Source organism: Streptosporangium sp. NPDC050284 (assembly GCF_044459525.1).
Taxonomy (GTDB): Bacteria; Actinomycetota; Actinomycetes; order Streptosporangiales; family Streptosporangiaceae; genus Streptosporangium.
Window position 1 is genome coordinate 1 of record NZ_JBITIZ010000003.1, and the last position, 57671, is coordinate 57671.

Sequence of the window (57671 nt, forward strand, 5' to 3'; positions counted from 1 at the left end):
GCCGACCTCGCCCTGCGCACCCCCGTCGACGTCACCGCCGGCGAGTACAACTCCACCCTCACGCTCTCACTGTTCAACCAGTCCTGAACCAACGGGTAGCACGTTTCCGCCCGCTGTGGCGAGACCACGTCCATTGTCGTGACAAGTCGTGACGAGTCATGAGAGGGGAATCCGGCACCTGCTCCCACACCCGCCGGCACACCATCACATGACGACCGACGACGACCGACGCGATACCTGCCGGCCTTCCTTCCGGCACGTACGACACCGCTGGACGGGCGTGCCGCAACTCGGCGCCGGTGGAACTCCCGGGTTCCACCGGCGCCACCGCCTTCCCTGACACCTGACCGTTCGATCCCCCTGTTCACGGGGGTTCGTACGGCACCACGGGCAGGGCCTTAGGGCGCTATATACCGAAAAATCCTTAGAAACCATACCGTTATCTAAAAGTCCAAAATCGGGCTATATGACCGCTTGACGGAAAACGGAACGTTGCAAAAGACTGCCTTCGACTTGCGTGCGTCCCGCCAGGCCGACCCCCTACCTGGCAGCACGCAGATGGAGGATCAGTGAGAGGCGCTGCCTACAGCAGACGAGTTCGACGTTCCATCGTCCTGCTCGCATTACCCATAGCGATCACTGTCGGCTCGCTCCCGGTGCTCGCCGATCCGGGCCCGCCGGTGAGCGACGTCGCCCCTGACCGGCTGCCCGCCACCGAGCAGAACGGCGTCGCCCTGATCAGGATCGTCGTGCCCGACCAGTCCGACGTGGACCGGCTGACCGACATGGGGGTGGACCTGGCCGAATACAAGAAGCCCCTGGACGACGGCATCGAGGTGCACGCCGTCCTCAGCCCCGAGGAGGCCGACAGCCTCAGGGACCAGGGCTTCGATCTTCGTGGCGCCATCTCCGACGAGAGCGACTTCGCCGCCAACAAGGTCGAGCGGTCCAAGGCTCTCGCCAAGAGCGCCGCGGCCGAGGCCGCGGAGGACACTCTCACGGTCCTGCGCGCGGAGTGGTTCACCAGTGTGGACAAGCAGCGCTTCCTGTCGGTCGAGGTGAAGTCGAGCGCGACCGACGCGCAGACCGTCCTCACCACCACCTGGGACAGCGGCAAGAACACCGCCCCCGACTCGGGCGGCACCGCGACGATGTCCCGCTTCACCGACGCCGGCCAGTACATGTACCACCGGTTCACCTCGCCGCTCGCGATCGACCAGGAGCCGTCCAAGGTCACGGTCACCAGCAACCGCGGCGGTTCGGTGACGGCGAAGGTGACCAAGTGGCTGGGTGCCGCACGCAAGGCACCGAAGCCGCACTACGTCTCCGACTTCGTCGACCGCTACATGGACCCGACCGAGATCACCGATCGGATCGTCGGTCTCGCCGGTGAGTTCCCGAAGATCTCGGAGATCGTCGATCTGCCGTACAAGACGAACGGCTACCGCCGCCTCGCCCAGGCGCAGTTCGGCACGGGCTCGGCCTCCATCGTCTACCTGAGCTCCAAGAGCTACGGCCACGAGGGCGGCAACGACATCACCGCGGCGCTCGTCAACCCGAACACCGCGGACTCCCCGCTCTCGGTCGCGGTCAGCGGCAAGGACATCGTGGTCAACCTGGCCACGAACGCCTCCGGAGCGATCACCAGCACCGCCAAGCAGGTGGTGGACGCCGTCAACGCCGCCCCTGCGGCGTCCGCTCTGGTGACGGCGAGCACCTACCGCGGCAACGCGGGCGCGGGCGTGGTGACCGCCGCGGCGGCCGTACGGCTCACCGACTTCCTCAAGGCGCCGGCGAGCGTGTCACGCGACCCCTTCCAGATGAAGGTCCTTCGCATCGGCAAGAAGCGGGACCGTTCCAAGACCGGCGTGTTCCTCTACTGCCAGGAGCACGCTCGTGAGTGGGTCACCCCGATCACCTGTCTGGAGGCCGCCGAGCGGCTGCTGCGCAACTACGCGCAGGACAGGGAGACCAAGAAGCTCGTGGACGACCTCGACATCTTCGTGCTGCCGACCACCAACCCCGACGGTTCGCACTACTCGATGTACGACTACAACATGCAGCGCAGGAACATGACCAACCACTGCGCCGTCAACGCGTCCGACCCCGCGAACCGCAACGCCTGGGGGGTCGACCTGAACCGCAACTTCTCGGTCGGCGCCTTCTCCGACGGGTACAACGGCGCCTCGGCGACCTGCACCAGCGACACCTACGCCGGCCCCTCCAAGCTCTCGGAGCCGGAGGCCCGCAACGAGGTGTGGCTCACCAACGAGTACCCGAACATCAAGTTCGCGATGAACACGCACTCCTACGGCGGCTACTTCATGTGGCCTCCCGGCGCCTACAAGACCGCCGGACGCGAGGTGCTGCCGCGGGTCGACTTCGGTACCGAGAACTACTTCTGGTCCGCTTCCGACCACATCCTGTCCGCGGTGCAGACCCACCGTGGCACGGCGATCTGGCCGGGCCGCACCGGTCCCGTCACCGACGTCCTCTACTCGGCGGCCGGCAACAGCGCCGACGAGCACTGGTACAACCGGGGCATCATCGGCTGGGACTTCGAGGTCGGAGCCGACATCTACGACCCGGCCACCAAGCGGTTCACCGCGGTCGGTTTCCAGCCGCCCTTCAGCGAGGGTCACCAGGAGGCGATGGAGTTCGCCAACGGTCAGATCGCCATCCTGGAGGTCGCCCGCGCCTTCGCCGACGACCAGAAGCGCCCCACCTCCAGCCTGAAGATCACCGATCGAACCGAAGGCTCCACCACGTTCACCTTCGAGGTGAACGAGCCCGCCAACGTGTACTACACGCTGGACGGCACGCGGCCGACGTTCGACTCGCCCAAGCTGCGGGCGGCGGGCATGCGTGAGGCGGCCCAGAAGATCACGGTCGACAAGACCACCGAGGTGTCCTGGTTCTCCGTCGACATCGCCGGCAACGTCGAGAGGAACTACAAGCCGGAAGGCAACGGCGCGAACTACGGCAAGCAGACCGTGAAGGTCACCAACAAGGCGCCGGTGACGACCGCGACGGTCACCCCGGCCCAGCCGGCCGGAGGCTGGTTCACCGGCCCGGTGTCGGTGACGCTGTCCGCGACCCCCGGGAAGGACGGGAAGAAGGTCGACCGTACCGAGTACCAGCTCGACGGCGGCGCCTGGACCACGTACACCGCGCCGATCACCATCACCGGCGACGGCTCGCACACGCTGGCCTACCGCTCCGTCGACAAGGAGGGCAACGTCGAGGCGACCATGACGCTCACCGTCAAGGTGGACGCGACGGCGCCCACGACGACCTCGACGGTCGGTTCGCAGGACAACGGCGGCGTGCCGGTCACCCTCTCCGCGACGGACGAGACGTCCGGTGTGGAGAAGATCGAGCACTCCCTGGACGGCGGCGCCTGGACGACGTACACCGGGACGGTCATCGTCTCGGGGCAGGGGCGGCACGAGGTGCGGTACCGCGCCGTCGACAAGGCCGGGAACGTCGAGGAGATCAAGGCCGTCGAGGTGCCGGTCGCCCCGACCCTCCCGCTCACCGTGACGGCGGAGTCTCGTTGCGTGGGCACGACGGCGCACCTGGCGGTCACGGCCGTCAACAACGGCACCGTACCCGCCACCATCACCCTGTCGACCCCCTACGGCTCCAAGACCGTCGCCGACGTCGCCCCGGGCAAGCAGGCCTACCAGTCCTTCAACACCCGGACCGGGCAACTCGCCGCCGGCACCGTGACCGTCACGGGAGCCGCGACCGTCAACGGCCAGCCGGCCACCTCCACCTACGACACCACCTACAACACGCTCAGCTGCGGCTGAGCCGATCCCGACGCCGACCAGTGAACGCCATCTTGTTCAACCGGTCCTGAGCCAATGGCGGGGCAGAACGCCACCCCCCGCTGTGCGTGTCCGGGACGTGTGCGAACCTAACGCACACGTCCCGGATGTTCACCATGAAACAGGAGATACCACCGTTGTTCACGAGCAGTTCGCGGAGGGCACTCGCCCTCTTCTCCGCCCTCTGCGCTGTCGGCGCGACCACTCTGACAGGATTCGCCCTCCCGGCCGCCGCCGCCGGCCCGGGGGACATCACCTGGTCGGTCGCGCCGGCCGACGCCAAGGGCCCCGACGGCCGCAGCGCCATCGACGTCGAGCTCGCCGGCGGGCAGGAGGTGACCGAGCACATCGCGGTCATCAATCGCTCCACCAAGGAGGTCGCCTTCGCGATCGACGCCAACGACGGCTACCTGACCGCCAAGGGGTTGTTCGACATGCGGCCCTCGGACGCCACGCCGACCGACGGCGGGGCATGGATCAAGATTCCCGAGCGGGTGACGATTCCCGCCGGTGGCACCGCCGTCGTGCCGGTCAAGATCTCGGTGCCGAAGAACGCGACACCGGGTGATCACCCCGCGGGGGTCACGGCGTCCGTGGACACGATCTCCGGCCAGGTCAGGGTCCAGAACCGGGTGGGCGTTCGGATGAACCTCCGCGTGAGCGGCGACTACGTGGCCAAGGTCGCCGTGACCGGTCTGCGGGCCGAGTACAGCGGCTCGTGGAACCCCTTCTCCTCGGGGTCCATCGACATGACCTACACCGTCACCAACGAAGGCAATGTCCGGGTGGCCGCGGACACGAATGTCCGGACGTCCGGATTCGTGGGCGAAAGCGGATGGAAGGACACCTCCGACGCCAAGACCAGGGAGGTCATGCCGGGCGGCAGCCGCGAGTTCACCGTACAGGTGACCGGCGTCTGGCCGCTGGGACCGATCACCTCACAGGTCGTGGCGACCCCCACCGTCGTGGGTGAGTCGATCCAGGGCGTCGCCGCCCAGCAGACCACGGTCGACACCTCACTCTGGGCGTTGCCGTGGCCGCAAATCGTCTTCCTCGTCCTCCTCGTTCTCGCCTTCCTCGTCGTCCGGACGCTGCTTTCCCGGCGCCGCAAGCGCCGCGAGCAGCAGGCCGCGATCCTGCGCGAGGCGAGCGAACTGATCGCCCAGTACGGCAACAAGCCGGAGAAGTCATCATGAGGAGGACCTTTCTCCCCGGGCCGAGGCCGCGTGCGCGGCGTATCCCCTCTGTGACCGACGGAGAGGATGTCAGGAACCGAGCCGCCACGAGTGGAGGTATTCCTCCTGGTCAACGGTGAGATCGTCCATCTCGATCCCGGCCGCGGCCAGCTTGAGCCGCGCCACCTCCACGTCGACCTCTCCCGGCACGTCGTAGACCCCCGGCTCCAGCCGCGCCCGCTCGCGGACCAGCCACGCCACCGAGAGCACCTGCGCGGAGAAGGACATGTCCATGACGGCGGCGGGATGCCCCTCGGCGGCGGTGAGGTTCACCAGGCGGCCCTCGGCGAGCAGCAGGAGCCTGCGGCCGTCGGCGAGCACGTACTCGTCGGTGTTGGGGCGGACCCCCCGGTGGACGGCGTGCGCCAGGTCGTCCAGGGCACGGACGTCGATCTCGACGTCGAAGTGCCCGGCGTTGGCCAGGATCGCCCCGTCCTTCATCTCCGCCAGGTGCTCACCCCTGATCACGTCGCGGTTGCCGGTGACCGTGACGAACACGTCCCCCGCGCGGGCCGCGGCCGCCATCGACCGTACGTCGTAGCCCTGCAGTAAGGCGTCCAGTGCCTTGACCGGGTCGATCTCGGTCACCACGACCCGCGCCCCCAAACCCCTCGCCCGCTCGGCGACGCCCCTGCCGCAGTAACCGAACCCGGCGACCACCACGGTCTTGCCCGCGAGCAGGGTGTTCGTGGCGCGCATGATCCCGTCGATGGTCGACTGACCGGTGCCGTAGCGGTTGTCGAACATCCGCTTGGTCCGCGTGTCGTTGACCGCCACCACGGGAAACCTGAGCGCCTTCTCCGCGGCCATCCGCCGGAGCCTGATGATCCCGGTGGTGGTCTCCTCACACCCCCCGGAGACCGTCTCCAGCAGTTCGGTCCGCTCGGTGTGCAGGATGTTGACGAGGTCACAGCCGTCGTCCAGGACGATGTCCGGCACGATGTCGAGCGCCTGGTGGATGTGGCGGTAGTAGGCGTCCATGGTCACCCCGGCCCGCGCGTGCACGACGACGCCGTAGTCACGGAGCGCCTCGGCGACGTCGTCCTGGGTGGACAGGGGGTTCGACGCGGCCAGGGCGATCTCGGCCCCGCCCGCCTTGAGGGTGCCCATGAGCACGGCGGTCTCGGCGGTGACGTGCAGGCACGCGGCGATCCGCAGCCCGTCGAAGGGCCGCTCCGCGGCGAACCGCTCGCCGAGGGCGGTGAGCACGGGCATCGCCCGCGCCGCCCACCCGATCCTCAACTCCCCCGCGGCCACCAGGGCGCGCTCAGCGCTGTCCACGTGTCTCCCCAGATCTACCCGAACCCCGGAATCGCCGGAAGGCCCCCGCGAAGTCGCGGGGGCCCGGTGAAACCCGACCGCGGGTATCAGTAACGGTAGTGGTCGGACTTGTAGGGGCCATCGACGTCCACGCCGATGTATTCGGCCTGGGCCTTGGTGAGCGCGGTGAGCTTCACGCCCAGGGCGTCGAGGTGGAGGCGGGCGACCTTCTCGTCCAGGTGCTTGGGCAGCACGTAGACGCCGACCGGGTAGTCGTCGGTCTTGGTGAACAGCTCGATCTGCGCGATCACCTGGTTGGTGAAGGAGTTGGACATGACGAACGAGGGGTGGCCGGTGGCGCAGCCCAGGTTCATCAGACGGCCCTCGGCGAGCACGATGATCTGCTTGCCGTCGGGGAAGCGCCAGGTGTGGACCTGCGGCTTGACCTCGGTCTTCTCGATGCCGGGGATCCGGGCCAGGCCGGTCATGTCGATCTCGTTGTCGAAGTGACCGATGTTGGACACGATCGCGTTGTGCTTCATCCGGGACATGTGGTCGGCCGTGATGATGTCGAAGTTACCGGTCGTCGTGACGAAGATGTCGGCGATGCCGACGACCTCCTCCAGGGTGGTGACCTGGAAGCCGTCCATCGCGGCCTGCAGTGCGCAGATCGGGTCGATCTCGGTGATGATGACGCGGGCGCCCTGGCCCTTGAGCGCGTCGGCGCAGCCCTTGCCGACGTCGCCGTATCCGGCGACGACCGCCACCTTGCCGCCGATCAGCACGTCGGTGGCGCGGTTGAGGCCGTCGATCACCGAGTGGCGGCAGCCGTACTTGTTGTCGAACTTGGACTTGGTCACCGAGTCGTTGACGTTGATCGCCGGGAAGAGCAGCGTGCCGTTCCTGAACATCTCGTACAGGCGGTGCACCCCGGTGGTGGTCTCCTCGGTGACGCCCTTGATGCGCGAGGCGACCTTGGTCCAGCGCTTCTCGTCGGTGACCGTGCGGCGGAGCAGGTCGAGGATGACGCTCCACTCCTCGGAGTCGTTCTCGTCGGCGCTGGGAACGGCACCGGCCTTCTCGTACTCGGCCCCCCTGTGGACGAGCAGGGTGGCGTCGCCGCCGTCGTCGAGGATCATGTTGGGACCGTCGTCACCGGGCCACGTCAGAGCCTGCTCGGTGCACCACCAGTACTCCTCCAGGGTCTCGCCCTTCCAGGCGAAGACCGGGACGCCCTGCGGGTTCTCCAGGGTGCCCTCGGGGCCGACGACCACGGCGGCGGCGGCGTGGTCCTGGGTGGAGAAGATGTTGCAGCTCACCCAGCGGACCTCGGCGCCGAGCGCGACCAGGGTCTCGATGAGCACGGCGGTCTGGATGGTCATGTGCAGCGAGCCCATGATCTTCGCACCGGCCAGCGGCTGGGCCGCGGCGTATTCCTTGCGGATGGCCATCAGGCCCGGCATCTCGTGCTCGGCGAGCTGGATCTCCCTGCGGCCGAAGGCCGCGAGAGAAAGGTCGGCGACCTTGAAGTCCATGTGGTTACCCCTCTGGTTGATGGGCGGCGTTCGCCTCACACCCTCGCCCGTCGCGCTCGTCTCGCGATCGTGCTTCGCTCTGGGGCCGGGCTCGCCGTTCCATCGGAACAGTCGATGTCTGGGAGTTTAGGCGGCCAGAAGGGCTCCGCGCACCCTCTGAGCGGGTAACCTGACACAAGAATGTAAGCTTTTCCGGGAAATCGCTGGAAAGAGGTCACCATGCGGATCACCGAGGCCGCCAGAAAGCTGGGCATGTCTCCCCGGATGCTCCGCTACCGCGAGGCACTCGGACTCCTCCCCCCGATCAGGGACCGGGGCGCGCACCGGCGGTTCGGCCCGGAAGAGCTCTCGGCCGTCGCCCAGAGCGTCGAACTGGAGAAACGGTTCGACATCTCCCCCGCCGAGCTCGCCTTCGCGCTGCGCACACTGAGCGAACCCGCGGTCGCGCAGGCCGTACGGGACCTGGGGCTGCGGATCGGCCGCCTGCAGGCACCTCGCAGGGCACTGGACTTCGAGAAGGAGAAGGCGTTGCGCCTGCTCCAGCGCCGCACCCAGCGGTGACACCGCGAATCCCGGATGACCCCCACCGGGTCCGGAGCCTGTCGCGGCCCCGGACCGTCCGGTGAGACTCAGACGCGGTCGCCGACGCCGGCCCTGTCGAGATCGGGCTCCAGATAGATGACGCGCGCCTCGGGAACGGCAGCGCGGATGCGCTGCTCGGCCTCGTCGATGCCGCGGGCCACCTCGGCGGCCGTGTCGTCGTGGTCCACCGCGATCTTGGCGGCGACCAGGATCTCCTCGGGGCCCAGGTGGAGCGTGCGCATGTGGATGACCCGGGTCACCTCGGGCGCGCTCTCCAGGGCGTCCGCGATGCGGGTCTCGACCTCGGGCCCCGCGCTCTCGCCGATCAGCAGCGACTTGGTCTCGATCGCCAGGATCACCGCGATCACCGCGAGCAGGGCGCCGATCATGATGGTGCCGATGCCGTCCCAGACGGGGTTGCCGGTCACCACGGCCATCGTCACGCCGAAGAGCGCGAAGATCAGGCCGAGCAGCGCGCCCAGGTCCTCCAGCACGATGACCGGCAGCTCGGGCGACTTGGAGCGGCGGATGAACTGCACCCACGACTGCTTCCCGCGGACGTGGTTGGACTCGATGATCGCCGTCCTGAACGAGAACCCCTCAGCGATGATCGCGAAGATCAGCACGCCGAAGGCCCACTGGGGCGACGTGAGCGGCTCGGGAGCGTGGATCTTGTGCCAGCCCTCGTAGAGGGAGAACACCGCGCCGATGGTGAACAGCACCACCGCCACCACGAACGCGTAGAAGTAACGCTCCCTGCCGTATCCGAAGGGATGCTGGGGCGTGCGCGCCCGCTGCGCGCGCTTACCGCCCAGGAGCAGCAGCGCCTGATTGCCCGAGTCGGCCACCGAGTGAACCGACTCGGCGATCATCGATGACGAACCCGTGAAGAGAAACGCCACGAATTTGGCCACGGCGATCGCCAGGTTGGCCGCCAATGCCGCGATGATTGCCTTAGTACCGCCGCCCGCGCTCACGGCAGCCTCCGCTCAGCTGGTTGTTCGGGAAAGAACAAGACAAGGGATCCTATTGCGAAACCCTGGCCTTGAGTCCTGTGATGGCCGACACAGTTGCCGGGTCGATCCCGTACCCGAGCGCGAGGTACGTACTCGCGAAATCGCCGAGCGCGATCAATGTCGCGAGCCGCTCCAGCGGATGCCTCCCCTCCGCGGCGATCTGCGTGACCGGGACGCCGCGATCCTCCGCCAGCCGCACCGACGCCTCCCGCTGCCGTACGACCCGGGGGTGCTCCTCCACGTCGCGGAGCACGAACAGCCGGAGCGACCTGCCGCTCTCGTCGGCGAAGATGTCCCGCTGGGCGAGCGGGCCGTCGAGGACGGCCACCTGGTCGTGACCGGCCCCGGGCAACTCGCCGCACATCGCCGGGTATTTACCGTTCGTATTGAGCGCACCGGCCCACCGGCGGGCCGCGACGGCGGCCAGCGGGGAGGATCCCCAGATCATCGGCACAGTCTCGGCGAACTCCATCGCGAGCGACTTGCCCGGATTGATGAATGACTCGCTCGCCGGGCGACAGCGGTGGGCGAGGTCCTCAAGGCGTGTGGCCACCTCCTCGAACACCTCCTCCCCGGCTTCGACCAGGCCGAGCCGGGCGGCGGCGACGATCAGCGGGACCGACGCCGCCCACACCGCGGCGCGCGCCTGCCCGCCGCCCGCGACGGGAACGAACGGCGCTCCCGCCTGCCTGGCGATCGCGTGGAGCGGCGAGTCGGGCGCGCCGACGGCGAGCAGGCGACAGCCTCTGCGTACGGCCTCGGCGGCGACCGCGAGTGTCTCCTCGGTCCTGCCGGAACGCGACACCGCGATCACCAGGTCGGTCGCGCCGATCCAGCCGGGCAGCCGGTAGGACCTGACGGTCACGATCGGCAGCGGGGCGCCTTGACCGCACACCACGTCGAGGATGTCACCGGCGATGCCCGAACCGCCCATACCGGCGACCACGACCGCCCGGGGCCTGCCGTCCTCGGCGAGCGAGGACAGGCCCGACTCCAGGGCGGCCCTGCGGGAGGTGCGGACCTGCGCGGCCGAGTCGGCCACCGCCCGTAACATGCCAGCCGGGTCGCCCTCGATCAGCCATTTCTGGTCGTCGAGCCGATCGGGCTCCCAGCTCACGACTTCCGGGCCTCGTCGACAAGCAGGACCGGGATGTCGTCCCGTACCGGATAGACCAGGCCGCACGAGGCGGAGGTGCAGGACAGCTCGTCCACCTTGGGATCGGCCCTCAGGGGGGACTTGCAGTTGGGGCAGGCAAGGATCTCCAGCAGCCAGTCGTCGATCTTCACTCGTTCAGCTCCTCACGACAGCAAGGACCTCGTCCCTGATCGCTGCCATCTGAATCTCGTCGGCCGCCTCGGCGTTCAGCCTGAGCAGCGGCTCTGTGTTGGAAGGACGGAGGTTGAACCACCATCCGGGGCCGGAGACGGTCAGGCCGTCCAGCTCGTCGAAGGTGACGCCTTCACGGGCGGCGAAGATCTCGCGGACCCGCGTCGTCGCCGCACCCTGGTCGGCGACCGTGCTGTTGATCTCCTCGGAGGCCGCGTAGCGAGTGTACGCGGTGAGGATGTCCGAGAGCGGCTTCTCCTGCTCGCCCAGCGCGGCCAGCACGTGCAGCGCGGCCAGCATGCCGGAGTCGGCGAACCAGAAGTCCCTGAAGTAGTAGTGGGCGGAGTGCTCGCCGCCGAAGACCGCGCCGGTCGCGGCCATCTCGGCCTTGATGAACGAGTGACCCACGCGGGTGCGGACCGGACGGCCGCCGTGCTCGGCGACGATCTCCGGAACGCCCCTGGAGGTGATCAGGTTGTGGATGATCGGGGCCCCGGGGTGCCTGCCCAGCTCGCGGACCGCGACCAGCGCGGTGATCGTGGACGGGGAGACGGACTCGCCGCGCTCGTCGACGACCCAGCAGCGGTCGGCGTCCCCGTCGAAGGCGAGCCCGATGTCGGCGCCCACGTCGAGCACGGCCTTCTGCAGGTCGCGCAGGTTGTCGGGCTCGATGGGGTTCGCCTCGTGGTTGGGGAAGGTGCCGTCGAGCTCGAAGTAGAGGGACGTCAGCTCGACGGGCAACCCCTCGAACACCGTCGGGACCGTGTGCCCGCCCATCCCGTTGCCCGCGTCGACCACGACCCGCAGCGGCCGGATGCCCGACAGGTCGACCAGGGTGCGCAGGTGGTCGGCGTAGCCGCGCAGCAGATCGCGCTCGGAGATTTTCCCGCCCCCCTCGCCGCCGAGGGTGCCCGAGGCAAGGATCGCGGCGGCCCGCTCGCGGATCTCGACGAGCCCGGTGGCGCCACCGATCGGCACGGCGCCCGCCCTGCACATCTTCATGCCGTTGTAGCGGGCCGGGTTGTGGCTCGCGGTGAACATCACCCCGGGCAGGCCGAGGCTGCCACTCGCGTAGTAGAGCAGGTCCGTGGAGCCCAGGCCCGCGTTGATCACGTCGGCCCCCCGCGAGGTCGCCCCCCGGGTGAAGGCCGCGGCCAGGGGCACCGACGACTCGCGCATGTCGTACGCCACCACGGCGGTCTTCGCCCCGGTCACCTCCACGAAGGCCGCGCCGACCGCCTCTGCGGTCTCCTCGTCGAGCTCGTCCGGCACGACGCCACGGACGTCGTACGCCTTGAAGATCTTGGCGAGGTCGCCCACTCCAGCTCCACCCCTTGCGTCGTGTCTCGTGCCCCAGCCTAGTAGGGTCAGCGGTCGCGCTGGGGCTGGGCGGAGCGAAGCACTCGCAGGTGACCTCGGCGGCCGACCTCGACCCCCTGGCCGACCGGCTCGGTGCCGCCACTCGGCGTGGGCCTGGCCGCCTCGCGGACCGCGTTCGCGAGGGCCTCCAGGTCGTCCGTGCTCGGCGGCGCGCCATCGGTCGGCAGGCGCACCACCTCCCAACCTCGGGGGGCGGTGAGCCGCTCGGCGTGCTCGGCACACAGGTCGTAACAGTGCGGCTCGGCGTACGTCGCCAAGGGCCCGAGAACAGCGGTCGAATCGGCGTAGACGTACGTGAGCGTGAAAACGGCAGGCTGACTGCACGCGGTGCGGGAACAGCGGCGGACGGGGCTCACGGTGGGACCGTATCCGGTAAGCGTCCGGGGCGCCACTATCTGAGCGCTCTTAACGAGCGTGTCGCCACAATTCGGACACGTGTCCCGGGTTCCACCTGCCTGTACGGCTTACAACCGTTCGCTGATTCCCGGTGTTTCTCCGGGAGGATCAACGAGCCGCTGCGAGCGGCGTTCCCCGACGGGGGTTCTCGTTTCACCGCCGTGCGCCTGGCGCGAACGACAGGATCTCCCGCACACCCCCTCCCGCACGCGGCCCTCCTTCCGCCCGTGCCCCTCCCCCTACCGCTCTGCCACATCACTCCTGTCGTCCGCGCACCTCTCCTCGGCATCCCCCTTCACCCACGTCCCCGCCGTCACACCTTCCGTCCGCCCGCACTCCGGTCACGGCACCTCCCGCCCTTGTCCGGGTCACGTCTAAGCTGGGGCCGTGAGCCCGGCACCCGGCAGACCCCGCCCTCCCCGCAGGCGCGACAGGCATGGTCGCGGCCTGCGCGGCCCGCTGGCGCCCTCGCACGTGCCGATCGCCAAGGCCCGCAGCGAGCGGTTCGACGATCTCGTCCTGGACGCCGTCGACCGTCTCAAGCCCCGGTGGGCCAAGCAGTTGTCCGCCGTGGAGTTCGCGGTCGAGGAGGTCCCGCCGATCAGCGAGCTGGGCGACGGTCCCGGACTGTTGAACGGCGACCCCATCCCCTTCGGGCGCTCGGAGCCCGCCGCGGGGAGCCGCCCGGCCGTTGTGATCATCTACCGTCGCCCTCTGGAGAGCAGGGCGCGCGACCGCGACCACCTGGGCGCGATGGTGCACGAGACGGTGGTCGAGCAGGTCGCGGGCCTGTTCGGGCTCTCCCCCGAGTCGGTCGATCCCGGCTTCGACGACCACGACTGACCCGCCGCGCCGCAGAGGGCCGTCCCCGCCGCGTCCCGAGGCGGCCACGACCGACCCGGCACGACACGGGAGATCACGACGGTCCCGTGGCCTTCCGACGCAGAACCCCGTTCGGGGCAGGACCATTCAGGGCAGGACGGTCGCGGCGGACTCGGCGATCGGCGGGATCAGCGCCCACATGCGGGCGGGAGCGAGCGGCTGCACGGTCAGCGCGGGCCCGCCCTTGAGCCGTTCCTCCAGGACACGCCCCCCGTAGACCGGCCCCGAACCGGGCAGCGGTTGCACGACCACCGCGAAGGGCCCGTCCACCTTGGTGAGCGCGACCTGCTTGGTCCGCTCGGCGGGGATCTCCACCTGGAACGGCTCGCGCGGATCGTCCTCGCGCGAGATCACCTGCACGCTCACCAGGCCGGCCGTGTCCGGCGCGGTCAGCAGCAGCCGGGAGCTCACCTTGCCGCCCGTACGGTTGTCGGCGACGACGCTGCCCAGGTCGATGGGGGCCGCCCCCGCCGTGAAGGCCACGTCGGTCTTCGAACCGGTGCCGGTGGCGACGAGCCCGGCGACGATCGGGGTGTCCGAGGTGAGCACCAGCGCGGACGGCTGGCCGCCGATCCCGCCGGACAGGTCGAGGCTCGTCACGGAACCCGCGGGCACCTCGACGAGTTCGCGGCCCTGGAGCGCGTACGTCCCTTCGGGGGTGAGTGCCTTGACCTCCACCAGGGTGTCGAACTCCTCGGCGGAGGCGACGATCAGCTCGCGTTTCCCGCCGCCGCCGGGAATGCCCGGCACGACGACGCGGGTGGCGGGGGGCGCGGAGGCGGGCAGCCAGTCCACGCCCCGCCCGTCGTTCATGATCGCCCGTGCCGCGGCGGTGACCCGCCCCGCGCTGGTACGGACCTGGATCGCCACGACGAGCGCCGAGGGGGCGATGTCCACGACCTTGATCGAGCGGCTCTGGCCCGGCTTGAGGGTGAACACTCCGCCCGAGTCGTCGAACACCGGCCCCTCGCCCGTGTAGACCATGATCTCCGCGATGGCCGGGGCGAGATCGGCGTTGGTCAGGTACAGCGTGACGTCCGCCGCCGCCGGCCCCGGCCCGACCAGCCAGGTGCTCGCCGTCGGCTCCGTGCAGCGTGTCCCCGCCAGTCCTCGCTGCTCGCCCGACTTCTCCCTGCGGGTCTGCGACATCTCCAGACCGGCCGCCATGCTCCCGGTGGCCGCGACGACGAGGGGCGGCGACGAGGCCGGCACCTCGTTGTGCCAGAGACGTCCGGGGACATCGACGGTGGCGAGGCTCTTGTCGCCCGTGACGAGCGTCGCGGAGCCCGGCTCCCGGCTGCCCGGCGGGACGACCACCCCGACGGAGGTGTCTCCGGGCGCCGGGCAGACGGCCGTCACCGAGGCGACGGGCACCTTCTCGAACCCCGGGGCGGGGACGACGACGGCCTGCGGCTGGGTGGCGTAGGCCACCCCGTACAGGGCGAGGAGGGCCACCAGGACCAGCACCAGCAGGCTGAACCGGTTCTCGATCAGGGATTTCACCGGGCGGCCAGCTCTCTGCGAGATTCGGGCAGGTTCTGGGGGAGCGCGGGCTCGTCGGACTCGGTACGCGCCCCGGGTGCGGCCAGGACCGAGACGACCAGCACCAGCACGGCCTGGGCCCAGAGCCAGCGGCCGTGCCAGGGGTCTCCCGGCGGGGGCACGGGAAGGGCGATCGGCTGGGTGAGCCGCCACACGCCGACCGAACGGGACAGGCTCATCCTCGCCAGCGAGGGCTGCGAGTCGAGCGCGTGGCTGATCTCCGGATCGACGGGCGCGGTCACCACGACGAACCGCACGCCGTGGGCCGCGAGGACCCGGGCGTCGTCACCGCCCCTGCCGGACACCAACCCTGCCGCGGCGAGGCGAACCAGCTCCCTGGGACCGTCGGGGACGGGGATGTCGGCCTCGCCGACCACCGGGGTGCGCCCGCGCAGCACGGTGAAGAGCAGACCGCCCGGTGAGGAGCGCAGCAGCAGGGTTCGCTCGCCGCCCGAGGAGTTGTTCACGGCGAGGGCCGGCATGACGTCGCGCACGGTCCCCCGGAGCGGGCCGTCCACGCCCTTCACGATCCACATGCCCGCCGCGAGCAGCGGCGTGGAGAACGCGACCAGCACGACACCGAGCGCGGCGAGCCTGCGTACTCCCCCCGCGGCCCGGAACTCCACGATCCTGTCGGCGGTGAGCGCGGCCACCACGAGCATGCCGGTGGCGGCGAAGGCGAGCGGCACCCCCGGCCACGCGGGGGCCTCGACGTCGCCGTTGATCGAGGTGACGGTGGTCCTGCTGACCAGGATCGCCACCAGCACCCCGAAGAGCGCGACGCCCCAGCCGACCGCGATCACCATCCGGTTGCGGCGCATCAGCAGCGCGAGCAGGCAGGCGGCGAGGAGTCCGCCGGTCACCCAGAGCGGCGGCATGCCGGGACCGCCGGGGCTGAGCAACAACAGCGACCCGGCGGGCAGCGCGGGGTCGACCAGCTCCGGCTGGTGCAGCCCGGCCTCCAGCAGCAGCTGCCCGGGGTCGGCGACCACCTGGACGAGCCAGGGGAACAACAGGGCCACGGGAACGGCGAACGCCACGAGCATCGAGACCGCGACACCCCTGCGCGGGAAGGCGAGCGCCGCCAGCGCACCGAGGATCGCGGCCAGCGGGTAGACCAGCGGGGCGAAGGCCGTGCCGACGGCGAGGAGGAGTCCCAGGCCCCAGGCGGCGCGGCGGGCGCGACGGCGCTCCGCGGTGAGGACGGCGGTGGCGAGCGCCGCGTAGACGGGCAGCAGCACGAAGACCACCGCGGTGCCGAGCCGTCCCGCGGCGACCGCGCCGGTGGCGACCGGCAGGAGGGCGTACGAGGAGGCGAGCCAGACCCTGGTCCAGCGGCCGGGGATCATCGACCGGGTGGCCGCGTACGCGGAGATCCCCGCCAGCGGCACGCAGCCGAGCAGCAGCAGCGACACCGCGAGCCACGTCTTGCCGAGCAGCACCGTGGAGAGCACGGCCAGCACCGCCACATACGGCGGGGCCCACGCGTCGGTGCCCAGCCCCACCTGGTGGTAGCTCGCGCGGTAGAGGTCCCACAGGTCGGAGGCCCCGCCGATCACCGGGACGAGCGCGCCGCCGCCCAGCCTGGCCCCGCCGGTCACCGCGCGCTCGGCGACCAGCGTCACCAGGACGAGCGCCAGGAAGAGCAGGACGCCGGGGTTTCCGAAGACGCGCTGCATCACCCCGGCGTCGGTGAGCAGTTCCTCGCCGTCCTCCTGCGCGTGCGGCGAGGCCGCCATGGCGTGGTGGCGTCCCGCGGACTCCACGAACCCGCCCCCGGCCAGGTAGCTCTGTGCCCTGTCGACGAGCCGGCGGTAACCGGCGCCCGGCGGGGTGAGGAGCCGGCCCACCGCCGCGTACCCCTGCCTGCGGCCCCTCGCCCGCACCCGCCTTGCCTTGATCATCCGGATGGGGTGGCCGAACACCGAGCCGAACGCGAGAAACTCGTCCAGCGCGTTGGCGGGCTGCTTGGCCACGAGGAACAACACCGTACGGAAGATCGACCCGAAGGCGTTGCGCACCAGTGCCCACAGCAGCGGGCGCAGGGGCAGGTTCGCCATGACGACGAAGAGTGCGTTGCGGCGATCCAGGCGGCGGGGGTGGTCCCCGCTCGCGGTGATGCGGCGCCGCCGCCGGGTGGCCGCCTCCGCGTGCCAGGCGATCGCCCCCGTGACGTTCCGCACGCGGTGTCCGGCGTTCCTGACGCGCCAGCACAGGTCGAGATCGTCGCGGAACAGCGGCAGGGCGGGATCGAGCCCGCCGACCTCCTCCCAGACGTCCCTGCGGACCAGCATGCCCGCGGTGGAGACCGAGAGCACGTCCCTGGTCCCGTCGTACTGCCCCTGGTCGAACTCGCGGGCCTCCAGCCCGGTGTCCCTGCGGCCGGTACGGTCGACGGTGACGCCGACCTCGAGCAGGAGCCGCCGGTCGAGCCAGTCGCGGAGCTTGGGCCCGAGCACCGCCGCCTTGGGGTCCTCGTCGGCGGCCTCCAGCAGGAGCCGCAGGGCGTGGACGTCCGGGGCGCAGTCGTCGTGCAGCAGCCAGATCCACTCCTGTCCGCCACCGGGGCCGAGCCGGTCGAGGACCTCGGCGACGGCCTCGCCGAAACCGGTCGAGCGCGGCAGGGTCAGCACCGCCCTGGAGCCGAGGGCCGCGGTGAGCAGCGCGGCGCTGCCGTCCCTGCTGCCGTTGTCGACCCCGACGACCCGGTCCACCGGGCGGGTCTGTTTGAGCAGGGCTTCCAGGGTCTCCCCCAGCCAGCGGGAACCGTCGTGGGAGACGACGATCGCGGTGACGGTGTGGTGGGGGCGCTGGGGGTGCGGGGGGTCGGTGATGGACATATGTCCCGTGTTCAGGAGTGGTGATGATCGGCGCGCTAACGATACGGCACCCTCTGTCGGACTATGTCTTACACCTGGTCGCGGGCATGAAAAAAGGGTCACGTGACCGACGGTCACGTGACCCCGTGGACATATTCGTCAAACGCCTCCGAGAGGCGTCATGCACTTCTGCCAGACCGATCAAGCCTCTTCGCCGCCGGTTCGGCGTCTCGGTCTCGATCGGCGTTCATGGTGTTCGTCGTGTTCATAGTGTTCGTCGGTGCCCGGACGTCCCGGAGCGCTCAAGCCTTCCAGCCACCCGGTCTCCGGACGGCTCAGACCGCCTCACGCTTGATGCGGCGGCGTTCACGCTCCGACAACCCACCCCAGATTCCAAACCGCTCGTCGTGTTCAAGTGCGTACTCAAGACACTCGGCACGCACCTCGCAGGAGCGGCAAACCTTCTTGGCCTCGCGGGTGGACCCTCCCTTCTCCGGGAAGAACGCCTCCGGGTCGGTCTGCGCGCACAAGGCGCGCTCCTGCCAGCCAAGCTGCTCTTCAGCGATGCTCTCCTGTGCGATGACCAGGTCGGCCACTGCACACCTCCCTGCCGCAAGCCCGCAAAATTGGAGCCCCCCTATGAACGCCTCCCCCTTACCCACCCAGAGGAAGGCGTAACAACACGTGTGTAATTACACGCGTGTGCTCGGTGTGGCGTCAAGCGGCATGCTGGTATCCGGGGAAAGACCTGCTCTCCCCGGTTGTGGGTCGTGTGCCTGCCACGACGGCAATTGCACCAGGTGATCGCTTCGACCGCCAGGGGCTCAGTGCTCTCGGCGGTCGGAACCGTACCAGGACATGTTCTGATCCTGACCGGGGCCCACCCTCTCTCTATCCGGGGTTTCCTCATCCGTGACCTGACCTGGGCGTTGTTCGGGCTTGTAGATCGCCGTGGGGTCTATCGGCTGCGAATCCCACGTCCTGGCCGCGGGCGAGGGACCGCTCAGCGGGTCTCCCTGGTAGGCGCTCGGGTCGAACCGGACCGTCGTCTCCGACTGGGGGTCCCACTGGTGGGACTGGTACGGCGCCTGGGAGTCCTGCGGAGCCTGAGGGGGCTGCGAGGGCTGCGGACTCTGCGGGGACTGCGGGGACTGCGGGGCCTCAGGGGTCTGCGGGTGCCCGAACGGGCCCTCATAACCCGGGGAACCGTACTCGGGAACGCGCAGCTGCGGCTCGGTGCCGCCCTGCTGGGCCTGCTGCTGGTAGCTCTCCGCCTGCTGGTAGGCCTGGGCCATCTGCTGGGACCTGAGGTCCACCGGGTCGGGCGCCGGGTAGGCCTGGCTCTGCTCACCCTGGCGGCCGAACTCGGCGCCGGAGTAGCCGGTGAACGGCTGGCCGTAGTTCTCCGGGGGCTGCGGGAAAGGCTGCGGCGGGCCGTCGAACGGCGGGTGCTGCCGGCTGTCCGCCGACCGGCCCTGGTGCCCCTCGGCCTGCTGCTCGGGCTGGTGCCCGTAGCCGGGCGACTGCGGCTCCGGCTGCGGGAAGGACTGCGACTCCCGGTGCCCGCCGAAGCCCGGGGCCTCGGACCGCTGGTAGCCCTGCGAGTCGGCGTGCGGGTATCCCTGCGGATCGGGCTGCGAGTAGCTCGGCTGCTCCGGTTGCGGGTAGCCCGGCTGTCGCGACTCCTGACCGTACGCGGGAGAAACCGGCGAGACCGGAGAAGTCGGGGGCTCGTCCTGGCGACCGAAGAGCGGGTCGGACTGTCCGGAAGAAGCGGTCTGTCCGTAGTCGGACCGCGACCGGTCCGACTGGTGACCGTACGCGGACGAGTCGGCCTGCCTGCCGAAGTCCTGCGACCCCTGACCGTACGACGAGGACGGCGAAGACGGCGAAGACGGCGAAGACGGCGAAGACTCGGAGTACTGGGAGTAGCTCGGCAGCCGGGGGCTGGAGTGCCGCCCGGATCCCGACGGCTGCGACTCCTGACCGTACGCGGGGGAAACCGGCGAGGCCGGGGACTCGGGGAACGCCGGGGACGCCAAAGACGCCGAAGACGCCGAAGACGCCGGGGACGCCGGGGACGCCGAAGACTCAGCCTGCCTGCCGAAGTCCTGCGACTCCTGACCGTACGACGAGGAGTCGGGGAACTGCGGATAGCTCGGCAGACGGGGTTCCGTCTGGGCGTGCGGCTCCACCGGGGCGGCGTAGATCGGCGGATCGTAGGCCGTGGTCGGGGGGTCGTACGGCTTGGCCGGGGTCGAGGGCTGGACGTCCGCCGCGACGTACGGGTTCGGGGTGTAGCTCTCCGCAGGGGAGGCGGGCTGCGGGTGGTTCTGCTCCTGCTGCGCGTATCCCTGCCCCTGCGGCTCCCGCTGCTGGGACGGCTGAGCGTAGGAGCCGGGCTGGGCGGCGTAGGGCTGGTTCTCGGGCGGCGAGTAGGGGGCCTGGGAATATCCCTCACCGGCCTGCGGCGCGGGCTGCGCGTGGGGGGCCTCCTGCCGGCCGTATCCCTCCTGGGTTCCGGCGGAACTGTGCGCGGGCGCCGGCGGGAGCGCGGGGCGGTCGTACGGGGGCTGCGGGGCCGGGACGGGCGGGGCCTCCTGCGGGTACCCCTGGCCACCCTGCGACCCCTGGCCCTGCGGATAGCCCTGACCGCCTTGCGGCTCCTGCCCCTGCGGGTAGCCCTGGACGCCCTGCGGGGGCATCTGCCCCTGGGGACCGTGGGGAGGGGGGCCGCCCTGGGCCTGGGGGTACGCGCCCTGCGGAACGCCCTGTCCCGGAACGCCCTGAGGGCTCTGGGGGCCCTGGAAGGGAGGCTGCTGCCCGGGGACGGGCGGCCGGCCGTAGGCGTACCGCTGCTCCTGCGGATCCGGGGAGTGGCCGAAGCCGCCACCGGCGCGGAAGGGGTCGTCGCGCTGGCCCGGCGGGATCGCCTTCGGCAGCACGTACAGCAGCGCGACCACGGTCAACGCGAGGGCGGGCAGGTTGACGAGGAAGAACTCGACCTTCCCCAGGAAGCCCTCCACGCCCCCGAACAGCCCACCGAACAGGCCGATCAGGCCGAACAGCGCGGAGAGCCCGAGCGTGCCGACCACGACGAGGGCCATCACCTTCAGCCGCTCGATCACCGGGCCGAAGTTGGTCGCCAGCAGCACGGCACCCACGAGCAACGCGGACGCGACCGGCGAGGTGAACTGCCCCGTGAAGACCGACGAGCGCTCGGCGAAGGAGGACGACGGCCCACCCCCGAAAAGCAGGCGTTCGATGCCGACGAGAACGCTCGCGGACCCGAAGGCGACCATGAGCCACGCCGCCGGTCCCCGGAGCCGGCCTGCCTCGACATTGATCACAACTACCCCCAGAGGGTCTTTAGGTAAACCCGGGCCAGTTTTGCACATGGCTGACTTTGCTGCCGGTGGTCCCGGGAAGCCCACCAACCCCACAAGCCCTTTGTTGACACCCTATAAGCCCATATTTCGGGCGGCCTACCAGGCGATCCGGCAGGGCGGGCGCCCCTCATAACGATCATGAAAAGAGTAGTGTGAATCGCCCGCCGGCACCCCGACAACGGGTCAGGTGACCTAGTGGAACACTGGACGGCATGCGCATCGTCTCCCTCGCCGGCGGAATCGGCGGCGCCCGTTTCCTGCGGGGCCTCCTCACCGCGGCCCCCGATTCCGAGATCACCGTCATCGGCAACACCGGTGACGACATCAACCTCTACGGCCTGCGAGTCTGCCCCGACCTCGACACCGTGATGTACACGCTGGGCGGCGGCATCGACGAGGAGCAGGGCTGGGGACGGCGGTTCGAGTCGCACGTCGTCAAGGAGGAACTGGCCGCCTACGGCGTCGAACCGCAGTGGTTCGGCCTCGGCGACCGTGACTTCGCCACCCACATCGTGCGCACCCAGATGCTCGACGCCGGATACCCCCTGTCCGCAGTCACCGAGGCGTTGTGCGCGCGCTGGCAGCCGGGCGTACGCCTGATCCCGATGAGCGACGACAGGACCGAGACCCACGTCGTCATCTCCGACGAGCGGGGCCGTCGCGCCATCCACTTCCAGGAGTGGTGGGTGCGGCTGCGCGCCTCGGTCCCCGCCGAGCAGATCATCCTGGTCGGCGCGGACGATGCCTCCCCCGCCCCCGGAGTGCTGGAGTCCATCGCCGCCGCGGACGCGGTCATCCTCCCGCCGTCCAACCCGGTCGTCAGCATCGGCACGATCCTGCAGATCAAGGGCGTCCGCGAGGCCCTTGAGGGCAAGACCGTCGTCGGCGTCTCGCCCATCGTCGGCGGCGCCCCCGTCCGGGGCATGGCCGACGCCTGCCTGACCGCGATCGGCGTGGAGACCACCGCGCAGGCGGTCCTCGAACTGTACGGATCATCGCTGGTGGACGGCTGGCTGGTCGCGGAGGAGGACGCCGGGGTGGCCCTCGACGGCGTCGACGTCGAGGCCCGCCCGCTGATCATGCACGACATCGAGTCCGCCGCGGCCATCGCCCGTGCCGCCCTGGACATGGCCGTACGGCTCGCGGGCCGACGCGCCGACCCCCCGGCGCCGTACGCGGGTTCTCCCGCCGCGAACGGATCCGGCGTACCCACGAGAACCCGCGAGACCCCTGAGGAAGGTGTGTGATGAGCCGGTTCAGGCGCGGGCAGGAGAAGTCCTCGGACGTCAAGGTGGAGGTCTTCGCGGTCCCCGGTATGCCCGAGGTGCGCGAGGGCGACGACGTCGGTGAGCTGATCGCCACGGCCCTGCCCGACCTGCGCAACGGCGACATCCTCGTGGTCACCTCGAAGATCTCCAGCAAGGCCGAGGGCCGGGTGCTGCACGACGTGACCCGCGCCGAGGCCGTCGAGGCGGAGACGAGGCGGGTGGTCGCCCGCAGGGGTGAGACCGTGATCGCCGAGACGGCGCACGGGTTCGTGATGGCCGCCGCCGGGGTCGACGCCTCCAACACCCGTCCCGGCACGGTCGTCCTGCTGCCCGCCGACCCGGACGCCTCCGCCTCGGCCGTCAGGGCGCGCGTCAGGGAGCTGCTCGGCGTGTCGGTCGGCGTGGTCATCTCCGACACCTTCGGCCGCCCGTGGCGCAACGGCCAGACCGACCTCGCCGTCGGCCTCGCGGGGGTGACGCCCGCGCTCGACTACCGGGGCATGTCCGACGACCACGGCAACCCGCTCGAGGTCACCCTGACCGCCGTCGCCGACGAGTTCGCGGCGGCCGGGGACCTGGTCAAGGGGAAGGTCTCGCAGACCCCGGTGGCGGTGATCAGAGGTCTGGCGGAGTACACCACGGAGGAGGACGGTCCGGGAGTCGGTGAGCTGCTCCGCCCGTCCGCCGAGGACATGTTCCGGTACGGTTCGCGCGACGTGGTCTTCGCCCGCAGGACCGTCCGCGAGTTCTCCGCCGACCCCGTGGACGGCGCCAAGGTCCGCAGGGCGGTCGAGGCCGCGATCGCCGCGCCCGCCCCGCACCACACGACCCCGTGGCGGTTCGTCCTGCTGGAGTCGGCGGAGACCCGCGAGAAGCTGCTCGACGCGATGCGGGAGGCCTGGATCGCCGACCTGCGCGGTGACGGATTCTCCGAGGAGTCGATCGCCAAGCGGGTGAGGCGGGGCGACGTGTTGCGCGCGGCCCCCTATTTGGCGGTGCCCTGCCTGGTGATGGACGGCTCGCACACCTACGGCGACGACCGGCGTGATGTGGCCGAGCGGGAGATGTTCGTGGTCGCGACCGGCGCGGGGGTGCAGAACTTCCTGGTCCAGCTCGCGGTGGAGGGCCTGGGCTCCGCCTGGGTGTCGTCCACCATGTTCTGCCGCGACGTGGTCAGGCAGGTCCTCGACCTGCCCCTGGACTGGGACCCGATGGGCGCCGTCGCCATCGGCCACCCTGCCGCCCCGCCGAGGGACCGCCCCCCCAGGCTCGCGTCCGACTTCGTCGTCGTCCGCTGACGGGAGCCACCGGGTCGGCTGTTCGGGCGGACCCGGCGACCGCGACCGCCGCCGGCGACAGACGTACGCGTGCCTGACGCCGGCGGCGGTCGATGCCGGCTGCCACGCGGTGTCCGCCGGATGACGACAAACCGGGACCTCTCCCTACATATGGCTACAGGGGGAGTGCCGATTGCGCCGACGAACCTTCCGCGAAGACGGCCAGACGTAGAACTTGTTATAACTTCGCCGAGGGCTCCAGGGAGAGCAGCGGAAGCGCGTTGGGGCGAACGCTGCGGCAGACGCCGTCACTCGCCCTCGCCGCGGCCACCCGCTCGGCGTCCGGCACGCCGTAGGAGGTGGTCCGCTGCCGGAGCGGCCTCCCGGTCGGGGCGACCATCGCCTCGATCTCACCGATGGTCTTGAAGGAGCCGTTCTCCGACCCGGCCATCCTGCTGATCGTCTCCTCCATCAGGGTGCCGCCGAGGTCGTTGACCCCGCCAAGCAGCACCTCGCGGCAGAGCTCGTCCTGGAGCTTCACCCACGAGCACTGGATGTTGGCGATCGCGCCGTGCAGCAGGACGCGCGCCAGCGCGTGCACGGCCCGGTTCTCCCGCGCAGTCGGACCCGGACGGGCGATCCCCGCCAGGTAGATGGGCGCACTGTGGTGGACGAACGGCAACGGTACGAACTCGGTGAACCCGCCGGTCTCCTCCTGGATGCGGCGGATCAGCCGGATGTGCCGCACCCAGTGCCCGTGGTTGTCGACGTGGCCGTACATCATCGTGGAGGTCGTCGGGATGCCGACCCGGTGCGCGGTGGAGATGACCTCGACCCACTCCCTGGTGGGAAGCTTGCCCTTGGTCAGCACCCAGCGGACGTCGTCGTCGAGGATCTCCGCCGCGGTGCCCGGGAGCGAGTCGACGCCCGCCTCCTTCGCGGCGACCAGCCAGTCCTCGACGGACAGGTTGGTGCGGCTGGCACCGTTGATCACCTCCATCGGTGAGAACGCGTGGACGTGCATCTCCGGCACCCTCGCCTTGACCGCCTTCGCGATGTCGAAGTACGCGGTGCCCGGCATGTCGGGGTGGATGCCGCCCTGCATGCACACCTCGGTCGCCCCGGCCTGCCAGCCCTCCCAGGCGCGGTCGGCGACCTGCTCCAGGGAGAGGGTGTAGGCGTCGGCGTCGGTACGACGCTGCGCGAAGGCGCAGAAGCGGCAGCCGGTGTAGCAGACGTTGGTGAAGTTGATGTTCCGGTTCACCACGTAGGTGACCTCGTCGCCGACGGCCTCCCTGCGCAGGCCGTCGGCGATCCGGCAGAGTTCGTCCAGCGCGGCGTCGTCGGCGCCCACCCCGTTCTGGTCTCCCGCGAGGTCCAGCAGGACGAGCGCCTGTGCGTCGCTCAGGCCCGCCGGGTCGCTCTCGGCCTGGTTCAGGGCCTCCCGTACGTCACCCCTCACGGCCGAGGTGGCTGCGGGCAGACGCTCCCTGAGCGCCTCCCAGTCGCCGTACACGCTGTCGAAGTCGTCGCGGCGGTCGGCGCCGCGCCCCTCGGTGTCGACCGCCGTGTGCAGGTCGACGCGGCCCAGGGAGACGAAACCGCCGTCGGGCTCCTGCCAGGGGCGGCCGGTCAGGACCGCGTCCTCGCGGGCGAGCCCGGTCTCGGGGTCCGCCAGGGCTGCGACGTGCGCGTTGAGCCTCGGGTCGAGCCAGGGCTCCCCGGCCAGCACGAACTCGGGGTAGATGGTGAGCCGCTCGCGCAGCGCGAACCCGGCCGCGGCCGTCCGGGCGGCGAGGTCGTCGATCTGCGGCCAGGGACGCTCGGGGTTGACGTGGTCGGGCGTGAGCGGCGAGACGCCGCCCCAGTCGTCGATGCCCGCCCTGATCATCAGCTCGTACTCGGAGTCGACCAGGTTCGGCGGGGCCTGCACCCTCATCTTCGGTCCGAGCACGAGCCGGGTCACCGCGATCGTCGCGGCCAACTCCTGCAGGTCGGCGTCCGGCATGCCGCGCATCGCGGTGTCCGGCTTGGCGCGGAAGTTCTGGACGATGATCTCCTGGATGCCGCCGTACTCGCGCGCCACCCTGCGCAGCGCGAAGAGCGACTCGGCGCGGTCGGCGACCGTCTCCCCGATGCCGATGAGGATGCCGCTGGTGAACGGCACGTTCGTCCGCCCGGCGTCCTCGAGCACGCGCAGCCGCACGGCGGGATCCTTGTCCGGCGAGCCGTGGTGCGCCTGCCCCTTCTCCTCGAAGAGCCGCCGCGAGGTCGTCTCCAGCATCATCCCCATGGAGGGCGCGACCGGCTTGAGCCGCTGCAGGTCTCGCCAGGTCATGACGCCCGGGTTCAGGTGAGGCAGCAACCCGGTCTCCTCGAGCACCCGCACGGCCATTGCGCGGACGTAGGACAGCGTGTCGTCGTAGCCGTGCGCGTCCAGCCACTCGCGGGCCTGGTGCCAGCGGTCCTCAGGCCGGTCGCCCAGGGTGAACAGCGCCTCCTTGCACCCCATCGCCGCGCCCTGCCCGGCGATCTCCAGCACCTCGTCGGGGCTCAGGAACATGCTTTCCAGCTTGTGTGGGGCTGTGGCGAACGTGCAGTATCCGCAGCGGTCGCGGCACAGGCGTGTCAGGGGGATGAAGACCTTGCGGCTGTAGGTGATGACTCCTTGCCGGCCGACCGCCTCCAGGCCGGCGTCCCTCACCCTCCCCGCGTGGTCGAGGAGGGTCTCCAGATGTTCGTCCCGCGCGTGCAGCAGGACGGTGGCTTCGGTGATGTCGAGAGCTTTGCCGTCGCGGGCCCTGGCCAGAGCCCGGCGCATCGCGTTGTCGGTGGGGTTAGCGCTCATGTCCGCACAGTACGGCGCGACACGAGAACGTGGGGCGGCGGGTACCCGCTCACGGTCCCGGCGCCCGCACCACAGGCCCCGGAGCCGATGCCCGCCCCACTCGAATGCCCGGACGCCGCAAGCCGGCGACGGCCCTGTCCGGGCGCCAGGACACCACCCGCACCGGACGGCAGCGAAGGCCGAACACTTCAGCGTTTCTAAAGCATGCCGTCAAGTAAGTCTCGATAGACGTAAATACTTGCAGATGCATAAATTAGAGACATCAACCGGAACCCCGCACCCGCGGGAAGCCCGCCCCGATCCTCCGCGGGAACCCCCTCGGACCTCACCCAGCAGGAGCCGAAAATGCTCTGGTTTCTCCTCGCCCTCGCCGCCGTCGCCGTCCTCGCCCCGCTGATCGGAGCCGACACGCGCGACAGCCTCGACTGGCAACGCGGCGAACCCTTCCCCGACGAGGGAATCCTCAGGACGACCGGTGATCGCGCACCGGCGTCCGAGGGAGTGCTCAGAACGACCGATAGTCGCGCACGGGCATCCTCGGCCCGCGAGCGGGTGGCCGCACACCGCCCAACCCCAGCAGCCGGCTGACCCGGTGCCGGTGCCCCCGGTAGGGAGCGAGCAGCCGCAACATCCGCGCGTCGTCCACCCGCTCACCGCTGAGCGACCAGCCGACCAGCGACGGCAGGTGGAAGTCGCCCACCGATATCGCGTCCGCGTCACCGTGCGAGCGCTGGCGCACCTCGGCGGACGTCCACACCCCGATCCCGGGCAGCGCCCTCAGCAACCGATCCGCGTCGGCGCTGCCCTCGACCGCCTCCAACCTCCCCGCGTGCCGGGCGGCGTTCGCGATCGTACGGGCCCGCACCGCCTCCGCCCCCGCGCGGTGCCAGTCCCACGAAGGGATCGACCACCACACCTCGGGTGGGGGAAAGACCCTCATCCCCTCGGGCGCGGGACCCGGCGCGGGCTCGCCGTAGCGGCCCAGCAGCCACCGCCACGCCCGCCGCGCCTCCGTGGACACCACCTTCTGCTCCAGCACGGCCGGGACCAGCGCCTCAAGCACCCGTGAGGTCCTGCCGATCCTCAGCCCCGGATAGCGTCTCGCCGCGTTCCGCAGCACCTCGTGCCCGGGAACGAACCCCGAGACGTCGTCACCCTCGCCCAGCAGCGCGGGAAGCGTCTCCAGCATCCACTCCGCCCCGGGCCCCCACGCCGAGGCCGCCACCCGGCCGCCCGTGAGGGCCACCCGTAGCGTCCCCGGACCGTCGGGCGTGCGCGAGGTCCGCCAGAAGGCGCCGCCGGGCACCGACCTCAGGGTGGGGTCGCCGGTCCCGCGCCGGTGCGGGTCGAGCGCGAGCGCCAGGTCGACCGGCCAGGGCGGGCACCACTCGCGTTCCCTCACGAAGGTCCACGCGCCCCGGACGCTCAGATGTCGCTGGAGAAGCGGATCGCGAACTCGGGAAGCACGACGCCGGGCCAGACCCGGCTGCCCGCGAGCAGCTCGTTCCCCGAGCCGACCACGGCGCCGTCACCGAGGACGACGTCCCTCAGGACCGCTCCAGAGTTGACACGCGCGCCGATGCCGACCACCGAGTCGACCACGACCGCGCCCGAGTGAACGACGCAGTCGTCCCCGAGGACACTGCCGCTGATCTGCGCTCCCGACTCCACGATCGCGCGGGCGCCGATCACGGAACCGCCGGAGACCTTCGCCTCCGGCGAGATCATGGCGCCGGGCAGGGCGAGGAAGTCACCGGTGGGCCCCGGCAGGGCGGGCGAGGCGAGACGGCCGAGCACCAGGTCGCGGGAGCCCTTCACGAAGGCCGCGGGCGTGCCCACGTCGAGCCAGTAGGAGGCGTCGGCGTAGCCGAGCACCAGGGCGCCGTCCTCGATCAGGCCGGGGAAGGTCTCACGCTCGACCGAGACGACCTCGCCCTCGGGGATCGTGTCGATCACCGAGCGGGTGAAGACGTAACATCCGGCGTTGATCCGGTTCGTGACCGGGTTGGGGGTCTTCTCCAGGAAGGCGGTGACCCGCCCTTCCTCGTCGGTGGGCACGCACCCGAAGCGTGAGGGATCCTCCACCTCGGTCAGGTGCAGGGTGACGGCGGCCCTCCTCGCGACGTGCGTCGCGATCTGGTCGCCGATGTCGTGACCGGACAGGATGTCACCGTTGAGCACGAGCACCGGGTCGTCGGGACCGCAGGTGAGCGCCTCGGCGGCGTTGCGGATCGCCCCACCGGTGCCGAGCGGGACCTCCTCCGTCATGTATTCGAGCGCGAGGCCGAACGCCTCGCCGTCTCCGAACGCCTCGGAGAACATCTCCGCCCGGTAGGAGGTCGCGAACACGATGCGCCGCACCCCGAAGGCCCTCGCCCTGGCGAGCTGGTGGGCGAGGAAGGGAACCCCGGCCGTGGGCAGCAGGGGTTTGGGGGTGCCGAGCGTCATCGGACGCAGGCGTGTCCCTCGTCCACCGACAAGGAGAATCGCCTCTAGATCGGGCAAGGGGGTCTCCGTCATGCCGAGAGGTTAACTCACTACTCGGCCGCGCGCTGATAGGAGAGCAGGTGTGCCTCCGCCGAGGCCTCCCAGGTGAATTCCTTGGCGCGGGCGATCCCGGCCACGGACAGCGCCTCCCTGCGCTCGGGCGAGGAGAGCAGCGTGCGCAGCGCCTCGGCGATGCTCTCGGCGTCCGGCTCGGTGTAGGCGACCGCGTCGCCCCCCACCTCGGGCAACGAGGTGCGGTGGGTGGTGAGCACCGGCGCGCCGCAGGCCATCGCCTCGAGCACCGGCAGCCCGAAGCCCTCGCCCCGCGAGGGGAAGGCCGCGACCACCGCACCGCCGAGAAAGCCGCACAGGTCGGAGAACGACAGGAAACCCGGACGCAGCACCCGAACGGTCGAGGGGACCTTCTCCACCGCGGCGTCCACCTCGGCGTCGCGGACGCCCCCCGCGAGCACCAGGGCGGGCGGGGCGGGGATGTTCTCGACGGCCCGCACGAAGCCGCGGATCAGGTTCGGCACGTTCTTACGCGGCTCCAGCGGGCCGAGGAAGGCGACGTACGGGGTGCCGTGCAGGCCGAGCCGATCGGAGGCGTGTGTGATCTCCCGCTCGGACGGCGGGTGGAACAGCGCGGGATCGACGCCGTGGTAGGCGACGTCGATGCGGGTCGGGTCGGCGGAGAGGATCCTGATCAGCTCGTCCCTGGTCGCCTTGGAGGGCACGATCACCCGGGTGGCGTGCCGGACCGCCGTGCGGGTCGCGGCCCGGAAGAACGCCGCCTTGACCGCGTCGTGCTGCAGGGGCTCGGTGAAGCAGGTGAGGTCGTGCACGGTCGCCACGGTGGGCAGGCCGGGACTCAGCGGTATCGAGTAGTAAGGGGCGTGGATGACCTGGGCGCCGACCTGCCGGGCCAGAAACGGCAGACCCGTCTGTTCCCATGTCAGGCGGGCGGCCCGGTTGGTGATCCCGTGAGGCCCGGGCACAATCCGCGCGGAGGGCGCCAACCCGGCGTATCGGGCGGCGTCGGCGCGCTGGCAGACGACCGCGAGATCAGCGCCCGCCCTGTCCAGTGCGGCGACGAGCCCATCGACATACCTGATCAGCGCACCGCGATCGGCCGGAACCGCGGCCGCGTCGACGAGCACTCTCGGCGTCAAGAAGGATCGCCCCCCTCATGATCCACAGCGGGACGACCGTCCCCTTCCTCTTGTTTACTCTATTGCCAGAGTCTCTGAAACCGTGGGGGAAATCACACTGCTTTTCCCGAAGCGCGGTCCTTGCGGGAGCCCTCGGCGCGGCGCGCGGTCAGACCGGCGAGACCCGCGCAGAGAAGGTCTCCGAGAATGATCACGATCCGGGAGCAGAGCGCCACCGTGATCGCCGATCCCCGGTCCAGGACCGGCGCCAGAACGGCCACCATCGCCACCTCGCGCACCCCCGCCCCCGCCGGGACGACGAACGTCATGATCCCCAGACACCACGAGAGCGCGAACGCGCCGATCGAGAACAGGACCGCGGAAAGACCGAAGGACCCGAGGTCGTGGACGATCGCCGCCAGGTGCAGCCCGTACGCGATCCAGCCGAGCAGCGCCCAGCCCAGCGCGGTGAGCATGCCCCTGCGGGTGAGCGGGCGCTCCAGCGGCTCGCGCCCCAGCTTCCGCAGCCCGAACCCGAGAACCGCGTTCACCACCCTCGGCTCGAAGGCCACCGCGAGCACCGGGATGAGCAGGAACGCCCACGCGTACGGCGCCACGGCCCCCGGCATCGCCGCAAGCAGGGTCACCCCCGAGACCACGAGCCCGCTGCCGAGCTGCACCGGCAGCGTCAGGAAGAACGCCGCCGCGCTCCGCGACCGGGGCACACCCAGCTCTTTGCCCATCTCCATCTGGGCGATCACCGGCCACAGCGAGCCGGGGATGTACTTGCCCAGCTGGCCCACGAAGAAGACCTTCGCCCCCGCGCGCAGGGGCAGCGGCGAGCCCAGGTCGGCCAGCAGCGCCCGCCACGTCATCATCCCGCCGCACAGCGCGGCGAGCACCGCGACGAGCGACAGCGCGAGGGACGTCCACGACAGCCGGGCGAACCCCGCGCGGATCTCCTCCCACTGGTCCACCACCACCCACGCGCCGAACCCGAGCGCGACGAGCAGGAAGGCGACGCGGGCCACCCGCCTCAGGGTGGACCTGCCGGATCCGGCACCCGCGGTCACGAGAGCCCCGCCGGGGTCACAGCGGCGGCCCGCAGCGGGAAGGACCCGCGGCGGGCCCGCGAGGAGCTCACAGGGGGCGCACCGGCTCGGGCGGCCGGGGCAGGGAGGAACCGGCCGGGCGGCGGTCGCCCCTGGTCGCCACCCACAGGTAGGTGGGCACCACCGGCAGCAGCGCCCGCAGCACCGGGCGGGGCAGCCTCGACAGCACCCCGCCCGCGACCCGTCCCACCACGCCGGGGAAGAGCTCGTTCCCGGCGAACGAGGCCGGGGTGACGAGCACGGGGAAGGTGTAGTCCCACACCCGCAGGCCGCGCACCATCTTCCGCAGGCCCCGTCTGGTGCGGTAGCGCTCGTAGTAGCTGTCGGCCCGGCCGAAGAGCCGCACGTAGCGGTCGGCGAGCGCGGGCGGCAGGTAGGACAGGAACGGCAGCTTGTAGTGCGGCTCCATCACCCCGAGCCGGTTGCCCAGCCCCAGGTAGAGGACGCCGTCCTCGGAGAGCACCCGGCGCATCTCGGCCATGATCGCGTCAGGGTCGACCACGTGCTCGTAGATGTGGTTGAAGACCAGCACGTCGATCGAGCCGTCGGGGAAGGGCAGCGCGGTGCCGTCCGCGCACACGAACTCGACCCGCTCGCCGAACCTCTGGGACGCCCTGCGCAGGCCCGGCACGTCGATGTCGACGCCGAACGTGTGGCTCGCGCCCGCCGAGGCCAGCTCGTCGGCGATGAAGCCCGCCGAACAGCCGATGTCGGCGACCGTCAGACCGGCGAGGACGTCGGTGTCCCTGCCGAGGAAGTGCCCGAGCACAGCGACGATCTTCGCGGCCTTCCTGCGGCGCTTCTCCTCGTCCAGCATCGCCGCCTGGAACTCGGAGTACTCAAGCTGGGCGACCCGCTCGGCGCTCATCACTCGCTCACCGCTCCTCTTCTTCCCCTCCACGCGACTCCGCGACTTCGCACGACGCCGCCCAAGAGTACCGGTGACCCGCGACCCTACCGTCGGGTAAGGAGGCCGTCGTACCCTTGGCGGATGCTCAGCCGACTGCGGTCAAGCCGCCTCCTCCGGGTGCTGCTCGCGCTGGTCGCGGTGGGCTTCCTCGGGTACGGCCTGGTCAGGAACCGCGAGGAGACGACGGCCGCGATCTCCCAGCTGTCGTGGTGGTCCCTCGGCGGCTCCTACCTCTCGGTGATGGCCGGGATCGGCGTCATGGTGCTGGCCTGGCGGACGGTGCTGGCCGGGATGGGCTCGCCGCTCCCCCTCGGAAGCACCGCGAGGGTGTTCTTCGTCGGCCAGCTCGGCAAGTACGTGCCGGGCAGCGTCTGGGCGTACGCCGCGATGATGGAGCTCGGCCGCGACCACGACGTCCCGCCCCGGCGCATGTTCGGTTCCGTCTCCCTCGCCCTGCTGATCTCCCTGGGCTGCGCCCTCCTCGTCGCGGCGGTCACCCTGCGCGAGACCATGACACAGGCGTGGTACCTGCTGGCGCTGGTCCCCGTGATCGCCGTCTGCCTGCACCCGGCCGTGCTCACGTTCGGGCTCAACCTGGCCCTGCGGATCGCCCGCCAGGAGCCCCTCGGCCAGGGCCGGCTGCTCAGCGGCGGGGCCGTGCTCCTCGCGGTCGCCCTCACGGTCACCGGCTGGGTGGTGTACGGCGCCCACCTGCTGCTCCCCATGGCCGACCTGGGCGCCTGGGGCGACTCCCTCTATCCGGTGGCGGTCGGCGCCTACGCGCTGGCCTGGGCGACGGGCATCGTCACGGTGATCGTCCCCGCCGGGATCGGCGTCCGCGAAGGGGCGCTGGTGCTCGCCCTGGCACCGGTGCTCGACTCCCCCAGGGCGCTGGTGGCCGCGGTGGTGTCGAGGGTGATGTTCACCCTCGCCGACCTGAGCTGGGCCGGGATCGGCTTCCTGTGGGGACGCCTCTCCCGTCCCGAGGGTCAGCGCGAGGAACCCGGGTCCGCGTCCGGAGCGGCGTCCGAGACCAGCGCCTCGACGTAGGAGGTCCAGTAAGGCTCGGGGTCGACGGCCTTGACCCCCGCGCGGAGCCGCTCGGGCTCGCCGGGCCGGTAGAACGCGGTCAGCGCGGCACGCAGCCCCTCCACCGAGCCCGGTTCGACCAGCAGCCCGTCCACCCCGTCGGTGACGTGGTCGCCGAGCGTGCCCACCCTGCTGGCGATGACCGGCACCCCGTGCTCGTGGCCGAGCCACACCTGCTGGCTCGCCGTCCCGCTCCGGTAGGGCAGGACGAGCGCGTCCACGTCCGCGAACAGCCCCGGCAGGTCGGCCGAGGCCACGTATCCCGGCCGCAGCTCCACCCGCCCGTCCAGCCCCAGCTCGGCGGCGAGCGTCCTGGTCGTCTCCTCGAGGCCGCCCCAGAACTCCCCGGCGACCCGCAGTGACACCCCGTCGGGCAGCGCGCGGACCAGCAGGTCAAGCCCCTTGTACGGCCTGACGAGCCCGAAGAACAGCAGCCTGTCGTGCACACCCTCCGCCGGGCCGCACCGGTCGGTCCCCGACGGGAGGTGCGGCGCCATCTCGGCCACCCGCACGGGCGTGGCCGCCAGGTCGCGGGCCTTGCCCGCCTGCCCCTCCGAGTGGACGAGCACCGTGTCCACCCGGCGCAGCAGCGCCTTCATCAGCGGTGTGTCGTACGGCTTGCGCTCGTGCGGCAGGACGTTGTGGCAGAGCGCCACGACCCGGGTCCTGCGGCCCAGGCCGTACAGGATGCCCAGGTAGGGCGGGACCTGCACCGGGCTGAGGACGACGAGGACGACAAGGTCTGCGCTCCTGAGCCGCCGCCCGGCGCGGACCCAGCCGTCCGGGCGGCGCCAGTCGAGGTCGCGCAGGACGTGCGGGAACGGCTCGCCGTCGGGCGTGTCGACGGTCTGCCGCCCCGGATACAGGAAGGAGGGGTACTGCGCCCGCCACGACTCGATCACCACGTCGTGCCCCGCGGCCCGCAGCCGGTGTGCCAGCTCGGTGGTGTGCGCGGCCCCGCCGCCCTTGTAGGGGTACGTCGGCCCGATGACGGCGATCCGCATCTACTCGCTCCTGGAGCGCACGATGAGGTCGGCCAGCAGCGCCAGCGAGCCGATGAGCAGGCCGGACAGGAAGATCACGATGGTGTTGCTGGTCAGGTAGAACCCGTAGCGGACGATGTCGACGACGCCCTTGACCAGGCCGATGCCGACCAGCCAGAGCGCGGGCGGCATGAGGACCTTGAGCGGGTTGAAGTACATCACCATCCGCAGCACCTGCAGGATGTAGCGGTAGGCGTCGGAGACGAAGCTGAACTTGGACTTGCCGGCCCGCTTGCTGTAGCCGATCGGCAGGTAGTAGACGTCGTGCTGGTTCGACAGGAACGACAGCGTGATCGTCGTGACGCAGGAGAAGCCGGGGGGCAGCAGCCGCAGATAGGGCTTGGCGACCGACTTGCGGAACGCCCGCAGCCCGCTGTTGAGGTCGGGGATCTTCTGCCCGGCCAGCCGCTCGGCCACCTTGCGGATGAACCACTTGGCCGGGACCCGCAGAAACTTGTGCGAGCCCTCCTCGCTGGTCCGCGCGCCCACGACCTGGTCGATCGTCGGGTCCTTCTCCAGGATCTGGACGAGCTCGGGGATCCGCTCGTTCGGGTACGTCATGTCGGCGTCGGTCCACACGACGATCTCGCCACGCGCCTCCTGCGTGCCGATCCTGCGCACCGTGCCGGAGCCGCCGTTGCGGTGGAAGGCCCTGATCCGCATGTTCGGGAACCTGGGCGCGGCCTCCTTCAGCCTCGCCAGGGTCTCGTCGGTGGAGAAGTCGTCGACGGCGACGAGCTCGTAGGTGTATCCGCTGTGGTCCATCGCCTCGCAGATGCGCTCGACCTCGGCGATGACGTGGTCCTGCTCGTTGTAACACGGCAGGACGATGGTCACGTACGGCGTTGCGTCCACGGCTGATCCACTCTCGGGCTCTCGGGCTCTCGGGCATGCTCTCGACGGGCGAGGATACTCTGCCCGGACAGACCCCGAGCGCACATCGCCTTCCTACGACGGCTTCCCTGCGCACCCTTGAGCCGCCCCACCGGACCGGTTCGGCTCCCCTCCGCGCCCTCACCGACCTGGCTTTCCCCTCACGTGTCGGTGTTCGCACGCGGGACGGTCATCCAGACGTCGGCGGCGAGGGACCAGGTGCCGTTGGGCGGGGTGATGAGGGAACGGTCGTCCTGGCGGGTGCGGAGGTTCATGATGTGGACGGGAGCGCCGTACCGGGAGAGCTGGCGGGACTCGGCGGCGAGCAGGACGGGGGTGCGGCCGACGGAGCGGACGCGGGCGGCCAGGCGGGCGACGTCGGCGGCCTTGGGAAGGTCGGAGCGATAGATGGTGAGCCTGGCGGCGGGAAGGCCGCAGACACCCCGGACGACCTGGGTGAAGCGGGCGGCGGTGACACGCTCGACGACGAGCACCGAGGCGCGGGGCGGGAGGGCGGCGCACATGGCCTCGACCGCGGCGAGCTCGCCGCGGTCGACCGGGCTGAACGCCGTCCCCCCCGAGGTGATCACCGGCGGGACGAGGAAGAGGACCGCGCCGACCGCGACGAGGCCCCTGCGCACGCCCTGGCGGTACCCCGACCTCCGCGCCCTGTCGCGCGCCCAGCTCAGGCCCCAGACGGCGAGCAGGATCAGACCGGGGATGACGACGGGGACGAGCCGCCGGGCGGCCCACGGGTGGTCGGGGGTGATACCCGGCCGGTAGAGCGTGGTGACCGTGGTCCAGCCGATGACGGCGAGCGGCAGCAGCCAGCCGGGCGCGGTCCCCGTGACGAGCCTGCGCGCGAGCACGGCCGCGGCGAGGGTGGCCATGATCGCCACGGGGAGCCCGACGTACCAGATCACCCAGTGCGCCGAGTTCTCGTAGTAGAGCCGGGAGCCGTCGAGCGGCAGGCGCTCGACCTGCTGGACCCCCTCGATGAACTGCGCGGTCATCCGGTCTCCCGAGGTGACGGGTGGCCGGATCACGGTCTCCAGCCACGGCCGGGCGGCGAAGGCCGCCGCGACCAGCACCACCAGTCCGGCGGCGATCTCGGGCAGTCTCCCGACCCCGGCCATCCGCCGCAACGGTGCCGCGAGCCACGGGGCGAGCACCGCCGCCACCACGGTGAGGACCACGACCGCGCCGCAGACGGCGAGCAACGGGATCAGCGAGTCCGACAGGTATTTCAGGTACGGCCTGGACAGCAGGTAGGCGGCGGCCAGACCCAGCCCGGTCCCCGCCGCGAGCCCGCCGAGCAGCGGCACGCCCAGCCGTCCCCCGTCGTGGTTCCCCGCCCGGCTCAGGGCGATGAGCAGCCCGGCGTAGACGAGCACCGGGAGCACGTCGCGCAGCCCGTCGATCCTGATCAGGACCGCCAGCCCGAACACCAGCCCCGCCAGGGCGGCGGCCGTCCGGGCACCGCCCGTTCGCGCCGGGTGCCCACCGAGGCCGAGACCAGGACCGGGGCCGGGGCCGGGGTTGAGGCCGGGGCCGGGGTTGAGGTCAAGGGCGGGGCCGGGGTCGGAGAGCCGGTGCGGTGAGTCGCCGACGCCGACGGTGTGGGAGCGGAGCCTCGCCTCGGCGTCGTACAGCAGCGCGAGACCGCCGAAGAGCAGGACGAGGGACGGGATCTCGCTGAAGGTCGTCCGCGAGGTGTAGAGGATCGGCAGGCAGACGGCGAAGACCAGCGCCGCGAGAGGCGCCCAGCGAGCCCCGGCGAGCCGGGCGACGACCCCCGCGAGGACGAGCACGGCCGCCGCGCCCAGCACCGGCGGCACCAGCAGCAACCCCGCGATGTCCCCCAGCCAGGCGCCCACCACGTGCAGCATCGGCGCGCCCGGCATGAACTGCGGCACGACCGCGCCGTCGGAGACGTAGAAGCCCACGCTGTCGAAGTGGAGCGCCGGGTCGGTGCCGCCGAAGGCCCAATCCTGGAAGGGGACCGGCAGCGAGCCGTTCCTGGCCAGCCAGATGCCGTACTGCGCGTAGGTGGCGGGGTCGCGACGGACGATCAGCTGCTCGCCGTGGAGCAGGCCGTTGAAGATCCCGGAGGCGAGGGCGACGGCGACCACCCCGGTCACCTGCCAGGCGGTCGCCTCGACGATCTCCGGCAGGCGGCGCAGGCCGTACCGGCACAGCAGCGCGATGGCCACCAGCCCCAGCGGGACCGCGGCGAGCGGCCGGAACCAGCCGAGCAGCAGCAGCGGCAGTCCTGCCAGCAGCCAGCCCGCCAGGACGAGCACGGGCACGACGGAGACCACGGCGAGCACCCTGCCCGCCGAGGGCCTGCGCGTACGGTCCAGCCAGCCGATGGTCATGATTCGAATCGAGCGTAGTGCCACTTCCCGCCCGCACCGGGCACGCCGGGCCTGGGCCGGACACGGTGCTGGAAACGGGGCCGGACACGCCGGGCCCGGCCGGACACGGGTCCGGGCGGGTGCGGGGTTCCTGACGGGGCAGGGGTCCTGACGGGGTAGAAGTCCTGACGGGCAGGAGTCCTGACGGGGCCGGGAAGATCCCGGCGGGGCCGGACTGGGGCCGGACAGGCACGAGGTCCAGACGGGGCCCGGCAGGGGCCCGGACGGGCCTGGGAGAGCGAACACGAGGGCCGGTGCGAGCACGGAGCCGGGGTGAGAGCCGGTAGCGTACGCGCAGCGTGCGAGGAGGGGGACGAGTGATCGGGTGGGTGCGGCGTGGTCGCGGGGTCTCGGGCGATCGCGAGTTTCCGGAGCGCCGCGGGCTCCCCGGTCACCGCCGGCCGACCGACCACCGCTGGTTCCTGGCCGTGCTCGGTGCGGGGATCGCGCTGCGGGTGATCACCATGCTCGGCTACCGGCCCGCGCTCTGGTTCCCCGACTCCTACACGTACGTCGTCACCGCGCTGAAACCCCGGCCCGACCTGGTCCGTCCCGCCGGATACCCGATGTTCATGCGACTGCTCGAACCGTTCCACGAGTTCGCCGTCGTCGTGGCGGCCCAGCACCTGCTGGGGCTGCTCATCGGCGTGCTGGTCTATCTCACCGCGCGGCGGCTGCGGGCGCCGGGCTGGGCCGCGACGCTCGCGTCGGTGCCCTCCCTCCTGGACGCCTACCAGATCCAGCTGGAGCACCTGCTGGTCTCCGACACCCTGTTCGCGGTCCTGGTCGTGTCGGCGGCCTGCCTGGCCGTGCGCGACTCCGTCGGGTGGCGTACGGCGGGCGGGATCGGACTGCTGCTCGCGGCGGCGACGCTGACGAGGACCGTCGGGCTGCCGCTGGTGGCGCTCTTCGCGGCCTGGCTGATCTTCAGGGAGCGGGGGCGGGTGCTCGCGGCGGGAGTCATGATCGCCGCCGCGACGCTGCCGATCGTGGGGTACGGGGCCTGGTTCTACGCGACGTACCAGCGGATCGGCATCGTGGGCGCGAACGGCGTCTTCCTGTACGGCAAGACGATGACCTTCGCCGACTGCGACGTGATGCGCCCGCCGCCCGACCTGGCGGTGCTCTGCGATCCCCGCCCGCCGCACCTGCGGCCTCCCGCGCAGGAGTACGTCTGGGCGCAGGACTCCCCGCTGGTCAAACTGCCCGGCATCACCTTCACCCGGACGAACGACACGCTGGCCGGGCGGTTCGCGTCACTGGCGATCATGAGCCAGCCGCTGGACTATCTCGGCTCGGTCACCTCGGAACTGGCCCGCTCGTTCACCGTGGGCCGCCCGGTCTACCCGGATCAGGAGATCTACGACTACTACCGGTTCCCCGCGACACCGCCCGCGCCGCCGGGGCGCTATCCGGCGACGGTGGGCGCCGAGGCCGCGAAGCGCTACGAGCGGGGGCAGATCTCCACCCGGATCGTCGAACCGTACGCGGGCTGGATCCGTACCTATCAGGGAATCGCAGGACTGCCTGGCGCGGCTGTCCTGGTGGTTCTCCTGCTGCCGCCCGCGGCGGCGTGTGTCCGGCGCTTCCGCCCGGAGTCCACGGCGTGGGCGCTGCCCTGGTCGGTGGCGGTGGTGCTGCTGGTGCTGCCGCCGGCGGTGGCGGAGTTCGACTACCGGTACGTCCTGCCGGCCGTACCCGCCGCCTGCCTGGCAGCGGCACTTGCCGTACGTAAACCTAATTTCAGTAACATTCCTACCAATGTCCGCATTTGAGTATGCTGGCCGCCGGATCCAAACATGGCGGTTGTCAGGGGGCGGTCTTGGCCAAGTTCGCATCATCATGTCTCCTGGCGCGCATCTCGTGATCTACCCTTTGGGCTCGATGACCGAGCATGAGCACCGGACGACGCCGCCGAGCGGAAGGATCGCATGAGCGACCACCGGCAGGCGGCCGTCAGAGACCGCCGGAGCGAACCGACCTCTCCCGGCCACCGCGTATCGCGGCGCTCAAGAGGGGACGCCCCCCTCCAGAGCCCGCCGGGAGACCTCCCGCCGACTCCGCAGGAGAAAGCGCCGAAGGGCCGGGGCCGCAAGCAGCGGCGGCTCAGCATCGGCGCCTGGGCCGGCATCGCGGCGACCGGAGTGCTGGTGCTCAGCACCCTCGGCGGCTACAAGGTCTACCGGGACACCCTCGGCGAGTTCCAGACCGTCGACCTCAGCGGCAAACTCGGCCAGAACCGGCCGGCGGCCGTGAAGGGCGCCCTCAACGTGCTGATCGTGGGCTCCGACACCCGCGAGGGCGACAACCTGAAGTACGGCCAGAAGATGGCCGACGCGGGCAAGCGCACCGACACGATCATCCTCATGCACGTCTCCCCCGACCGCGACAAGGCGACCTTCATCAGCTTCCCCCGCGACTCGGTCGTCGAGATGCCCCCCTGCAAGTCGGAGACCGGCGCGCCGGTCGCGGCCCGCACCGAAATGATCAATGCCGCCTACAACGAGGGCGGCATCACCTGCACGATCACCACGATCGAGGCGCTCACCGACATCCGCATCGACCACTTCGTCGAGGTCGACTTCACCGGCTTCAAGAACATCGTGAACGCTCTCGGCGGCGTCAGGATCTGCCTGACCAAGCCGGTCGACGACAAGAAGTCCAAGCTCACCCTCCCCGCGGGCTGGCACCTCCTCGCGGGCGAGAAGGCGCTGGGCTACGTCCGGCTGCGCAACTACGGCGACGGCAGCGACATCGGCCGCATCAAGCGCCAGCAGGTCTTCCTCAGCCAGGTGGTGAAGAAGGCGACCAGCAGCGAGCTGCTGACCGACCCCGCCAAGATGCTGAACTTCATCACCACCGCCGCCAAATCCGTCCGGATGGACGAGGAACTGGCCAGGGACACCAACACCCTGCTCCAGATCGGGCAGAGCGCTCAGAAGCTGACCGCGAGCGGCGTCAAGCTGATCACCGTCCCGTGGGGCCCCCACCCCGACGACCCGAACCGAGTCGCCTGGGTGCAGCCGTACGCGAACCAGCTGTTCGCCGCGATCAAGAACGACACCGAGGTCACCCCGCCCCCCGACCCCAAGGCCAAGCCGGCCGTCAAGCGCGAGCAGGTCAGACTCCAGGTCTTCAACGGCACGGACACACCGAACAGGGCGAGGGAGGTCGCCGCCGAGCTGGCCGACCAGGGGTTCGTGGTCACCCACGTCGGTAACGCCCGCCCGGCGACCGCCAACGTGCCCACCACCACGGTGCGCTACGCCAAGAAGGACGCCGCCGACGGCCTCTCGTACGGCGACGCGGTGGCCGCCAGACTCTCCGGCGACAAGCGGACCCCGGTCGCGGGCAAGGTCAAGCCGGTCACCACCGAGAAGTACGTCCCGGCCGTGGCGCCCCCGCCCACCCCGGAGGGCAAGGCTCCGACCGGGCCGATCATCCAGCTCGTCATCGGCGCCGACTGGCCGGGCGTCCGCGCCCTCCCGAAGATCCCCGACGCCCTCACGGACAAGGTCGTCGACAGCAAGACCAACCCCTGCAGCTGAGACACCTCCCCTCACCCCGGCCACCCCGAGGGGGCACGGCCGGGCCCGTGACCCCGTGGACAGTCACGATTACCCGAGAACCGTCCGAATCAAAGTGCATGCGTGCGACAGAGGGCGCACAGTCGGTTTAGGGTTGGTCAAGGCGGCGAGGCGAACACCTGCCCGCGTCCCCGACCCTCCCCTGGGCGCCCCGCCGATCTGCCCGACACTTCCCCCGGTCTCCGACAGATAGCTGAGCCTCCCCCTCGTGAGCGACATCCGACCCTTCCAGGTGCCTGCCCCCCAGGACGACGGCGGTTCCGACCCCGGCTCCGGTGGGTCCAGCGGCGGGCAGGGCCGGAGGTCCGCTCCGTGGCCCATGCCCGGTCACGCGCAGGCGTCCGGTGGATCCCAGCCCTCGTGGCCGGAGCCACCGGGACCGGTCACCTCCGGCGGGGCGTCCCGGCGCGACGCCGGGGACGGTCGCGAGGAGAGCCCCGGCGAGGTCACCGAGTGGGGGGGCTACCCGGCGTATCGCGAGCCCCACCCCGGCGGGACCCGTCCCAGCGGCCCTCCCGTCGGCGAATCCCACCCGGGCGGACCCCCCTTCGGCGGGACCTACCCCGGCGAGCCCCGTCCCGGCGAGTCCTACTTCGGCGAGCGTCCCGGCGGCCCTTCGTTCGGCGGGGCCCACGGCTCCCACGACCCGCTCGACCTGTCGAAGCCCCTCGCGCCCGAGCCGGTCCTCCAGGACCCCTCGTGGGACCGCGAGGAGCCCGCCTGGGCGCAGGACGGCCCGTCGTGGACGCGGGAGTCGCCGTGGGCACAGGAGACACCGTCGTGGGCGGAGGGTCCCACCCCTCCGCAGGGCGCCCCCCGTACGCCGTCCCCCCGGCCCGACTGGGCCCCGCCACCCACGACGCCGCGCGTCCCCGCACCGGCCTCCCCACCGCCAGGAGCCGCGCCCCCTCAGGCTCCCGGCTGGGCGCCCGCTCCGGGGCAGCCCCGGTTCCCCGAGGAATCCGAGCTTCCCGGACGCCCCAGGCTCCCCGGAGAGCCCCAGGCTCCCGTGCGGTTTCCGAACGCGGAGGCCCCGAGCCCCCGGCAGGAGCCGCGACCGTCCGGTGAGCGCCCCTTCTCGTACTGGGAGAACACCGCCAGGGACGGCGGTCCCTCGTACTGGGAGAACACCACGAGGGATGGCGGCCCCTCGTTCTGGAACCAGGGACCGCAGGCCGAGCAGGAGCTGCGGGCGGAGCGCGAGCGCGAGACGGTCGCCGAGGAGGAGCCCCCGGCCCCTCCGGTCAAGAAGAAGCGCGAGCCGTACCTCGACAACGTGAAGTTCGTCCTGATCGCCCTGGTGGTGATGGGCCACTCGCTCGTCCCCACCCTGAAGGCGCACTCGTCGGAGGCCGCGTACCTGTTCATCTACACGTTCCACATGCCGGCGTTCGTGCTGATCAGCGGTTATCTGGGGCGCAACTTCTGGAACTCCAACGCGAAGATCAACAAGCTGGTCGACACCCTGTTGATCCCGTACATCGTCGTGGAGATCGGTTACGCGCTGCTCCGCTACGGGCTTGGCCAGAAGTGGACGCTGACGATCATTGATCCGGCCTGGCTCAACTGGTATCTGGTGGCCCTTGTCCTCTGGCGGATCTCCACGCCCATCTGGACGCGGATGCGACAGCCCCTGCTGGTCGCGGTGGTCATCTACCTGGTCGCGGGCTTCTCGGAGATCTCCGGTGACTTCAGCATCGACCGCTTCTTCGGCCTGCTGCCGTTCTACGTGCTCGGCCTGCTGCTCAAGCCGGAGCACTTCGACCTGCTCAAGCCCCTCTGGGTCAAGATCACCTCAGCGGTCGTCCTCCTCGGCGCCGCCGGGGTGGCGATCCTCATCGCGCCCCACGTCCCGCGCGACCCGATCTACTTCCGCTACAGCTTCAAGGCGATGGACATGTCCTGGTGGCTGGGCCTCGGCGTGCGAGGCGCCCTGCTGATCGCGGCACTCGCCATGACGGTGGCGCTGCTCGCGCTGGTGCCCCGGGGCGAGACCTGGTTCTCCGACCTCGGCACCCGCACCCTGTACGCCTATCTGCTCCACGGCGTCGTGGTGGTCATCGCCAAGGACCAGGGCTGGCTGAGCTTCCCCTGGCTGTACGGCCCGCTGGGCGTGGCGGCGATCGCGTCGAGCTCGCTCGCCCTCGCCATCGTGCTGTGCCTGCCCGAGACCCGCAAGCTCTTCAAGTGGATGCTCGAACCCAGACTCGTATGGCTCTACCGCCGACCGTCCCCTCCCCCCGCCGCTACCACCGCACCGGCCGAGGACGCACCCGCCGCCAAGGAGAGTTCAGCCTCAGTTCCCCGGTAATTAACGCAACACATCCGGTGATGACGGAACGAACACTCAACATCGGGACATGCGGGTATGCGTCGCGACGATCGCTCATCACCCAGAGGACGCCCGGATCATGCATCGGCAGATCCGGGCGCTCCTCGACGCCGGGCATGAGATCACCTATGTCGCCCCCTTCACCGACTGCAACGTCACCCCGGATCCCGGTATCCGCGCGATCGACGTGCCCCGGGCGACCGCCAACCGTCGCAGACGCGCGCTGAAGGCCGCGCGGGGGGCTCTCAAGCGCGGGGTGGAGGGCGCGGACCTGCTGGTCGTGCACGACAGGGAACTGCTGTTCCGCCTGCCCAGGCGCCGTCCCGTCACCGTCCTGGACGTGCGCGAGGACATCGGGGACGGCTGGGGCGGCTGGGGCGCGACCGCCGCGCTCGGCGTCGGCCTCACCCTCCCCGGCCACCTGAGCCGCGCCCTGCCCGCGCTCGCGCGCCGGATCGGGGCTCCCGCGAAGCACCGCCTGCACCTGATCCTGGCCGAGGACTCCTACCGGGAACGGTTCTCCGGCCCCCACCAGGTCGTTCCCGACACCGCTTACGTCTCCCCGCGCCCGCCCGCGCCGCCCGGCAGGAACCGGGTGGTCCACGTGGGCCACCTCTCCAAGGCCGGAGGCGTGGGCGAGCTGATCGAATCGGCGAGGCGGCTGCTCCCGCACGGGATCAGGCTCGACCTGATCGGCTCCGCCGACGTCCGCGTCAGGCCGCTGCTGCGGGACGCGCAGCGGGAGGGCCTGCTCGACTGGTACGGCTACGTGCCCAACCGGCACGCGCTGCGGATGGCCGAGGGGGCGATCGCCGGTCTGTCGCTCCCGCACGACGCACCCGGCACCCGGCCCGTACCCGCCAAGATCATCGACTACATGTCCAGGGGAGTTCCCGTGGTCAGCACCCCCCTGCCCGCCGCCGCGTCCATGGTCGAGAGGGTCGGGTGCGGCGTCGTCGTACCCTTCGGGGACGCCGAGGCGACGGTACGCGCGGTGCTGGCGCTGCGGGACGACCCGGAAGGGGCGGCCGAGATGGGGGCGCGCGGCCACGCCGAGGCCCTCGCCCGCCACAACTGGCCGGATCACGCGGGCGCCTTCGTCGGGCGGCTTGAGGAATGGGCCGGCAAACCAGTGACGTCCGGCCAGGAGATTGGTGTACTGGAGGCATGGCACGCCATCTGATCCAGGGGCGCGAGGTCACCATGCCGGTCCGCGTCCGCGACGTCATGGTCTGCAGCGCGTCCTACCTGGTCCGGGCGGACGCCGCGCGGGCCGTGATCGCCTACTCGCACCTGGACGTCGCCGAGGTGTTACCCCGCAAGGCCCTGTGCACGCTGGTGTTCGCCGACTACCGCGACGGTGATCTGGGCCGCTACCACGAGTTCGGCGTCGCCTTCCTGGCGAGGCCGCCCGGCGCGGGCCACGTTCCCGGCGGAGGGCTGCGCGCGAACCTGTCCGAGCTGCGCCGCACCGGCGCCGGGGCGTTCGTCCACTGGCTCCCGGTCGACCAGGACTTCACCCTGGAGGCGGGCCGCGCCATCTGGGGCTTTCCCAAGGAGCTGGCCGACATCGACCTGCGGATCTCCTCCCCCTACAAACGGTGCGTCCTGCGCAAGGACGGCCGCCTGGTGCTGGACCTGCTGATCAAGCCCGGCGTCCCGGTGCCGGGCACCGGGATGATGACCGCCCTCGACGCCTACAGCCATCTGGACGGCGTCACCCGCCGCATCCCGTGGTCGCTCTCTCCCCGCGGGGTCCGCACGCGTCCCGGGGGCGCTCTCATCCGCCTGGGCAACCACCCGATCGCCAAGGAGCTGAGCGAGCTCGGTCTGCCCAAACGCGCCCTGATGACGAGCACGATCTCCCACCTGGCCATGACCCTCGGCGAGGCCAAGGAGCCCTGAGACTTCCCGCGAGAGGTCCGGCCGGACGGCCCCGACCGTCCCGGCCGCCGAGTTCCCTGCGGAGCGCTCGGGGAGCCCCCGCACGGTGAGAAATCAGGCACCGGACCTCGAAAAGGCCCTGGCCGCCCGCGCACGGCGAGAGCCGCGCGGATCGGCGGGTCAGGTGTCGAGTTCCAGGAGGGGGAGTTCGGCCCTCGTCGGCAGGCCCTGCCAGTCACTCGGCCCCGACGAGGCGAAGGCCGCGAGCAGGCCGCCCCTGCGCAGCCGGTCGGCCGGGTGGAGACCTTCGAGCAGCGCGCTGAGATAGCCCGCGACGAAGGCGTCCCCCGCGCCGTTGGGGTCGACCACGGGCGCGGAGAGGCTCGCGGCGTCGTGGCGCACTCCGTCGACCCGCACGCTCGCCCCTCGGGCACCGCGCGTCACGATGACCTCGCGATCCCCGGTGAGAGCGGGCTTGACCAGGTCGAGCTCGCTCTGCCGGACGAACAGCACGTCGGCGGAGCAGGCCAGCACGCTGAGGATCTCCTCCGCCTCGCGCAGGTCGGGCCAGAGCTGGTCGTGGTAGTCGATCGCCACCGAGACCGCGACCCCGGCGGTCCGCGCGGCGCGTACGGCCGCGTGCATGGCGTCGCGCGCGCTCAGCGCGGCGGTGATCCCGCTCACGTGCAGGATGCGGGAGGCCGCGATCCGATCCACGGGAACGTTCCCCTGGGCCAGCCTGACGCCGGTGCGGTAGTAGGTGACCCTCGCCGCCTGGCCGAGCCTCGACTCCTTCAGGAGGATCCCGGTCGGTGACCCCTCGTCCACCCGGGCGTCGAAGACGTCCACGCCCTCGCCGCGCAGCACGGTGAGGATCCTCGCTCCCAGCTCGTCGCCGCCGACCTTGCCCAGCCAGCCCACCCGGTGGCCGAGCCTGGACAGCCCGACCGCGACGGTGAACTCGGCCCCGGCGACGTCCAGCCTGGCCTCGTGCTCGTGGCGGATCCGGCCGCTGGTGACGACGCCGAACGCCTCGCCGAGGGTGTATACGTCCACTGGTGATCGGGGGTCAGACGATCGGTGGACGACCGAGGCGGAGCATGCGCCAGGCGGTGTTCCAGCCCATGGGACGACGCTCTCCCGCCGGCTCGCGGAGCCCTTCCGTGAAGCCCTTGAACCACGCGCGCAGGGCGGGCCCGGAGCGCTCGCGGACGAGGGTGAGCACCATCCAGTTGAGGAGATAGAGCCCGGCCAGCGGCCAGGGAAGGTTGCGACGGGCGAGCCAGACCCGGTTGCGGGCGTTGAGGCGGTAGAAGTCGGTGTGCCGGGTCGGGGGGACCTGCGGGTGGTACATGACCGTCTCGGCGTCGTACTCGATGCGGTATCCCTCGCCGAGGAGCCTCCACGCCAGGTCGGTCTCCTCGTGGGCGTAGAAGAACCGCTCGGGGAGCCCGCCGACCTGGAGGAAGGCCGAACGGCGGATGGCGCACGCGCCGCCCAGGAAGGTGGTGACCGGGGAGGACCGCTCGGGGTCGCCCGCGCGCAGGCGGGGAACGTGACGGCGCTGGCCGATGCCGCCCTCGGGGTCCTTCACCCGGAAGGAGACGACCGCGAGGTCGTGCTCGGTGGAGAAGCGCTCCCGCAGGTGGGATACGAGCCCGGTGTCGGCGTACCAGCCGTCGTCGTCGAGGAAGAGGACGACGTCGCCGGAACACTCCTCGACGCCTCGGTTACGGCCCGCGGGAATGCCCGCGTTGTGGTTCAGCCGTACACTCCTGATCGAGGCCGAGGACCCCGCGGGCACGGTGGCCGAGAGCTCGGGGACGTCCGCGCCGTTGCCGACGATGACCACCTCGACGTCACCGTCGACCTGGTTCAGCGCGGACTCGACCGCCCGGTCCAGTTCGGGGACACGGTTGCCCATGGTGAGGATGACGCACGAGATCTTCAACGGGTCATCGTCCTGACGCGTCGAGAGCACGTACGGAGCATACTTTCATGATCACCGAGTCTGCTGGGTCGGGAATTCTGGCAGGGCTGGAGTTTCCAGGTATACCGGGGCACAAGCGTATCGGAACCGCCGACGAACACCCGCCAAACGGCGGTGTGTTCGCACCTACGACGCGCCGGGACGCCATCCGGTTCCTCATGAAAGCCGCCTGGACGCCAGAATGCTGATCAGATGCAGGATCATCTGCAGCACGGCGACGATCACGCAGGCCACCACGAGGATCCTCGTCGCCGCCAGTCCTCCGTTGATCGCGTCCCAGATCGCGGCGACCACGATGAGGAGTGACAGCTCGACCGCCTGCACGATCCGGTGGAACTTCAGCGCCGCGGCCGCCTTGCGCGCCACGCCCAGCCCGCGCGACCGGAAGTGCTCGGCCGAGGCCTCGGTCGCCGCGACCAGCCCGGAGCGGGCGCGGGCCACGTCGACCAGGTCGGTCTCCGCCTTGATCAGGATCGCGCCGAGCGCGGCGGCGAACCCCGTCACGGTGTACCAGTCGGGCAGGACCTCCGACGCCCGGAAGCCCAGCCCGATGAGGATCGCGGCCTCGGCGAAGTAGTGGCCGACCCGGTCGAGATAGACGCCCGTGATGGAGGTGCGGCCGGTCCAGCGGGCCAGCTCGCCGTCGGAGCAGTCGAGCAGCAGGTAGAGCTGGACCAGCAGGGCCGCGAGGACGGCCGCCCAGAGTCCGGGCAGCGCGAGCACCGCTCCGGCCAGCAGGCCGGTGAAGATCATCAGCCAGGTGGTCTGGTTGGGCGTGATCGGCGTCTTGGCGAGGAACCAGGTGACGTAGATCGACAGCTTGCGCATGTAGAGAGAGCCGGCCCAGTGCTCGCCGCTGTTGCGGTCCATGGTCGTGTGCGGCTGGGCCACCGCACGGAGCTCAGCGACCGACGGCCCGGACATAATCCTCCACCCGATCGCGAATCTCCGGCTCCGACAGGCGCAGGTGCTCAAGAATCGTATAGCGGCCGGGACGCGTGGCCGGGGCCAGCGCGACCGCCTCGGTGAACTCGGCCGAAGACAGCCCCACATCGGCGGGGGTGACCGGCAGCTCGTGCCCGCGCAGGCAGTCGACGACCTGATTGAGCCTCCGTGAGTCCTCGCGGAGGAAGAAACAGAACGCGGCACCTATCCCGGCGAGCTCGCCGTGGTTGGAGGTGCCGGGAAAAAGCTGATCCACGGCATGCAGGATCTCATGATCTCCGCCACTCGAAGGACGTGAGGATCCGGCGACCACCATCGACATGCCCGACAGGATAAGCGCCTCGGCCAGCACGGTCAGGAACGCGTCGGACTCGATCGAGTCGGATCTGCCGATCACCGCCTCCGCCGCGGTGCGGGCCATCGCGCAGGCCAGGCCGTCGATCGGCTCCCCGCGCTCACCCGCGCCGAGCTGCCAGTCCTCGATCGCCGAGAGGTTGCTGACCACGTCACCGACCCCGGACCTGACCAGCGAGGCGGGCGCGTCGTGCACGAAATCGAGATCGACCATGATGGCGAGCGGCATGGGGACGCCGAAGGAGCCCTTGCCTCCGTCGTGCGTGAGCGAGGCCACCGGCGAGCAGATCCCGTCGTGCGACAGGTTGGTGGCCACCGCCACCATCGGGATCCCGGCCAGCGACGCGGCGTACTTGGTCACGTCGATGGTCTTGCCGCCACCGATGCCCACGACCGCCTCGTACGCCCCCTTGCGCAGGTCGGCGCCGAGCGAGATCGCCGCGTCGACCGAGCCGTCGGGCACCCGGAAGACCTGGGCCTGGCCGAGCGAGGGAGTGATCACCGAGGCGATCCTGTCTCCCTGGCCCGCGCCCACGGCCACCGCCACCCGCCCGGAGGTCGCCACCCTGCTGTCGGCCAGCAACGAGCCGAGCTGGGCGACGGCGCCCCGGCGCACCTCCATGGACAGGGGTGCCGGGAGCATCCTGGCTAGTATCGGCACGCGATCTCCCGCGCCTTGGCGAGGTCGTCGTGGTTGTCTACCTCGACCCACGGGACGTCGCCGATCGGAGCGACGGCGATCTTCTCACCGCGGGCGACGAGCTCCTGGTAGCCGTCCTCGTAGTAGAGCTGCGGGTCGCGCTCGAAGGTGGCCTGGAGGGCGTCGGCAAGGCGGTCGCCGATGCCGGAACGGATGAGCGTGGCGCCGATGTACTCACCGGCGGCGGCGGCCGGGTCCATCAACTTGGTGATCAGCCGCAGGTGGCGGTCGTCGTCGAGGGTCACCTTCATCTCCTCGTCGGCGAGCTTCTTGACGTCGTCGACCGCGAGCAGGATGTCGCTGGTCGCCGGCGCGGAGAGCAGCGTCTCCTCCACCGAGACGGGGTGCACCGTGTCACCGTTGACCAGGAGCACGCCCTGGTCGAAGTAGTCGCGCGCGCACCACAGGGAGTAGGCGTTGTTCCACTCCTCGGCCTTGTCGTTGTGCACGAGGGTGAGCTTCACACCGTGCCGCCGCTCCAGCTCGGCCTTGCGCTCGTGTACCGCCTGCGCCTGGTAGCCGACGATGACCACGACGTCACGAAGATCGGCCGCCGCGAGGTTGCGCAGCGAGATGTCCATGATCGTGGTGTCGCCGTCGACCGGCACAAGCGCCTTGGGCAGCGTGTCCGTGTACGGCCGCAGGCGTCGTCCGGCCCCGGCGGCCAGCACCATTCCCAGCAACGTGCACTCCTCATTCGGGTGAGAGCCTCCCGGCGGGCACTCCTAGGCCCCAAAGATTAGTTGCCTTCACGCCCTGATCGTGTAATCGAGGGTTCGCCGGGCGTTCTCAATCGTGGGCGCCGAGTTCGGCCGCGGCCACCCCGAACCTCGGGGCGGCCAGCCAGCAGGTGACACTTTCCCAGGAGAAGAGGCACCACAGGTAGAGCGAGAGCAGGGCGAATGTCAGCGTGACCTGCCCGGCGAGCCCGCCGAGGGCGATGAGCAGCATCCGGCCATCCCAGCCGAGGCCGGATGTGGCCAGCCAGGAGGGCGGGTAGACCCGCTGCCTCAGCCGGTAGACGACGTCGTAGTGGTGGAAGGCCATCGCACCGAGCAACATGAAGATCAACCACGGCGGCACGTCGTGCGCGAAGCCCACCGAGGCCACGAAGCCGTACTCGGTGAGGCGCAGGATCGGCGGCACCAGCCAGTCGAGCCGGCCGTCGTGCGGATGGGAGCTGCCGGGACCGGCCAGCAGCAGCGCCACCGCGGGGGCGAACACCGCGGGCCCGTCGCTGCCGGCCACGCCGACGAGGAGCAGCACTCCGGTGACGAACATCCCGACGATCGCGGGCGGCAGCGGCGGGAGTTGCCCGGCCACCATGGCGCCCATGCCCCTCGACAGCACCCCGTCGTCCCGGTAGGCGACCACGGCGCTCCGCGGCACCGGCGCCATATGCACAGAAATCATGATCGCACCTGCTTCTTCCACTTACCTGAGGGTCGCCTGACGGGAGATCCGTCCCGGGTGAGGAGAGACCTGAGGACAGATTCGTCCCTCGTCTGGCGGGACATCCGCCCTCGCCGGTCATCGAGCCCGCGGCCTCCGGTCATCGGCTGAGTGACCTGCCGGTCCGGCCGGAGAGGACGTAGAGGGCCGCGATCCCGCCCCAGACCAGCAGCGCGACGAAGGTCACCCGGGCGTTGAAGAAGGCCGCGGTCACCGCGATCAGGGCCATCCGTTCCCCGATGGGCAACACGATGATCTTCTTGAACCAGCGGGTGGGCGACGCCTTCTCCATGGTCCGCGAGAGCCGGAGGATCGGGTTGCCTACCCCTGGCCAGGCGTCGTCCGCGGCGGCCGCCCTGCCCAGGGAGTCCGCCCTCCCCGGCGAGCCCGCCGCCCTGGTCCAGGCCGCGCCCACCCGGCTCGCGTCGGCGCGTGCCCCCGCGTACGAGAAGTCGATCATGTGGCGGAGCATCTGCAGGATCATCGCGGCCACCGCGAGTGCCCAGATGCCGTCAGGGCCGTCCGCGACGTCCGTCCCCGCCGCGTACCCGACGGCGAGGCCCAGGTAGACGGCGTACTCCTTGACACGGTCGAAGGTGGCGTCCAGCCACGCCCCGAGCGGAGAGAAGGTGCGGGTGTAGCGGGCGAGCTGCCCGTCGACGCAGTCGAGCACGAACGACAGGTAGAGCAGGACCGCCCCCGCGATCAGCCCCGGCCTGGTGCCCTCGGAGAACCAGACCGCCGCGAGCGCGGCGAGACCGACGGATATGCCGGTGACCGCGTTCGGCGTCAGGCCGAGTCCGGCGATCGGCTTCAGCAGGTGCCTGGACCAGGAGCTCACCGCGTACGTGGCGAAGAAGCCGTCGTCGCTCTTGACCGCGGCGTCCAGCCTGGCCTCGTTCTCGTCGACCTCGGCCAGTCGGGGCACGGCCACGTCGGCGTCCGCCTGCACGGTCATCCGGTCGGCGCGGAGGCGGCCCAGCCTCGCCGCGCGCACCTGGACGCCGGAGCGGACGAGTCCGACCAGGAGCAGGCCGGGGGCCTCGCCGCCGTCCGTCGGGCCGAAGCCGCCCGCCTCGGCGAGCTCGGCGAGCGTCTCGGTGGTCTCGGCGAAGCCCGCGAGGTCGGGCACGCCGACCTGGAGCGCCCCCCTGAAGGTGCCGTTGGTCTCGCCCACCTCGTGGAAGGAGGTGCCCGCGGCCACCACCGACCTGCCCTCGATCCTGACCGGCGGTCGCGTCGGCCCCGGCGGCTCGTCCTTTCCACCCACCAGCGCGCAGGTGTCGCGGGCCGGGTGCTCCACGAGCATGGCCAGCGCCTCGGTGTGCGCCACCAGGTCACCGGCGACCACCAGCACCGGCCCGACGGACGAGCGGGCCACCTTCGCGACCCTGCGCAGGTCGTCGGCGAGCCCTTTCGGCCCCTCCGTCCCGATCATGTGGGTGCCGCCCGGCACGTGGATGATGTCACTGGAACGGGCCACCACGTGCACATCCCGTACGGGAAGCGCGGCGAGCTGGCCGGTCAGCCTGTCGAGGAGCGTCCCAGCGGAACATCGCAGGTCGGACGCCTCGGTGGTGGCGAGCACGACCGCGACCGCCTGCGAGGCGTCGGACGAGACGGTGGCGCGAGAGTCAGGCAATCCGGGCTCCTTCGTATCCGACGGGATCACCGTACGAATCGGGGAGTGCGCACTCAGCGTAGCTAGATCTTGACGGGATAGCACGGGAGCACGCCGGACGATCAGGTACACACCCATTACGCTCGCCATACCCGAACTGTCAAAGGAATCCGATTGTGGCCGAACCTGAACCGCGTCCCCGAACCGTCGGTGTGGTCCTGGCGGGCGGCGTCGGCCGACGCGTCGGCAACGACACCCCCAAGCAGCTGCTGGAGATAGCGGGCAGGACGATCCTCGAACACACCCTCGCCCTGTTCCAGGGGGCACCGGAGATCGACGAGATCATGGTCCTGATGGCGCCCGGCTTCACCGGCGAGGTGGAGCGGATCGTCGAGCGCGGCGGCTTCACGAAGGTCGGCAGGATCCTGGAGGGCGGCGCGAGCCGCCCGGAGACCACCTGGCGGGCGCTGCAGGCCCTGGGGACGCGGGAGTGCCACGTGCTGCTGCACGACGCCGTACGGCCGCTGGCGGACAGAAGGATCATCACCGACTGCGTCGAGGCGCTGAGGACCTTCTCGGCGGTCGAGGTGGCGATCCCGAGTTCCGACACGATCGTGGTGACCTCGCCGGGACCGCACGGAGAGATCGTCAGCGACGTCCCCGACCGTGCCGGCCTGCGCCGCGTCCAGACCCCGCAGTGTTTTCGGCTCTCGGTGATCCGCGAGGCGTACGAGCGTGCCTTCGCCGATCCCGGCTTCGGCGACCGACCGGCCACCGACGACTGCGGCGTGGTGCTGCGCTACCTGCCCGGCGTGCCGATCCACGTGGTGCCGGGCAGCGAGCGGAACATGAAGGTCACGCACCCGGTGGACCTCTTCGTCGCCGACAAGCTCCTCAGGCTCGCCGCGAGCGAGGTCCCCTCCCGTTCGGACACCGCCCTGCGTGAGGCGCTGGAGGGCAGGACCGTGGTGGTCTTCCGCGCGGACGACGGCGCCGGCGCCGAGGTGGCACGACTCGCCGGAGAGTACGGCGCCCGGGTGTTCCCCTTCTCCGGATCACCGGCCCCTTCGGGAACGCCAAGCTCCCCTGACACGCCGGGCCCCTCCGACACGCCAAACCCTTCCGGAGCGCCGAGTCCCTCCGGCGCACCGGACACCTCGGGAACGCCAGGTCCCTCCGGCGCACCGGACTTCTCCGAAATGCCGAGCCCTTCCGGCGCGTCCGGCGAAGTGCGCGTGGACGACCCCCGGGCGGTGGCCGACGCGCTCGCCCGGGTCGTCAAGGAGACGGGCGGGATCGACTACGTGGTCGGGGCGGCGGGCGCGCCACCATCGGGCAGGCTCGACGCGGTGGACGACGCCGCGATCGCCGGGACCGTGAACGCCGACCACCTGGGCCCCGTCACCGTCGCCAGGGCGGCACTCCCCCATCTCCGCGAGACGCGGGGGCAGCTGCTGTTCCACTCCCCCTCTCCCGGCGGGGACGGGGCGGGCGAGGGCCTGCGCTCCTTCGCGGGAGCCGCCGTGGCCGGGCTGACCCTCGCCCTCGCCAGGGAGTGGGCGGAGTACGGGGTTCGGGTCAACTGCGTGAACCCCGGACGGGCCGGAGCCGCGACGCCGTCGGGCCCTTCGGGTCCGTCCTCCCCGCGCGCCGTCGCCCGCACCTCGCTGGACGTGCTCGCCTCCGGCGTCACCGGTCAGGTGATCGACGCCCGCCCCTGACCGGCGCGCGCCCGCCCTGACGGGCACGCGCCCCCTCTGGCAGACATGCGCCCCCCCTCGGACGCTCACTCCGCTCTGACGGGCACGCGCCCCGGCGAGGTCAGCCCGGACGCGCTCCGGCGAGGGCCGGTCCGAGCGCGCCTCGACAGGGGTCAGCCGCCCGCGTGGCCGGGCTTTCCCAACCTTCTCGGGCTGGTGAGGAAACCCCAGCCCCACGACATGTGCATGGTGACGTAGACCAGCGGCAGCCGGACGAGCGCCGGGGTGGGCAGGCCGCTGCCGGTGATCGCGGAACCGGCGAGGATCGCCACCAGGTAGCCACCGGGGATCAACAGCCCCGGCCAGAAGAACGGAGAGACCGCCAGGCCCGCCAGGATGGCGAGCACGGCGAGCGGAGGCGCCAGGTAGCGCAGGTTGATCGTGCCCTCGTGGGTGCGGGCGACCACCCTGCGCCAGCGGCCGTAGTGGAAGTACTGCTTGGCGAGGGCCCTGAGGTTGGGCCTCGGCCGGTAGGAGACGCGCATCCGGGGCTGGAACCAGACCAGGCCGCCCGACTCGCGGATGCGGTGGTTCATCTCCCAGTCCTGGGCGCGCTGGAAGTGTTCGTCGTAGCCGCCGACCCGCTCCAGCGCGTCTCGGCGGAACACACCGAGGTAGACCGTGTCGGCCGGGCCCGCGGTGCCGCCGGTGTGGAACCGGGCGCCGCCGACACCGATCTTGGACGTCATCGCGCGGGCCACGGCCTGCTCGAAGGGAGTGACGCCCTCGGCCGCCATCACGCCGCCCACGTTGTCGGCGCCGGTCTCCTCAAGGGTCTCCACCGCGACCTGGAGGTAGTCCTCGGGGAGCATCGCGTGGCCGTCCACCCTCGCGATGATCGAGTTACCGGACGCGGCGATCGCCGCGTTGAGCGCGTTGGGGGTGCGGCCGGTCGGGTTGGGAACGACGATCACCCTGGGGTCGGCTGCGGCGATTTCGTCGGCGACTTCCTGGGTACGGTCGTGGGAGGGGCCGATCGCGAGCACGACCTCGATCGGTCCCGCGTATCGCTGCGACAGCACCTGACGCACCGCCTCCCTCAGATGGCGCTCCTCGTTCAGCACCGGGATGACGATGGAGATGGGGGGCCAGACACGTGTCTCGGAAGACGACGCCGGCGAGGGCGAGTCGGGGAACTGCTTCATGGCGTCGCTCACGCTACTGTACGAACGGGTACCTCATCGACCCAGCTGGAGCCTAGGGGGCCATGCATGCGCGACCCGGAGGAGGATTCGGGTGTGCACGTGGGCGGTGACGCCTACGGAAGCGTCCGGGTGAACCCGAGGCGTGTTCGCAGGTCGGCGAGGGGCGCCCGCACCAGACGGCGCGGCCTGGTGATCGCCGGCGCACTCTCCTGCCTGGTCCTGGGCAGTTCGGGAGTGACCTGGGCGTTGACCAACTACGCCACGACGAAGATCGAGGCGGTCGACGCCGGGATCCAGGGATCGCGGTCGAGCACCGGCGCCATGAACATCCTGGTGGTCGGGGTCGACAAGCGCGACAACCTCACCCGCAAACAGCAGAACCAGCTCAAGCTGGGCCGCGAGACCGGCGAGCGCACCGACACCATGATGGTGATCCACGTGTCGGAGGACCACCGCAAGGTCACCGTGGTCAGCCTCCCCCGCGACACCTGGACGGCGATCCCCGGCAACGGCGAGCACAAGATCAACGCCGCCTACCAGTTCGGCGGCCCGAAGCTCACGACGCGCACGGTGCAGGCCGTCACCGGCCTGACCATCCATCACTACGTCGAGGTCAACGTACTGGGGTTCATCGAGGTGGTCGACGCCCTCGGCGGCATCTCGGTCTGTACCCCGGTCCCGATCAACGACCCGAAGACCGCGCTCAACCTGGAGCCGGGCACATACTCCTTCGACGGCGTCAAGGCGCTCGCCTACGCCCGCACCCGCGCCACCGCCCGCTCCGACCTCGACCGCATCGATCGCCAGCAGCAGGTGATCTCCGCGTTGCTGAATCAGGCGCTCAGCGGCGAGACGCTGACCAACCCGGTCAGGCTCGCCTCGTTCGTCGACACGGCCCTCGACACGATCCGGGTGGACGACGCGCTCCGCGGGGACCTGCTCGGCCTGGCCGACCAGCTCAAGGACGTCTCCACCGACGACGTGACCTTCGCCACGGTCCCGCTCGCGGACGTCGACTACAAGACGCCGACCGGCGAGTCCGCCGTCCTCTGGGACAAAGCGGCGGCCAAGGAGTTGTTCCGCAGGATCGCCGCCGACGAGACGCTCGTCAAGCCCTCCAAGCCCCCTAAGGCCACGCCCACCCCGACGGCCTCCCCCTCGGCTCCCGCGCTGACCGTCGCGCCCTCGCGGATCGCCCTCACCGTGCTCAACGGCACCACGATCACGGGCCTGGGCGCGCAGACCAAGGCGGACCTGCAGAGGGTCGGCTTCCTGGTGCCCGAGATCCCCGGCAACACCCCGCAGAAGGACTTCGACAAGACCGTCATCCGGTACGGCCCCGGCCGCGAGGACTCGGCACGCACCGTCGCCGCCGCGCTGCCCGGGGCGAACCTGCGCCCGGTGGAGAGCCTCGGCGACAAGATCGAGGTGGTCGTCGGCCGGAAACACGAGCGGGCGAAGAAGGTCACCGTGAAGGAGACCGCCGCGCCTACACCGGTCGCCACTCCTACCGCAACTCCGACAGCAAGAACAGCGACGGACAATATCTGCAAAAAGTGAGCTACGTGCATAACAACCTTCTGCCAGGGCAGCTGAAAAGGCACGGAGGTGATGATTGTGATCTCGATATTCGACGTTCAGACGTGGCGCAGTGGCACCTGTGTGGTCGTACAGGCGGCGGGCGAGCTCGACATGGCCGTGGCTCCGCGGTTGCGCGCGGAGATCGACCACGCCCTGGAGGACGCCGGAAGCCCGCACCTGGTGCTGGACCTGACGGGCGTGCCGTTCTGCGACTCGGTGGGGCTGGGGGTCATCGTGGGCACGCTCACCCGGATCAAGGAGGCCCACGGTCACCTCATGCTGGTGGTGAGTCCCGGCATGATCACACACCTGTTGACGATCACGAATCTCGACAGGCACTTCGAGACGCGAGCCACCCTGCGCGACGCGCTGGACGCCATGGCCCCGAGTCATTCCGCAGGCTGACCCCGCCCAGCTCAGGCCCGCTTTCCCACCCGGCGCAGGGCCCTCTCCCGCCACTCGGGAACCGCCCTGACAGCCCTTCGGGGACACGGCTACAAAGCTGTTTCCTTGAATAGCTGGCACATATCCAGGTTGGCATCTACACTTCGCTTCGAAGCTACACGATCACGGAAAGCGATGGTTCGCACCGTTAGGGAGTATCGTGGCTTCAGGTCGTCCATCCCCTCCGCGCCCGCACGACGCGGCC

At 70.8% G+C, this 57671-nt stretch carries 43 protein-coding genes; 15 read left to right on the plus strand and 28 right to left on the minus strand.

The features are described from left to right. Window positions 1–569: 569 nt before the first annotated feature. The gene (locus ACIBH4_RS07680; RefSeq protein WP_362502279.1) at window positions 570–3815 is read left to right on the plus strand and encodes an OmpL47-type beta-barrel domain-containing protein; all 3246 of its coding nucleotides are present in this window, start codon (window positions 570–572) and stop codon (window positions 3813–3815) included. Window positions 3816–3970: 155 nt separating this feature from the next. Beyond that, window positions 3971–5029 (plus strand): WxL protein peptidoglycan domain-containing protein, encoded by a 1059-nt coding sequence (locus tag ACIBH4_RS07685; protein ID WP_362502283.1) that lies wholly within the window; start codon window positions 3971–3973, stop codon window positions 5027–5029. A gap of 69 nt (window positions 5030–5098) precedes the next feature. On the opposite strand, the gene ACIBH4_RS07690 is transcribed toward ACIBH4_RS07685, so the two are convergent. Together ACIBH4_RS07690 and ahcY are read right to left on the minus strand one after the other, a co-directional pair. Next, window positions 5099–6349 (minus strand): adenosylhomocysteinase, encoded by a 1251-nt coding sequence (locus ACIBH4_RS07690; protein WP_362502286.1) that lies wholly within the window; start codon window positions 6347–6349, stop codon window positions 5099–5101. Between the two features lie 86 nt (window positions 6350–6435). Next, window positions 6436–7863, minus strand: coding sequence for an adenosylhomocysteinase (gene ahcY / locus ACIBH4_RS07695; protein WP_362502289.1), 1428 nt, complete (start codon window positions 7861–7863; stop codon window positions 6436–6438). A 219-nt stretch (window positions 7864–8082) separates the two neighbouring features. Between ahcY and ACIBH4_RS07700 the strand changes: the two genes are divergently transcribed. After that, entirely contained in the window at window positions 8083–8424 is a 342-nt protein-coding gene (locus ACIBH4_RS07700) for a MerR family transcriptional regulator (RefSeq protein WP_362502292.1), read from the plus strand. 68 nt (window positions 8425–8492) lie between these two features. Here ACIBH4_RS07700 and ACIBH4_RS07705 read toward each other — a convergent pair whose 3' ends face one another. Genes ACIBH4_RS07705 through ACIBH4_RS07725 form a run of 5 tightly spaced genes read right to left on the minus strand, consistent with a single transcriptional unit; the run spans window position 8493 to window position 12524 of the window. Further along, window positions 8493–9422, minus strand: a complete 930-nt coding sequence (locus ACIBH4_RS07705; protein WP_362502295.1) for a cation diffusion facilitator family transporter — start codon at window positions 9420–9422, stop codon at window positions 8493–8495. 49 nt (window positions 9423–9471) lie between these two features. Further along, entirely contained in the window at window positions 9472–10578 is a 1107-nt protein-coding gene (locus ACIBH4_RS07710) for an SIS domain-containing protein (protein WP_362502298.1), read from the minus strand. Continuing rightward, window positions 10575–10748 (minus strand): Trm112 family protein, encoded by a 174-nt coding sequence (locus tag ACIBH4_RS07715; RefSeq protein WP_350946478.1) that lies wholly within the window; start codon window positions 10746–10748, stop codon window positions 10575–10577. Before ACIBH4_RS07715 ends, ACIBH4_RS07710 begins: the two co-directional genes overlap by 4 nt. Before the next feature lie 4 nt (window positions 10749–10752). Next, window positions 10753–12108 (minus strand): phosphomannomutase/phosphoglucomutase, encoded by a 1356-nt coding sequence (locus ACIBH4_RS07720; protein WP_362502302.1) that lies wholly within the window; start codon window positions 12106–12108, stop codon window positions 10753–10755. Window positions 12109–12155: 47 nt separating this feature from the next. After that, window positions 12156–12524: a DUF3499 domain-containing protein gene (locus tag ACIBH4_RS07725; RefSeq protein ID WP_350946476.1), complete on the minus strand. Its 369-nt coding sequence runs from the start codon at window positions 12522–12524 to the stop codon at window positions 12156–12158. Between the two features lie 427 nt (window positions 12525–12951). Here ACIBH4_RS07725 and ACIBH4_RS07730 point away from each other — a divergent pair, with 427 nt between their 5' ends. After that, window positions 12952–13407 (plus strand): metallopeptidase family protein, encoded by a 456-nt coding sequence (locus ACIBH4_RS07730; protein ID WP_350946475.1) that lies wholly within the window; start codon window positions 12952–12954, stop codon window positions 13405–13407. A gap of 126 nt (window positions 13408–13533) precedes the next feature. On the opposite strand, the gene ACIBH4_RS07735 is transcribed toward ACIBH4_RS07730, so the two are convergent. From ACIBH4_RS07735 to ACIBH4_RS07750, 4 genes are all read right to left on the minus strand, one after another. After that, window positions 13534–14949 carry a DUF5719 family protein gene (locus ACIBH4_RS07735; protein ID WP_362502306.1) on the minus strand — a complete coding sequence of 472 codons (1416 nt, stop codon included), beginning with the start codon at window positions 14947–14949 and terminating at the stop codon, window positions 13534–13536. Beyond that, window positions 14946–17828 (minus strand): glycosyltransferase family 2 protein, encoded by a 2883-nt coding sequence (locus tag ACIBH4_RS07740; RefSeq protein ID WP_362502309.1) that lies wholly within the window; start codon window positions 17826–17828, stop codon window positions 14946–14948. The genes ACIBH4_RS07735 and ACIBH4_RS07740 overlap by 4 nt, the downstream gene beginning before the upstream one ends. Window positions 17829–18142: 314 nt before the next feature. Then, the gene (locus ACIBH4_RS07745) at window positions 18143–18403 is read right to left on the minus strand and encodes a WhiB family transcriptional regulator (protein ID WP_037969494.1); all 261 of its coding nucleotides are present in this window, start codon (window positions 18401–18403) and stop codon (window positions 18143–18145) included. Window positions 18404–18631: 228 nt separating this feature from the next. Further along, window positions 18632–21157: a hypothetical protein gene (locus tag ACIBH4_RS07750; RefSeq protein WP_362763222.1), complete on the minus strand. Its 2526-nt coding sequence runs from the start codon at window positions 21155–21157 to the stop codon at window positions 18632–18634. 251 nt (window positions 21158–21408) lie between these two features. On the opposite strand from ACIBH4_RS07750, the gene cofD reads away from it, so the two are divergent. Then, window positions 21409–22443, plus strand: a complete 1035-nt coding sequence (gene cofD, locus ACIBH4_RS07755; protein ID WP_362763219.1) for a 2-phospho-L-lactate transferase — start codon at window positions 21409–21411, stop codon at window positions 22441–22443. Next, complete coding sequence (locus ACIBH4_RS07760; protein WP_362502319.1) at window positions 22443–23762, plus strand: coenzyme F420-0:L-glutamate ligase; 1320 nt, start codon at window positions 22443–22445, stop codon at window positions 23760–23762. The genes cofD and ACIBH4_RS07760 overlap by 1 nt, the downstream gene beginning before the upstream one ends. 217 nt (window positions 23763–23979) lie before the next feature. On the opposite strand, the gene ACIBH4_RS07765 is transcribed toward ACIBH4_RS07760, so the two are convergent. The 6 genes from ACIBH4_RS07765 to ACIBH4_RS07790 form a co-directional block, all read right to left on the minus strand. After that, a complete protein-coding gene (locus ACIBH4_RS07765) occupies window positions 23980–26589 on the minus strand; it encodes a bifunctional FO biosynthesis protein CofGH (RefSeq protein WP_362502322.1) in 2610 nt (869 codons plus the stop codon). A 505-nt stretch (window positions 26590–27094) separates the two neighbouring features. After that, complete coding sequence (locus ACIBH4_RS07770; protein ID WP_362502325.1) at window positions 27095–27991, minus strand: DNA-3-methyladenine glycosylase 2 family protein; 897 nt, start codon at window positions 27989–27991, stop codon at window positions 27095–27097. A 23-nt stretch (window positions 27992–28014) separates the two neighbouring features. Then, on the minus strand, window positions 28015–29109 hold the full coding sequence (locus ACIBH4_RS07775; protein ID WP_362502328.1) for an NDP-sugar synthase: 1095 nt from the start codon (window positions 29107–29109) through the stop codon (window positions 28015–28017). Window positions 29110–29126: 17 nt separating this feature from the next. Further along, complete coding sequence (locus ACIBH4_RS07780) at window positions 29127–30248, minus strand: glycosyltransferase family 1 protein (RefSeq protein WP_362502331.1); 1122 nt, start codon at window positions 30246–30248, stop codon at window positions 29127–29129. Between the two features lie 92 nt (window positions 30249–30340). Then, window positions 30341–31258, minus strand: a complete 918-nt coding sequence (locus tag ACIBH4_RS07785) for a lysylphosphatidylglycerol synthase transmembrane domain-containing protein (RefSeq protein WP_362502334.1) — start codon at window positions 31256–31258, stop codon at window positions 30341–30343. 109 nt (window positions 31259–31367) lie between these two features. Next, entirely contained in the window at window positions 31368–32207 is an 840-nt protein-coding gene (locus tag ACIBH4_RS07790; RefSeq protein ID WP_362502337.1) for a class I SAM-dependent methyltransferase, read from the minus strand. A 123-nt stretch (window positions 32208–32330) separates the two neighbouring features. On the opposite strand from ACIBH4_RS07790, the gene ACIBH4_RS07795 reads away from it, so the two are divergent. Beyond that, window positions 32331–33299: a lysylphosphatidylglycerol synthase domain-containing protein gene (locus tag ACIBH4_RS07795; protein WP_362502340.1), complete on the plus strand. Its 969-nt coding sequence runs from the start codon at window positions 32331–32333 to the stop codon at window positions 33297–33299. Here the strand turns inward: ACIBH4_RS07795 and ACIBH4_RS07800 are convergent. The 3 genes from ACIBH4_RS07800 to ACIBH4_RS07810 all read right to left on the minus strand — a co-directional run bounded on the left by ACIBH4_RS07800 (window position 33239) and on the right by ACIBH4_RS07810 (window position 37632). After that, window positions 33239–34342, minus strand: a complete 1104-nt coding sequence (locus ACIBH4_RS07800) for a glycosyltransferase family 4 protein (protein WP_362502343.1) — start codon at window positions 34340–34342, stop codon at window positions 33239–33241. The two genes, ACIBH4_RS07795 and ACIBH4_RS07800, sit on opposite strands and share 61 nt — an antisense overlap. Beyond that, window positions 34343–35236, minus strand: a complete 894-nt coding sequence (locus ACIBH4_RS07805; protein WP_350946463.1) for a glycosyltransferase family 2 protein — start codon at window positions 35234–35236, stop codon at window positions 34343–34345. Window positions 35237–35415: 179 nt separating this feature from the next. Beyond that, entirely contained in the window at window positions 35416–37632 is a 2217-nt protein-coding gene (locus ACIBH4_RS07810) for a hypothetical protein (RefSeq protein WP_362763216.1), read from the minus strand. A gap of 356 nt (window positions 37633–37988) precedes the next feature. Between ACIBH4_RS07810 and ACIBH4_RS07815 the strand changes: the two genes are divergently transcribed. From ACIBH4_RS07815 to ACIBH4_RS07835, 5 genes are all read left to right on the plus strand, one after another. Next, entirely contained in the window at window positions 37989–39446 is a 1458-nt protein-coding gene (locus tag ACIBH4_RS07815) for a hypothetical protein (RefSeq protein ID WP_362502350.1), read from the plus strand. A 156-nt stretch (window positions 39447–39602) separates the two neighbouring features. Further along, window positions 39603–41219, plus strand: coding sequence for an LCP family protein (locus tag ACIBH4_RS07820; RefSeq protein ID WP_362502353.1), 1617 nt, complete (start codon window positions 39603–39605; stop codon window positions 41217–41219). Window positions 41220–41466: 247 nt separating this feature from the next. Beyond that, window positions 41467–43569, plus strand: a complete 2103-nt coding sequence (locus tag ACIBH4_RS07825) for an acyltransferase family protein (RefSeq protein WP_362763213.1) — start codon at window positions 41467–41469, stop codon at window positions 43567–43569. A gap of 100 nt (window positions 43570–43669) precedes the next feature. After that, complete coding sequence (locus ACIBH4_RS07830) at window positions 43670–44773, plus strand: glycosyltransferase (RefSeq protein ID WP_362502359.1); 1104 nt, start codon at window positions 43670–43672, stop codon at window positions 44771–44773. After that, window positions 44758–45495, plus strand: coding sequence for an acetoacetate decarboxylase family protein (locus tag ACIBH4_RS07835; RefSeq protein WP_350946455.1), 738 nt, complete (start codon window positions 44758–44760; stop codon window positions 45493–45495). Before ACIBH4_RS07830 ends, ACIBH4_RS07835 begins: the two co-directional genes overlap by 16 nt. 159 nt (window positions 45496–45654) lie before the next feature. Here the strand turns inward: ACIBH4_RS07835 and ACIBH4_RS07840 are convergent, their stop codons facing one another. The 7 genes from ACIBH4_RS07840 to ACIBH4_RS07870 all read right to left on the minus strand — a co-directional run bounded on the left by ACIBH4_RS07840 (window position 45655) and on the right by ACIBH4_RS07870 (window position 52557). Continuing rightward, window positions 45655–46530 (minus strand): sugar kinase, encoded by an 876-nt coding sequence (locus tag ACIBH4_RS07840; protein ID WP_362502363.1) that lies wholly within the window; start codon window positions 46528–46530, stop codon window positions 45655–45657. Between the two features lie 13 nt (window positions 46531–46543). Further along, a complete protein-coding gene (locus ACIBH4_RS07845; RefSeq protein ID WP_362503899.1) occupies window positions 46544–47425 on the minus strand; it encodes a glycosyltransferase in 882 nt (293 codons plus the stop codon). Between the two features lie 195 nt (window positions 47426–47620). Then, a complete protein-coding gene (locus ACIBH4_RS07850; protein WP_362502366.1) occupies window positions 47621–48388 on the minus strand; it encodes a CDP-alcohol phosphatidyltransferase family protein in 768 nt (255 codons plus the stop codon). Further along, window positions 48366–49406, minus strand: coding sequence for an iron-containing alcohol dehydrogenase family protein (locus tag ACIBH4_RS07855; RefSeq protein WP_362502369.1), 1041 nt, complete (start codon window positions 49404–49406; stop codon window positions 48366–48368). The genes ACIBH4_RS07850 and ACIBH4_RS07855 overlap by 23 nt, the downstream gene beginning before the upstream one ends. A 5-nt stretch (window positions 49407–49411) precedes the next feature. Further along, window positions 49412–50146, minus strand: coding sequence for a phosphocholine cytidylyltransferase family protein (locus ACIBH4_RS07860; RefSeq protein WP_350946451.1), 735 nt, complete (start codon window positions 50144–50146; stop codon window positions 49412–49414). Between the two features lie 106 nt (window positions 50147–50252). Then, a complete protein-coding gene (locus ACIBH4_RS07865) occupies window positions 50253–50876 on the minus strand; it encodes a DUF5941 domain-containing protein (protein ID WP_362502372.1) in 624 nt (207 codons plus the stop codon). A 139-nt stretch (window positions 50877–51015) separates the two neighbouring features. Continuing rightward, the gene (locus ACIBH4_RS07870; RefSeq protein ID WP_362502375.1) at window positions 51016–52557 is read right to left on the minus strand and encodes a CDP-alcohol phosphatidyltransferase family protein; all 1542 of its coding nucleotides are present in this window, start codon (window positions 52555–52557) and stop codon (window positions 51016–51018) included. 155 nt (window positions 52558–52712) lie between these two features. Between ACIBH4_RS07870 and ACIBH4_RS07875 the strand changes: the two genes are divergently transcribed. Beyond that, a complete protein-coding gene (locus ACIBH4_RS07875; protein ID WP_362763210.1) occupies window positions 52713–54257 on the plus strand; it encodes an SDR family NAD(P)-dependent oxidoreductase in 1545 nt (514 codons plus the stop codon). A gap of 152 nt (window positions 54258–54409) precedes the next feature. Here the strand turns inward: ACIBH4_RS07875 and ACIBH4_RS07880 are convergent, their stop codons facing one another. Continuing rightward, window positions 54410–55441, minus strand: coding sequence for a glycosyltransferase family 2 protein (locus ACIBH4_RS07880; RefSeq protein ID WP_362503902.1), 1032 nt, complete (start codon window positions 55439–55441; stop codon window positions 54410–54412). A gap of 66 nt (window positions 55442–55507) precedes the next feature. Here ACIBH4_RS07880 and ACIBH4_RS07885 point away from each other — a divergent pair, with 66 nt between their 5' ends. After that, window positions 55508–57001, plus strand: coding sequence for an LCP family protein (locus ACIBH4_RS07885; RefSeq protein ID WP_362502381.1), 1494 nt, complete (start codon window positions 55508–55510; stop codon window positions 56999–57001). 57 nt (window positions 57002–57058) lie between these two features. After that, on the plus strand, window positions 57059–57427 hold the full coding sequence (locus ACIBH4_RS07890; RefSeq protein WP_362763207.1) for an STAS domain-containing protein: 369 nt from the start codon (window positions 57059–57061) through the stop codon (window positions 57425–57427). Window positions 57428–57671: the final 244 nt, after the last annotated feature.

Coding starts and splice junctions, on each gene's coding strand:
- ACIBH4_RS07800 (WP_362502343.1), bottom strand. CDS start 34,342: ATGCGGATCGCCGTCATCGGGCCGACGTACCCCTACAAGGGCGGCGGG.
- ACIBH4_RS07740 (WP_362502309.1), bottom strand. CDS start 17,828: ATGTCCATCACCGACCCCCCGCACCCCCAGCGCCCCCACCACACCGTC.
- ACIBH4_RS07795 (WP_362502340.1), top strand. CDS start 32,331: ATGCTCAGCCGACTGCGGTCAAGCCGCCTCCTCCGGGTGCTGCTCGCG.
- ACIBH4_RS07765 (WP_362502322.1), bottom strand. CDS start 26,589: ATGAGCGCTAACCCCACCGACAACGCGATGCGCCGGGCTCTGGCCAGG.
- ACIBH4_RS07865 (WP_362502372.1), bottom strand. CDS start 50,876: ATGATTTCTGTGCATATGGCGCCGGTGCCGCGGAGCGCCGTGGTCGCC.
- ACIBH4_RS07760 (WP_362502319.1), top strand. CDS start 22,443: ATGAGCCGGTTCAGGCGCGGGCAGGAGAAGTCCTCGGACGTCAAGGTG.
- ACIBH4_RS07775 (WP_362502328.1), bottom strand. CDS start 29,109: ATGACGGAGACCCCCTTGCCCGATCTAGAGGCGATTCTCCTTGTCGGT.
- ACIBH4_RS07820 (WP_362502353.1), top strand. CDS start 39,603: ATGAGCGACCACCGGCAGGCGGCCGTCAGAGACCGCCGGAGCGAACCG.
- ACIBH4_RS07885 (WP_362502381.1), top strand. CDS start 55,508: ATGCGCGACCCGGAGGAGGATTCGGGTGTGCACGTGGGCGGTGACGCC.
- ACIBH4_RS07830 (WP_362502359.1), top strand. CDS start 43,670: ATGCATCGGCAGATCCGGGCGCTCCTCGACGCCGGGCATGAGATCACC.
- ACIBH4_RS07835 (WP_350946455.1), top strand. CDS start 44,758: ATGGCACGCCATCTGATCCAGGGGCGCGAGGTCACCATGCCGGTCCGC.
- ACIBH4_RS07810 (WP_362763216.1), bottom strand. CDS start 37,632: ATGACCATCGGCTGGCTGGACCGTACGCGCAGGCCCTCGGCGGGCAGG.
- ACIBH4_RS07850 (WP_362502366.1), bottom strand. CDS start 48,388: ATGTCCGGGCCGTCGGTCGCTGAGCTCCGTGCGGTGGCCCAGCCGCAC.
- ACIBH4_RS07700 (WP_362502292.1), top strand. CDS start 8,083: ATGCGGATCACCGAGGCCGCCAGAAAGCTGGGCATGTCTCCCCGGATG.
- cofD (WP_362763219.1), top strand. CDS start 21,409: ATGCGCATCGTCTCCCTCGCCGGCGGAATCGGCGGCGCCCGTTTCCTG.
- ACIBH4_RS07790 (WP_362502337.1), bottom strand. CDS start 32,207: ATGAGCGCCGAGCGGGTCGCCCAGCTTGAGTACTCCGAGTTCCAGGCG.
- ACIBH4_RS07880 (WP_362503902.1), bottom strand. CDS start 55,441: ATGAAGCAGTTCCCCGACTCGCCCTCGCCGGCGTCGTCTTCCGAGACA.
- ACIBH4_RS07855 (WP_362502369.1), bottom strand. CDS start 49,406: ATGCTCCCGGCACCCCTGTCCATGGAGGTGCGCCGGGGCGCCGTCGCC.
- ahcY (WP_362502289.1), bottom strand. CDS start 7,863: ATGGACTTCAAGGTCGCCGACCTTTCTCTCGCGGCCTTCGGCCGCAGG.